Consider the following 49,412-nt stretch of genomic DNA (forward strand, 5'->3'; position numbering starts at 1 on the left):
TATTCGGGCGATTGACCCTTCACACCTCCATCATACGGGGCACTCCTGTTTTTTTCAAAGCCGCTAGCTTAGCGTATACAGGAATGTTTAGCCTGACCACGCCCCGCCCGACTCCCCCCGACTCTACCTAATACCGCACGCGCGTACCGTCCAGGATCAGCCCCGTATGGTCCACGATGATCTCGGACTGCTCGAACAGGCCGTTGCGGATCGCCGTTGCGTACGCGTTCGAGCCGGCCGTCTCGATGCGCGTCTCGACCGCGTAATAGGCATTGCCGAGCGGGCCTTGCTCGGTTGAGATGGTGTATACATAGGCGCCCTCGCTGTCATAATGGACGGCATCCTTGTTCACGAGCAGCCGGGCTTCCTCGGCCGAGCCCTCGATGCGCACCGTGACGCGTTCGCCGCCGCGCCAGCCCGCCTCGCCGTCCTCTAGCTCGATCGTCAGCAGTCGTGCGCCGGTCAAGCCCGCGCTGCCGACATTGCCGCCGACATCGCCGCCAGCATCGGCGCCGCCCGCTCCAGCGCTCGTGCCGCCGGCCCCTTCCGGGCTCGCGCCCGTCGCGTCCTCGATGGCGGCGATCTGACCGGCGAACGTCCGCGAGGCATCGTCGGTCAGCGCGATGGCATCGAGCGGATCCCCCAGGCTGAGCGTATCCGCCAGCTCGGCCGGCACGGCCAGCCGGATCCGATAGCCCTTGGACGTATCGGCCAGACGAATATCCGGCCCGCCGGACCCGGCCCTCTCGAGCGCGGCCCCGGTCTCCAGGACGCGGCCATCGACCGGAGCGAGCAGCTCGCGCCCGCGCTCCAGCTCCTCCTGGAGCTGCTGAATGTGCCGCTGCTGGTCTTCCAGATCGAGCTTCGCCGTCTCCAGCGCCGCCGCGGCGCTCAGCTTGGCGGGCTCGTCGTCTTCCTTGTGCGCCATCTTCAGATTGTACACGAGCAGGTCCATCGCCATCTGCTGCTTTTTCCGCGCAGACTGCAGATCGGCCAGCTGATACTGTACGTCGCTGTCGTCGTACCGGACCAACGGCTCGCCCTTGCGCACCGCATCCCCGACGCTGACGAGCACCTCCAGCACCGGCCAGCCCGCTGGATTCGTCAGATTCAACGCCGCTGCCGGATGCACCGTGGCGCTCCCCTCGTAGTGGACACCCAGCGTACCGGCGGTCGGTACAGCCGTCACCACCTTCGGCATCGCCAGCGACCGGATCGTGTTGCCCCCCAGCGTCAGCGCGACCAGCAAGGCGACGAACAGGCCGGCCAATACCCGTATCCTTCGTTGCTTCGAACCGACTTTTCCCATGCGTTCTCACATCCGATCCCTCTGAACTCTCCCGGACTCTTCCGGCCTTTCCGGCTTTTCCGGCCTTTTCCGTTCTAGCCTTTGATCCCCGACAATTGTATGCCTTCGACAAAATACGACTCGCCGTATAAAAACACCAGCACCGCCGGAGCCATATAGAGCGCCGACGCGGCGAAGCCGATTCCCCGCGCCTCCTTGTTGATCTGCGCCAGATACAGAGACAGCGGCTGCTTGGCGTCATCGTGCAGGAAGATCAGCGGCTGCTCGATCATGTTCCAGTAGTCGACGAACAGGAGCACTGTCAGCGCGGCCAGCCCGGGGCGGACCAGCGGCACTACGACGCGCAGGAGAATCGTCGCCGGCCCCGCGCCGTCCACCTTGGCCGCTTCGCTGTATACGCGGGGAATGTAGGCCATGAATTGACGCAGCATGAAGACGCCGAACGCGCCGAAGATCCCCGGCAGGATCAGCGCCGCCTCGTGATTCTGCAGGCCGAGCTCGGTCATCACCAGATAATTCGGCACGAGCGTGACCTGGAACGGCATCAGCATTGTCAACAGGTAGACGAAGAACAAGACATCCCGGCCGACGAATCGGAGCCTCGCGAAGGCATACGCCGCCAGCGTAGCGCAGACGACCTGTCCGGCCACGATCGGCGCCACCAGCCAGACCGAGTTCCAGAACATATGCAGATACTTCGGAGACTGCAGCAAGACTTGCGCATACTGCCCGAAGGACAGCCAGTCGGGAAGCAGCTTCAGATTGACGAAGGCGTCCGCTCCACCCTGCGAGACGGGGACCATCACGCCGAGCAGGTCATAATTCCGACCAATCTCCTGCGTGGTCATGAGCGAGCCCGTAATCGTCAGTACAATCGGCACACTGATCACCAGCGCGACCGCGCAGGCGATCAGCGTAGCGACGATTTTGGACAGGATGCCGCGCGGCATTGCACCCGCACCTCCGTTCATTCCATGTTCTCCCGGAACCGGCGCTCGAGGCCGAGCAGGACCAGGACCAGCACACCGATGCAGACGAGCATCAGGGTCGCGGCCGCGGTCAGCTTCTGAACGTCGAGCGAAGCGAACATGTTGTTCATATAGTGTTGCAGCATATACAGGCGATCATAGGGGTAATCACCCGCCAGCAGGTAGGCCTCCCGGAACACCTTGAACGAATTGATCGTAGAGATCAGGATGACAAAGAACAGCGTAGGCGTCAGATAGACGAGTGTAATCCGGAAAAAGCGGTGCACCGGCCCGGCGCCCTCGATGCTGGCCGTCTCGTAGTAGGTCCTGGGGATGGATTGCAGCCCGGCCAGGAACAAGATCATGTTGTAGCCGATGTTCTTCCAGATATACATGACGGCGACAGCGCCGAGCGACCAGTCCGACTGCAGCCAATCGATCCGCTCGAGGCCGAGTCCGTGCAGCCAGGCGTTCAGCGTGCCGTTCCAGTCGAAGAAGATCTGCCAGATCGTGACCGTCGAGGCGACGGGCACGACCAGCGGCAGGACGATCGACGTGCGCAGGCCCTCGCGCAGGAAGAGCGGCCGATTCAGCAGCAGGGCCAGGCCCAGCGACAGCGCGATGAGCAATGGGACACCCACGCTGGTGAAGAGCAGCGTATTCGCTGCCGCCTGGCGGAATGCGCTGCTGTGCAGCAGCGCATCGTAATTGCGCAGGCCGACGTATTGGCTCCTGCCCGCTCCCGCCCCGTCGGTGAATGATTCCCAGATGCCGAGCGCGAAGGGGACGAGATAGAAGAGCGAGAAGCCGATCGCGCTCGGCGCCAGCAGCCAGGCCGCCTGGAATCCGTCCCGGCGACCGAGACGCCGCAGGCTATTCATTGAGCAGCAGGTTGATCCGGTTGCCGATGATGGCTGCCGCTTCTTCCGCCGATTTCTGATCGGAGAAGAAGGCCTCCAGCTGACTGTCGACGATCTCCTCGAGCTTGGAGGGCCCTCTCACGATGTGCGAGGCGCCGGACAGCTGCGCGTCCACTTGCTCCAGCAGGGCGCGATCGATCTCGAGCGCATCCGCGCCTCTTTGCTTGACCACGCCGTCTTGCATCAGCTGCTGTTTTTGTTGCTCGTATACGTGCTTGTTCAGCGGGAATCCGGGACTGGATTCCAGATGGTCGTTGATGTAGGATTGTACGCTCTCGTCGTCCAGCAGGAACTTGACGAACTCCCAGGCGGCTCGGGGGTGCGGTGAATGGGCATTGATGCCGAGCGTGCCGACCGCGCTGTAGTAGCCGCCGCTGTCTTCGCCTGCCGCGTGCGGCTTGGCGTACAGCTTCGTGTTCGGATACCCGGCGAATCGGATGGCGTCCTGGAGCGAATATAGGTAGGTATCGGAGAAATACGCGTTCACGCCCCGGCCGCGGCCTGCTTGGGCAGACAACGCGGACGCGCGGTCATTCGAGACTACGTTGTACAGCAGGCCCTCGTCGAACATCGTCCGGACCTGTCGCATCATCTCCGCGAACGCTTCTGCGTCGAAGTGCGCATTCCCGTCGGATTCGGTGACGAGCTGGGTGTAATGCTCCGTGATCAGCTGGCGCAACAGGTACGACGGTTCGCTGGCAAGGACGGACGGGTAATCGCCCGTCTCTTGTAATTGCTTGGCAATCTCGATGAATTGCGGCAGCGTCCAGTTCGCGTCGTCGATCGCAACGCCGGCTCGAGCGATGGCGTCGGCGTCGCCGAACAGGCCGACCAGCGAGAAGTACATGGGCATGCCGTACAGCCCGCCGTCGCCGCTCTGCGCATGCTCGATAATATTGGTGAAGTAATCCGCCTTGTCAAATGCCGAATCGTGCTCGATCAGTCCGTTCATGTCGACCAGGAGGCCGCGCTTGACGTATTGCTCGAAAGGAAGCTCGTCCAATTCGATCACGTCGGGGCCCCCGCCCGCGAGCAGAGCCGCGTTATTGGTCTGGATAAATTGATCCCGCTTGTTCATCACGTCGTTCAGATCCTTGCCCGAGGTGGAGGCGGCGTGCAGCTCGATCTCGACATTCGGATGCAGCGCCTCGTAGGCCTCGACCACCGCTTGCACCTGCTCGCTCACATAATAGGTGGCGACCACCAGCTTGACCGGCTCGTCGGCATCCACGTCATCGAACAAGCTGTCGTCTGCTCCGTTCGCGGTACCCGGCGCTGATGACGGCGCGGACGCTGGTCCCCCCGTACCCGCTTCGTGCTTCGTATCCGTCTTCGCAGTCGGCGCCCCGGGATTCCCCGGCCCGGAGCAAGCCGAGAGCAACAGCAACACAGCGAGTCCGATCCATACCGTAATTTTCATTTTCCGATCTCCTTTTGTTTCCAGGCTGCCGACAATCCCGGCTCACATCCAAGTGTAAAACCCGCATGTCGCCAAAACGTCGCCAACTTGTAAACAAAATGTCACCGCACAGCGTGATCGGCTACTGAAATTCGACAATAATCTGCTGCCTGTCCTCGGGCCCCTCCGCCACGATCGGCGTGTCCGATGCCGTAGAAGGATGCATCATCCGATCGGACAGGGGGTATCGCTTGCCGCCTTGCAGCAGCAGGCGCTTCCCGCCCGGGCTCCAGTCCATCGCAGTCGGCAAGATCCCTTGATACACCGTCGACTCGTACAAGAGGTTGTTGCCCTGCAGCCTGGCCGCATAGACTGCATGCCGTCCGCTCGCGAAGTAGGCGATCGCCTTGCGGTCGCGCGACAATCGGAATCGCCCGATCTTCTCCAGCAGCACGACCGTCTCCCCGGTGCGGTGGTCATAAGCGGACAGCGTGCCATTCTCGTCGAGATAGATGAATTGATTGTCGTTCACCCATTCGGCCATCGCGCGCTCGATGCCTTCGCCCTCCACCGGAGGCGCGAAGGCGACGAGGTAGCGGCTCCCGTCGCGGACGGCCATCCGGACGGCGCTCTCGGTCACGAACAGCACGGCGCCGGCATCGTTCGTCGGGATGACGGTCATGTCGCTCGTCACGTTGTCCAGACCGGCCACCGGATAGTGCGCGGCGGTCCCGTCTTCTACATCGCAGAGCAGAATGCTGACGGAGCGCTCCCCTTGCACATTGCGCAGCAAAAAATAAGCGAGATAGCGGCTGTTGGCCGACCACGCGCCGGCTTCGCCGAGCATCCGGACCTGACTGCCGGCCAGCTCCGCCACCGTGCGCGTCTCGCCGTCCGGCAGCGTCACCACTCGGACCGCCATGCCGTCCCCGCGATCGCGATCGGTTGCGGCCAGATAGCGGCCATCCGGAGACAGCCGCTCCGGACGCAATCCGTCGTCCAGGCGCAGGGGCTCGGACGCAGCCGCATAGGGAGGGACGAGGGTATGCACACCATAGATGAGCTGTTCTCGCGTCTGGAGACTGGCGGACAACGCGACGACCGTATCCGGGTCCGACCAGCCGATCGGCTGCGTGAGCTCGGACTCCGTCGTCGGGAGGCTATAGATCCGCTCGACCTGGTAGGGGAAGCTCCCTGCGTCGGAAGCCGGCGCTTCGCTGGCATCCGGCATCACGATCAGCTCCGTGTGCGGCCCGCCGCCGCACCCCGACAACACCGCCAGCACCACGACGAGCGCGGCACAGGCCAGGCCGGCTGACCCGATCCTGCGCTTGGGCACAATTGGTCTGTTGCTCATAGCGCTCCCTCCGTTCTGTACGCGGGCATCGTAACCTCGACGCGCGTCATTCGATCCGCGCTGACCATGCGGACCGTCCCGCCGTGATCGTCGACGATCGCCTTGACGATGCTTAGTCCGAGGCCGACACTGCCGGCTTCCGGGGTGCCGTGGTCCGACATATAGAACGGCTGGAACCATCGATCCAGCTGCTCCGGCGCGATCGTCTCGCCCGGATTGCGGACGACGAGGCGCACATCCCCGTCTGCCGCTTCGGCCATGGCCGCGATCTCGGCCTGCGGCGCGCTGTACTTGATCGCATTGTCGATCAGATTGATCAGCACCTGCCGCAGCCGCCTCGGCTGTCCCTCGATCCACAAGCCGTCGCCCGACTCGCAGACGAGGGTCTTGCGGTAGCGCTGTGCCCGGAAGGCCATCGACTCGCAGACGTCGCGCAGCATGCTCCCCGCATCCGTGACCTCGAACGGCTCGCTTCCCGCCCCTCCGCTCGACATCTCCAGCAGATTCAGCACCATGCCTTGCAGGCGCCGGCTCTCTTCGACAATGTGAGTCATCCCCTTATCGAAGAGCGACCGGTCGGTCTCCCCCTTCTCCCGGATCATCTCGCCGTACCCGAGAATCGAGGTGAGCGGCGTCTTCAGCTCGTGCGTGACGTTGTCAAAAAATTGCTTGCGCTCCTCGCTCATGCGCTTCAGCCGATCGCGGTCACTCGCAATCGTCGAGATCTGGCTGCCGATCTGCTCGATCATGCCGTTAAAATCGGCGGCCAGCCGGCCGATCTCGTCCTTGCGCCGGATCTCGGCGCGGACCTCCAGATTGCCGCCGCGCACCGCCTTGGACGCCCGGGCCAGCTTGGCTAGCGGCAGCGTCATGTGGCGGGAGAGCAGATAGGACAACAGGAAGACCGCCGCGAAGATCGCCAGCGCCATGTAGAAGATCGTATCCAATATGCGCCCGCTCTGTCCGTAGAGGAGCGAGAAGTCTTTGGAGAAGCGAAGGATGCCGACCTCGAGGCCGTCCATGACGACCGGGTAGGAGAAGAGGACAGTCCCCGAGTCGTCGTCATATGTGATCAGATAGGCGGTCTTGCCTTGCATGGCCTGCTGCAGATCGGCGTCGTCTTGGCCGGCGAACGCCGCAGGCTGGGAGGACGACAGCAGCGTGCCGTCAGTCGCATAGGCGCTGACCTCGCTGGAGGTGGCATAACGCAGCTCGCTGACCATCTCCTCGGCCATCTGGCCAAAATACAATTCGCCGTTGGCGTACTGGCGGATCAGGAACGCTTGCCGCACGTAGACGCTGCTGTTCTGCTTGAGCCCGTTCAGATCGTCGGTGATGATCTTCTGATTGCTGGTCCGGATCACTTCCTTGACGGACTGGTTCAGGATGAGGAACGCGAGGGTGAATATGAGCAGGAAGCCGACGGCGAACCGGGCGCTGATTGTCCGGAACATGGCGTCACTCCGTCCGCTTCTCGAGCTTGTACCCGATGCCGAATACCGTGGTAATCAGATCGGACGCGTCGAGCTTCTTGCGTAGCCGCTGAATGTGGGTGTCGACCGTTCGCGTATCGCCGGGAAAATCGTAGCCCCAGACGAGATCGAGCAGCTCCGCGCGCGTAAAAATCCTGCCGCGCTGACGCAGCAGTGTCGCCAACAGGTCGAATTCCTTCGGCGTCAGGTCGATCGGGGCGCCGTCTTTGGTGACCAGCCGTTCCTCCGTGGACACCGAGATGTCGCGCAGCCGCACATCGGCCTCGCCCGCGGCTCCAATCGGATTGGACTGGGCGAGCCTGCGCAGCACGGTACGGACGCGGGCGATGACCTCCCGCAAGTCGAACGGCTTCGTGATATAATCGTCGGCGCCGAACTCGAGGCCGAGTACTTTATCGGTGATGTCGGACTTGGCGGTCAGCATGACGAGCGGCAGATTATGCTTCGCGGTCACTTGCTTGCACAGATCCAGCCCGCTCATATCCGGCAGCATCCAGTCGAGCAGCAGCAAGTCCGGCCGGAACGTCTCGAGCAGCCGCATGCCTGCCGCTCCGCTATTCGCCGTCCGCGTCTCGAAGCCTTCGCCGCCAAGCCCGTACGCGAGCAGGTCGGCAATCGCTTCCTCGTCCTCCACAATGAGAATTCTTGTCTTGTCCATCAGACTCTCCCATCCTACTTGGTAGGATGATCTTATCACAATCCGCGGCTTGGCAAAACAACGCGTGCCCCCTTCACGTCTGCTTCTTGCGATAATCGCCCGGCGTCATGCCGACGAGGTTCTTGAAGGCGCGGATGAACGAGAAGGCGTGCACGTAGCCGACGCGGGCGGAGATGTCCTGCACCGACTCGCGGGTCTCGGCCAGCAGCGTCATCGCGTGCTCCATCCGCAGCCGGGCGATGTAGTCGACGAGCTTCTCGCCGATCTCCTCCTTGAACAGCCGGCTCAGGTAGGTCGGCGTCAGGTCGAAGCGGTCGCCGAGCTGGACGAGCGACAGATTCGAGTCGTAGAAGTGCGCCGCGACATAGCCCTTGACCTGCTGAACCGTCGCGTACACATCCTTCTCCTCGCGCAGCGCCGTCATGCGGGCGTAGAAGTCCTCGAGCAGCGCGCCCAGGCGCGCATCCAGCTCCTCGAACGTCTCGAAGCCCGCCAGCAGCTCGCCGATCGCCGGCGCCGTCTCGTCGTTCCACAGCCCGCCGTAATCCACGGACAGCTCCCGCATCTCCAGCGAGCACTGATACTGCAGATAGCTCACGAGATTGATAATCTCCGCGCGCTCGTACAGGCTCTGACGAATGCCTGCAGACAGCTCGGTATATTTAGCCCGCCATCCTTCGTTGCCCTGACGATACAGACGGGCCAACTCGCGGATGTGCTGCAGCTGCTCGTAGATCGGCTGCTCCTCCTTGGGCGAGCCGTCCGGCGGGACGATCACCCGGTTCGTACCGAGCGTCGACTTGTAGCGCAGCCCCTGATCGGCCTGCTCCCGCGAGCCGACCGCCTCGTTGATGCCGACGACCGCCTCGCCCACCGACACCGTGATCGTCAGATGCAGATTGTCGTCGACCCATTCGCGCAGCCGCTCCATCAGCTCCAGCTCCGGCTCGCCACCGGACTCCGCCTCGATCAGCACGCCCAGCTGCGACGGCGACAGCCAGTCATTCCACTGCCGCGCGCCGTACCTGCCCGTCAGCTCCTCCAGCACGTTCACCATCGCGAACTTGAGCAGATACTGATCCTTGTCCGGGTACCGCGTCTGGAGAGCCTTGTACTTGTCAATCTCGGCGATCGCTACCCGATAGCTGCCGTCCGCACGCCGCCAGCCGAGCCGCTCCGTCTCCATCAGCCACTCCTCTTCTCCGATGACGCGGCGGCCCTCCATGATATCGGTGAACAGCACCTTGCGGCGGTACACCTGCCCCGAGGTCGCCTCCTGTTCCAGCTCGTTGGCATTCTCGATCAGGCGCGCGATCGCATGCTCGATGAAGCCGAAGTCGTCGTCCTTGCCAGGCCATTCGAGCAGCTTGCGCTGAGAGATGCGGCCGATCCGGTGCAGGATCGCCTCCACCGGCCGGTACTGCCTGCGGCTGGCCAGGACCATCCAGACGACGCTAACGGCGATGCCCGCGATCCCCAGCAGCAGCCAGGTATACGAGATCGCGTTGAAGACGCCGAACAGCCCGCTCTCCTTCATCCCCGCCCGAATCTCTAGCCCGCTCAGCTCCGAGCGGACCGTGACCGGCGCGGACGCCGACCATTCCGGTCCCATAGCGCCCGTCATATCCGAGCGCACGAGCTGGCCGCTGCCGTCGGTCAGCCACAGCTCGCTCAGCTCCGATTGCGCCATCTCGCTGAAGGCGAGCGCCAGCCGCGCCGTCGAGACATTGACGACGAAGCGCCCCTCGCTGCCGCCGAGCAGCGGGAACTCCCGCACGAGCGAGATCACCGTGCGCGGATTGTCCTTCGGCAGGCCCTGGAACAGCCGTGGCTCGGACCATTGCGCACTCGGCGCCGTCGCTGCGACCGCTCCGAGCCCGCTCGACGCGCTTGCCGACTTCGCGCCGTCGCCGCCGGTCCGTTCCGAGCTCGTCGCCATGTCGAAGCTGCCCGTTCCCGCGGCACCGGCTGCCGATTCGTCTGGCGCTGCGCGCGCTCCCTCTCCGGATCCGCCCGGCTCGCCTGACCCTTGCGGGAGCATGGCGTCGCCCCCGCGCCCGGCATGGTGCGCGATAAACGCAGCATCGCCAAAAGAAAGGGTTTTCATAAAAAGGTTGTTAGATACGACCCTGTCATCATACGATCTGTAAATATAGGCCGAATCGAGGACCGGAAGCATACTCACGAATTCGTTCAGCTGCACCTGTACCTCGTGAGCCAGGTAGTAATCGTCGTGATGCGCGGGATCGAAGAAGCGGGCGAGCGTATCATTGGTCAGCAGCTCGCGGATCACCAACTGATCGACCGTCTGCAGATCGTAATCCAGCGTCTGCATCACGTGCTCGGCATAGATGCGGGTGGCCTGCTCCGTGTCCCGGCGCGTCATCTCGTAGACGGCGACGAAAAAAACCGCGAACAGCACCGTGACGACAAAAAAGAAAATTGGCGCAAAGGTGCGAATCAGCCGCTTGTACCCCGTTCCCTTCATCCCGTCTTCCCCTCTCCTCGATAGTCGGCCAAAGCCTCCTCCCATCAGGGAGAAGGCTTTGGCGCTCGCAGCACCGCTTCCCGATTACGGAGCGGGAGGCGCGAATTTGTACAAATCCTTGACGAGAAATGCGGTATCCTTGTTCTCATTGTACCAAGTCTCGTACCAGGCATCAATTTTTGCCCCGCCGGCCCGTTCCCAGGCCGCCATCGATTCCTCCATCGCCTGATCGGGCGTGTAGGAAGAGCCCGAGACGACCGACTTCTGGAAGTTGTCGAGAATCGTCTTGAACGCATTGGTCACGACGAGCTGCATATCCGACGGCAGCGCCGGCATCAGCTCCGGCATCATCAGATACGGCACCGGCCGCTCCTCGCTGACGTAATACTGCTGCGCCAGATCCTGAAGCTCCCGATTCTTGACCTGCTCTGGCGTCGGTTCGATCAGCGGGCACTTCTTCGCCTCCGGATCCCTGTTGGCCAGCATGCGGAAGTCGCCGGTATAGCTGACCTCCTGCTGCCAGCGCTCCTGATCGATGATCTGCGGACAGCCATCCACCAGCTGATACGTCTCGCCCTCGACCCCGTATTGAAGCGTCTGTATCGTGTCCGGATCCGCCATGAAGTCGATGAAGCGCATCGCCGCTTCGGGGTCCTTGGCCGCCGAATTGATGACCGCCGTCATCTGCACCGGATTGCCGATCGCCGGGCTGAAGGCGCCGTTTGGTCCTTCCGGCAGCGGGATGACCGTGAAGTCGCTGTCCGGATTATTCTGGTAGAAGGCCTCAATGTCGCTGGTACTCATGCCCGAGCCGCCGTAGATGCCGAGCTTGCCGTTGAGCCAGTCCTGCTTCGCCTTCTCGCCCTGGCTGTCTGCCAGGAAGCCCTTGTCGACGGCGCCACCGTCGTACAGCTCCTTCATGTAGGAGAATGCCTGATGGGTGCGCTCCCAGGCGTGCACCAGACGGCCGTCCTCGACATGCCACGGGATCTTCTCGTAGATTGTGAAGACGTCGCCGAACATATAGTCGACGACCATACCGCCGATGAAGCTCAGATTGATGCCGTACGTATCGTCCGCACCGTTGCCGTCGGGGTCCTGATTGGCAAAGGCGAGCGCCGTCTCCAGCAGCTCGTCGCTCGTCTTCGGCGTCTCGAGGCCGAGCTGCTCCAGCCAGTCGACGCGGATGTACAACCGATGGTTCGGACCGGTCGGCGTCACATGGGCGAATTCGTACATCTTGCCGTCCTCGCGCGTCGTGATTTTGCGAATCTCGGGGTATTTATCCAGCAGACTCTTGTAGGTGGTACTGTACTGCTCGATCAACTCATCGATCGGCTGGATCTGCTTTTGCGTGACCAGTTGGTCGCGATATGCCTTATCGTACTCGAAGATCACGTCCGGCGCCGATTTGGAGGCGAACATGACGTTGAACTTGGTCTTCGAGTCCCAGCGCGGAATCGCCTCGAACTTGACATCGGTCGGCCCGTTCTCGTTGATCCACTTGGTCCAGCGGTTATCCGTGATCGTGCCCTCCTCCTTGGGCACTAGCCCCCGGTCGTAGATGGAGGAGGTAATGCTGCCCCGGCGGGGCGGCTCCTCTTCGGCATTCGCCGTGTTCGTCTCGTTCCCCGCCGTCCCGTCGTCGGTATTCGCCGTATCCGCAGTCGATGCCTCGCGGCCCGCTTCCTGATTGCCGTCCGAGCACCCAGCCAGCACGACCGCCAGCAGCAGCATAGCGATTACGATTGCCGTCCACATCCGTCTATCCGTCTTCGTCCCTCTCCGCATGCGTTGACCCTCCCGATATGATATAAGTATGACAAGCTTCACACTTTTCGACTTGAGAGCGCATTCATGATCCCTTGCCGATTGAACGACTACCCCTCCTCTGGCGCTAGCCCTTGATCGCGCCGATCATCGCCCCCTTCACGAAGTACTTCTGCAGGAACGGGTACACCGCGAGCAGCGGCACGATCAGCACCATCATGCCCGCCGACTTCACCCCTGCAGGGGTGACCAGCAGCAGGTCCTCCGGCTGTAGATTGTTGAGCGACTGCAGCATCGACTGGCTGCGAATCATGTTCTGCACCAGCACCATCAGATTGTACTTCATCGGATCGTTGATGTAGATCAGTACGTTCATGAAGGCGTTCCAGAAGGCCACGCCGTAGAACAACCCGATCGTCGCCAGCATCGGCAGCGACAGCGGCAGCACGACCCGCGTGATGAAGGTCCATTCGCCCGCGCCATCGATGCGCGCCGCCTCCTCGAGCTCGTCGGGCATATTCTCGAAGTGTGTCTTCATGATGAGCATATTGTACACGCTAATTAGTCCTGGCAGCCAGATGGCCCCGTAGGAATCGACCAGACCGAGCCCGTTGACCACCAGATAGGTCGGTATGAGACCGCCGCTGAATAGCATCGTGAAGACGATCGCCAGCGTCGCCGGCCTGCGCGCGTAGAAGCCGCGGCGCGACAGCGGATAAGCCGCCAGCAACGTGAACAACAGGCACAGCGCCACGCCGACCACGGTCAGCACCACGCTGTTCGCGAAGGCGCGGACGATATCGCTGGCCTCCAGCAACGTCGCGTAGGACTTCCAGGTCAGACCGATGGGGTAGACCGAGACCTTGCCCGATAATACCGCTGTGCTGTCGCTCAGCGAGAGCGCGGCAATATTGAGCAGCGGCAGCAGACAGGTCAGCGCCAATACCGTCAGCACAGCGTAATTGCAAGCGTAGAACAACTTTTCTCCGGGAGAATCCCGCACTGGAGTCCCCTCCTTTTTTATACGAGAATTACCACAGCCCCTGCTTGAAGCGCCGGGCCACCGCATTCATCGCCAGCACCAGCACCAGCCCCACCAACGACTCGAACAGGCCCATCGCCGTCGTCAGGCTGAACTGGGCACCCTGCAGGCCGACGCGGAAAATATAGGTCGAGATCACCTCGGATACGTTCGAGACGACCGCATTCTGCAGATTATAGATCTGGTCGAAGCCGACCTCCAGCACATTGCCGACGCTGAGGATCATCATCAGCACGATCGTCGGCCGAATGCCCGGCAGCGTGATGTGCCAGATCTTGCGCCACTTGCTCGCCCCGTCCATCGCCGCCGCCTCGTACAGGCTGGGATCGATCGTCGTCAGCGCCGCCAGGTAGATGATGGCGCCGAAGCCGGCGCTCTTCCAGATGCCCGACCCGACGAAGATCGCGATCCACGAACCCTCCTTGTACAGGAACGGATACGTATCGCCAGTGAAGCGCTCCAGCAGATGATTGAGCACGCCGCCATCCTCGGAGAACAGCGTGACGACCAGTCCGCCGACTACGACCCAGGAGAGGAAGTGCGGCAGATAGAGCAGTGTCTGCACCGTCCGCTTGAACAGCATCTGCCGCACCTCGTTGAACAGGATGGCCAGCATGATCGGGAACGGGAATGTGATCGTGATGCCCAGCACACTGAGCAGCAGCGTATTGCGAATCGTGCGATAAGCCGCCGGGTCGAGGAACAGCAATCGGAAATTGTCAAGACCGACCCACTCGCTGCCCCATACGCCATCAAAAAACGTATACTGCTTAAATGCGATGACCAATCCGACCATCGGCGCGTACTTGAAAATCAGGAAGAAGGCGACAACCGGCAAGAACATGATCAGCCACGGCACGTTCTGTCTGAAGCGACGCTTGCGGCGCAGCCGGATCGCGTCGCTCCCGCCGGCCGCGTTCTCCGACGCCTCGCGCCTCCTCTTCATGTGGCCGTTCGACGCCTCGTTTTCCATCGTTGTCATATCGATCACCTCCCGTTTCCCCCGCTTTCTGGCGGCGGCCCGCCTCGGGATAGGCTTACTGTACCCCACTCTCCGGCGGCCTCACAATACACATGAATTTCCCATCCACAATTAGCGGAAATCAACGCGTCTGCACAATTTTTTACGATCCACAATACCGATGCCCACACGCGTCGTACGGGTCGATGCGCAGCAGCAAGGCCTCCTCCCCCGACTCCCGCACGGCAATCTCGCGTAGCATGAAAGGATCGCTGCGCGGCAGCTCTCCATCCGTCGTCCGCCGGTCGCTCACCTCGATCCGCTCCAGCCGCGCCGCCAGCTCGGCCGGGTCGGGCCGGTCGTCCAGCATCACGACTACCCAGGCATGATCGACGCGGTGCTGGCGATGCAAGCGCGCCTCTCCCCGATACCAATGCCGAGTCAGCCGCAGCGCCCCGTCCTCCTGCCGGGTCGTCTCGATCGCGGTCAGCTGCGCCCGCTCCTCCCCGCACGCGATATAGCTGAGCCCCAGCACGGCCACGCAGCAGCGGGGGAAGTCCAGCACCGTCCACGCGCCACCCTCCGTCTCGATCGACCGCGGCACGGCATGGGTCGGAATCGCCGTCTCCGTCCATGCTGTCTTCAGCCGGGCCGGGACTTGGCGGACTGCGCCGGCATAACGCGGTATCAGCCACTCGTCAGCGAGCTCGGAGACGCTGTGGGCCAGATGCGCGATGCTGCGATGCACGATAGCGACGGGTCCGCGCTGGACACACGCCGTCTCCGGCTCGGGCAGCCCGTCCCCGGCCAGCAGCCCCGGACTCAGATAGGCCCCGTGGTAGCCGTCCGCCGGATGGGTCCGCTCGCGACCGTCCTGCGTCGCGCGCAGCCGCAGGAAGGACAACTGCCCATCCTCAGCCAGCCAGCTAACCGGCATCGACTGCCAGCCCAGCCCCCAGGTCGGCCAGTGATAGCTTCCCGGCATCGCCGGGAAGCGGCTGACCGTGCCGAGCCGGCCATTCGCGCCGATCCAGGTGCAGGCATAGACATCGTCGAAGATACGGACGCGTCGGGTGCGCGGCACCGGGAGCTGCGCGGCGGCGGGCAGCAGCCGCGTCGGATCGGCCGACATGATCGGCTCATCCGGCTCGGCCTGCGGCAGCAGCGCCTCATACAGCAGCAGGCTCAGCACGAAGCCCTCGATATGGCCCGTGACCTCCAGCTCCCAGCAGCGGACGCCGGCATACAGATTCGTCAGCGACGGCTTCATGATCTGCCCCTCGAAATTGTAGCCCCGGATGGAGGGCACGTACTCCCGCCCCCCGTGAAAGCGCGCCAGCTCCAGCAACTCGTCGCGCCGGGCGCGCAGCTGCCCTGCCAGCTCCGGCTCGCGACCGTCCCAGGCGAGCAGCGCGAGCTGGAAGGCATCGAGCATGACCTTGCCGTAGCCGGTGCTGGTATTCTCCCCCCACCCCCAGCCGCGCCGCTCTGTATAGTCCAGCCAGCGGACAAAGTAGCGCGCCGCTCCCGCCAGCCCTTCCTCGTCGCGCACGAGTGTCGAGAGCGCAAGCAGCAGCGCCCCGTCGCTGACGGTCTTATTGGGATAGAACAGCTTGGGGTGCGCGCACTCGTGCGCGAACCAGTCAATTGCCGCGCCGAACATGCGGCGCAGCTCGGCGTCATGCGCGGCGGGAATCGCCTCCGGCGCAGACAGCGCCAGCGCGGCGAGCGGCATCAGAATAAAAAAAGCGGCGTTCGTGTCGTCGATCTCCGTCTCCTCGCGGTACCAGCGGAACCCGCCGCGCTGCGGATGGCCGACCTCGACGACCTGTAGCAGCGCCAGCTCCCGTAGCAGCGCCAGGCCTTCCGCCTCGTCCATCCGGCCGAGATACGACGCCGCCGCATAATAGGCGGCGGTCGCCCGACCCTCGTGCACGCCATCGAAGGCCGCGACCGCCCGCGTGTGCCCCTTCGCCTTGCGCATCATGTGCCTGTGCATGCCCGCCCGCGACCGTTCCAGATAGGCCTCGAACACCCGATCCGCGTCCTGCTGTCCAATGATGCGCCGAACCGCTTCCTTCGTGCCTGCTTTCATCGTCTCGCACCTCCGATATGATATGTCCTGCCGACAGGCTGCGCCCGCCATGGCAAAGGGCCGCGCCAGGCGCGGCCCTCCAATGGAGCGCGTACTAGTACTACTCTGCGCGTACTACTGCCCGCCGCCCCCGTACTGCGCCAGCAGCTCCTCGAGCGTCCGCTGCAGTCGCTCGGCCGCCTCCTTGAAGCTGTCCTTGACGAAGAGCGCCTCGGCCGCGTAGAGCTGCGCAACGTTGCGCAGCGCGGCAAGCCGCTGCGGCAGCGGCAGACCGTCGACATCCGCCGCCGCCTCGACGTACGGCTCGAAGTCCTGATGGACGACCTGGATATAGGCCGCCGCGTCGCTATCGTCCACGACCGTCATGTACAGGGCCAGCGCATCCTGCGCCCGTATCTGCAGCTCCGAGCCGCTGGCGACGACGACGGTACACAGGAAGACCGCAAGGGAACGCTGCAGTTCGTCCGCCGCCTCGTCGAGCGCCGCCTGAGTGGCCGCTGCATCCGTGAGAACGGCCTGCGCCGTCGCCACTGCATCCGCCATGACCGCCGTCGTGCCGATCATGTACTGCCCGGGCTGAGTGCCCTCGACCGCCACATCCAGCAGCGTCGCGGCTGCCGCTATCGCCGCCTGCAGCTCCGCCTCGTCAATCGCGATCTCGCTATCCACGAAGACGTCCAGCGCCGAGCGCAGCTCCTCCTCCGCCGCATCGACATCAACCTGGGATGCCGCCGGGTCGTCATGGACCGCCTGCGCGTCGTCGATGGCCGCTTGCAGCGCAGCCTTGGTACCCGGCGGGTATTGACCCTCGCCGTCGCCCTCTACAGCGTCCGTGTGGATCGCCTCCGCCTCGGCGATCGCCTCCGCCAGCCACGAGCGAGCCGCGCGGATCGTGATCGAGCCGCTGCGTGAATAGAGACCGAGGAATCCCGGCGTGCGTACTTGCCCCTCGCCGATGTCCACGGCGTCGACGACGGACTGGCCGTCAACGCGAAGCACGATCCGGACGCCGTCCTCCACATTCATCGTACCGAGCTCCACCTCGTGGGGCTCGCCATACGTCAGCACATCGTTCGGAATCGGCGGTCCGAAGACCGGCGTATAGCCGTTGAGCGTACCGTACAACACCGTGCGCGTGCCACCGTTGAAGCGGTGCAGCTCGATGCCCTCCGGTGTGAACAGCAGCATATACAGCGCGTTGGCTCCGCTGGAATAGCTCTGGTCGCTCGCGCCTCGCAGCGTCAGCGCGCGCCAGCCGGATGTACCGTCGAGCTGCATATTGAAGCGAATCATCTCATCGCCGTAGGTGCGGCCCTGGAAGATCGCGCTGCCTCCCGGAGTGGCGATCGTGATGCTGCCCGTGCCGGGCACTAGCGTCGCGTTGTCACTCAGATACCAGTATTCGGTATCGTGAATCAAGTCCTCGGCGAGCTCTTCGGCGACGGTGATCGTCACGCTGCCTGAGAGCGACTGACCACCCGAGACGCCGGTCGCGGTGATCGTCGCCTCGCCCAACGCTACAGCCGTCGCTTCGCCCTCGTCCACTGAGACGATCTGCGGAGCGGAGCTCTCATAGATCACACCGCTCAGCGGGTAACGATGGCCGTACTGCGAGATCGCCTCTGTCTTGAGCGCGGCCCGCTCACCCGCGAGCAGCTCCGACTTGGTCGCTGTGACCGTCAGACTGTCCAGACTATCGTCGACGAAGATCGCGCCCTTCACCGTGACGGGCTGGCCGTCGACGGTCGCGGAGATTGTCGCGCGGCCCGGTCCGACCGCGGTCGCCATCCCTGCGCTGTCGATCGTGGCGACGGCGGGATCGTCACTCGTCAGCACGACCTCGGCCGGATCATCAAGCGCATAGCCGCTGTGCGTCAGGATCGCCTTCACGTCCAGTTGCGCCGACTGGCCGCTCGCAAGCGACAGGTCGGCAAGGAAGAGCTGGTCGGCCGGTTCGGCACGCCGCAGATGTGCGTAGCCGGGTTCCAGCCCGGCGGCCGAGATAATTGCCAGCGCATCCGTCGGCCAGTCGGCATCCTCGTGCACATGCGTGTCGGTAATCGGCGTATCCGTGCCGTTATTGACCATGCTCGCAGTCGTCGTATACGTATTGTCTACCTGGATGTCATGGATCGTCGTCGCCCACATGAAGACGTAATTCGGCGCGCCCTCCATGACATTGTCGTAGGCATGATAGTAATTGCTGCCTTCGTCGAAGTAGAGCGAGCCCTGACTGCCACTGTGATTGCGCAGCAGATAGTTGCCCGAGACGATATTCGGCTCCGCCGTCGACGCTCCGGTGGTGCCGAGCGTATAGATCGGACCGCCGTCGACGAGCTGCTCCATCGTGTCGTAGATCAGATTGTGCTGAATCTTCAGGTTGCGCGTATTCGACGACGGATTGCTCGCCCAGCCATAGCCGACGTGCAGACCGCTATACGGGGTATGGCCGATCTCGTTGTGCGAGATGTCCATATCGACCGGATAGCCCGCCGAGATCGCCGCAGACGAGCGATAGTCGATGCCGATATCGTACACATAGTTATTGAGCACGTCGTTGTTGCGATTGAGCTTGGCCGGATCGGTCGTCGTCTTCTGTTCGCTGCTCGGCTCGCCGATTGCGAGCGCGCTGCCGGACAGGTCGACGAACCGATTGCCGACGATCCGCGTGTCCTGGCTGCCGTCCAGCGTCTTCAGCGCGATCGAACCCAGGTGAGTGAACGTATTGCCGCTGAATTCGACGCCGTGCGCATTCGCCATCGTCACCGCCGCCAGACCGAGCCAGTCGCCGCGTCCGGAGCCGGACTCGCGAATGTGACTGTTCTGCGCGTCGGACAGACCGCTGTCCGTGCCCGGGCGCAGCCACGTATTGTACGCGAATGTCAGGCCGGAGAAGCGCAGATGGCTCACCGGCTCGCTCGGGCTCGCGCCCTCAATCGTCATCAACTGCTCCAGCTCCGGCGCGATCACCTCGGCCGTCGACATGTCCTCCCCGGCGCGAGGCATGTAATAGATTGCGCCGGCAGCACGGTCCAGGTACCATTCGCCCGGCTCGTCGAGCAGCTCGTACGCATTCTCGTAGAACCACGGGACCGTGATGCTGGTGCCGCCCTTATTGGAGGCGAAGTGCCAGCACGGCTGCTGCATCGTGACCGTCGCCGTTCCCCCGGAGGCAACGATGTCGCTCACCGGGCAGCGCGGATTGGTCCACTTCTCGCTGTACACCATCTCCAGATCGCCGAGATTGCCCCAGTCCGCGAGGAAGGTGTCGCTCGTCGTGTAGCCGTCTGTCGTCTTGACGGCGTCCGTCAACCCTTGCTCGCTGCGCGCCCGCACGGCACGCACGCCGTCCACGTACAGTTGGCGCGTGTCGAGATCGCCGCCGGTCTCGGCCTTATAGATCTGCTTGGCCGCATCGTGCAGCGTCCATCCGGTGACCGGGCGGCCGCCGCTGATGATCGGCGTCTCGCCCGTCGCCGCCTGATAGATCACATCATAGCCGTTCTGCCCCGAATCCCGCTCATCGAAGGCGAGCACACTCGTCTTGAGCTCGCGGGTCGCATACAGCTGGCCGGACTGGTTGTACAATTGCTCCTCCGTTACCGTGTAATCCGGGCGATACACGCCACCCTTCAAGTGGACGGTGATGTCGGAGTCCATCACGCCGCTTACCGCCCGCACCTTGTCCCGCGCCTTCACAAGAGTACGGAACGGCTGCTCGGCCGTACCGGGATTGCCATCGTCCCCATTCGCCGGATCGATGTAGTAATCCGCCCTCGCCTCCTCCTCGATTGGCTGACTCGGCGCGCTCGCATAGGCCGCCCCTTGCGCGTAGGCGTCCGCAGGCGTCACCTCGAACTTCACGTATCGCCCTTCCAGCTCTGGCGTCAGCGCAAGGGTCAGCCCGGTCGCCCCGGCGATCGGGCTATAGGCGCCGTCCGCCGCGCCCGCCGCCAGCCAGCGGTAAGTCGTACCCGTCTCCGCGTCGCCTTCCGCGTCGGCGTACGCGTAGGAGCCCGTCAACTGCTGACCGACGAGCTGCGCGCCCTCGAGCCGCACGTCTGCGGCAGTCGGCGCCGCATTGGTCGTGACGAGTACCGCCTCGCTATATACCGCAGCGCCCACTGTCGGCTCTGTGGCAGTGGCGGGTACGACGGCGAAGCTCACGTACTGGCCCAGCTGCTCGGGCGCAATCGTGTAGGACAATCCGTCCGCGCCCGGAATCGGCGTGAATGCGCCGCTGTCTGTCGCCCCCGCGTACCAGCCGTAGACACTGCCGGACTCGGCGTCGCCGTTGGCGTCGGTATAATCATAGTCCGCTGTCAGCGTGCGGCCCGGCTTGGCCAGCCCCTCCAGCACGAGATTCGCTGCCATCGGCGGCTGCGGCTCGGTGTCGGGCACGCCCGCCTCCAGCGTCACCGCATAGTCCGCTGTCGCCTCCGGGTTGTCAGCCGCGACTGCCCGTACAGTGATCGTACCGGGCGCAGCCTGGTCCGTCACCTTCAGCAGCCCTGTCACCGGATCGACGCTCACTCCCGTCGCGGCGCCCGCCAGCGACCAGGCGATAGCCGGCTCGTCCAGTCCCGCCGTCGTCCCGATCTGATTGCGCACATCGGCGTCATACGCATACGACATGCGCCCGACGACGGGAATCTCGGCCGTGGCCGGTCCGCTGACCGTCAGCGTCGCCGGACGCGCCGGCTCGGCTATGACATCGTCTACGTAGAAGTCGGTGTAATGACCGTTTTCATCTTTGATAGCGCTATCATTTTGCTGGTGCTGAACGAACACCGTCGCATCATCGTACACGTACCCGGCGGTCGGATCATTACCCGATACGGGGAACGTCTTCAATCCCTCGAGATGCGTCCATTCCGTGCCTACCGTGCCGATCGCCATGATCGGGTAGTTGGCATTGTTCCACTTGACGCCGCTCTGCGTCACGAACATGCCGACTGTCCCCGTGCCCGCCGTACGCTTGACCCATGCGGAGAAGTAATAGGTCTTCCCCGGCTCAAAGGCGATATGGCTCTGCCGGATATTGCCGGCGTACGATGTCGTCCGATCCACTCGGGCCGAAGCCTCGCCGCTATGCGCCTCGGTCGTCTCATGCACGATCGTCGCCCCGCTGCCGCTCCATCCCGTCAAGTCCGTCTCGAAGCCGGTATTCGCCAACAGCCCCGCCGACGCCTCCCCGTTCTCCCCCGCTGCGGCGGCCGTACCTGCACCCAGCCCCGACGGACCGAAGGTGACGCCCGCGAGCAGATTGAGCAGCAGCGCCGCCGCGAGCGCCGCCGCGATTCTTTTGCGTACTCTACGTGTACGTCCTTTGCGTGTACGTGCGCTTTCTTGTCCGATCATCAATCATTCCCTCCTCATTGTGTGTCGAGTCGTCGCGTGTGCCGGTCGAGTTGCGGCCAGTCCCCGCAGTTGTACTGTACACAATGCGCATCGGCGCGGGCAATGCACATAAATTTCTCATCCACAATTGAGCGTTGGCGATCCATGAGAACGCTATTAGCGCGCCCTCTGGCAGGCTCGTCCCTCGGCAGCAGTCTACACAAGCTTTTGTGCATCCTCGATTATTGTGGATTGCCCGCATCCTCTCCGATCCTATAGGCTGGAGCTAGTCCGATTGAAAGGAGGCATCAGTAGCGGAACGGTATGCGTCGGAAGGCGTCCGACAAAATGTAAGCGAAACCAATTCAACGTGAGACAGAAGGAGGAAGATGATCATGAAGAAGATTGGAAAACTGCGGCAAGGCACACTGCTCGCGGCAGCTGCCGCCATCGTCGCCTGCTGCCCGATCGGCGCGCCGCCTGCGGAGGCAGCCATCCAGGCGACCTATTACGCCTCCCCGGCCGGGAGCGGCTCGACCTGCTCCGCGGCATCCCCTTGTTCGCTCGTTGGCGCGCGCGACAAGGTGCGCACCGCCAACGATGCCATGACCGGGGACATCGTCGTCTACCTGCGCGGCGGCACGTATGATCTGTCCGCCACACTGACGCTCGGCAGCGCAGACTCAGGTACGGGCGGCTATGCCGTGAAGTGGACGGCCTACCCCGGCGAGACGCCGGTCCTCTCCGGCGGACGTTCGCTGGGTGGCTCCTGGACGCTGCACGACGCAGCGCAGCAGATCTACAAGCGGTCCGGCGTAAGCGGCGAATTTCGCCAGCTCGTCGTGAACGGCGAGCCCGCCGTACGAGCCCGCACGCCCAATCTGACGGATGCGGACACGATGGGCGACTACTACACTACGATCAGCGCCGACACGACGGCGAAGACGTACAAGATTCACAAGGCCGAGATCTCTACTTGGTCCGATCCGAGTCGCGTCGAAATGGTCGTACAGCCGCACTGGTACCACAATCGGCTGCGTCTGGACGCCTTCACCACTGACGCCGACTATGCGTACGTCAGCTTCCAGAGCGCCGAGAGCGGCAGCGCATTTGCCAAGTCGGCCTCCTTCTACACCGGCAATGCCTATCACTTCGAGAATGCATACGAAATGCTGGACGCCGCGGGTGAATGGTACCTGGATACGTCCGCGGATACGCTCTACTACAAACCGCGCAGCGGCGAGAATCTATCCACCGCCACGGTCGTCGCGCCGACGCTGGACGTGCTGGTACAGATGACCGGGATGGCGACCTCCCCCGTGCACGATATTGCCTGGAGCGGCGTGACCTTCCGCCATGCCGGCTGGAGCGGACCGAGCAGCAGCGGACTCGTCGCCACCCAAGGCGCGTCGCCGATCAACGGGCTGACCGTGCCCGGCGCCGTCCAGGCCGCCTACGCCGAGCGCCTCTCTCTGGAGAGCAACACGTTCGAGCTGCTTGGCGGCACCGGACTCAAGCTCGGCTACGGCCTCAAGTCCAGTCAGATCGTCGGCAACACACTGCGGGAAATCGCGGCTAACGGGATCGAGCTCCGCTCGCCCAAAAACGCCTCGGATGGGAACCGTTCGGAGAACGTGCTGATCGGCAACAACACGATCTCCCGCGTCGGCCGGAACTACTCCAACGGCATCGGTATCCTCGCCCACTTCGTACGCGACACGCTGATCGAGCACAATGACCTGTACGACCTGCCGTATATGGGCATCCAGCTCGGGAACCAGGCAGGCTGCAACTGCAATATCGGCATGTCGGGCAATATGATTCGCTATAATGATCTGCACGACGTCATGCAATTGCACGACGACGGCGGCGCCATCTATACACTCGGCCGTCAGCCGGGGACGTACCTGTACCGCAACTATATCCATAGCCTGGCCAAGAGCGAATACGCGATGAGCTACCCGCTGGCCGGCCTATACATGGACAATTACAGTGAATTCGTCACCGCTCAGGACAATGTGCTGAGTGCGATCGACACCGCGTCAGGCGCGTCGCTCACCTATGAGCAGACCGGCATCGGCGCGCAGAACAACCAATGGATCAACAACGCTGCGCAGACGCAGAGCATCAAGGACAATGCCGGTGTGCAGCCGGGCTATACGCAGCCGGTCATTATCCGGCTGGCCGATGACTTCGACGACGGGGCGACGGAGGATCCGCCTCCCGGCTGGACGATCGGCGGCGGCAGCGGGAGTGCGACGATCGCGGATGTACCCGGCTCAGGTGACAAGAGCGTCTATGTCGCCAAGTCTGACGCCGCTGGCAGCACCCTCGTCTCGCGCACGCACCCCGCCACGAGCGGAATCGTCACGGTAGAGGCACGCGTGCGCGCAGAGCAGACCGGCGGATGGAAGATGGCGCCGTACATTACCGATTCATCCGGCACGACGGCTGTCAGCGTCATCCTCGAGAACGGCTATATCAAGACGTACGACGGACCCACGCTCGTGAACGCCCAAGCCTTCTCTGCCGGTACCTGGTACAAGCTGCGCGTCGTGCTCGACACGAATACCGACCAGTTCGACCTCTATGTAGACGGAGTCCGCCGCATCACGGACGCCGACTTCCGCAGCGCCGTCTCCAACATTGCCGGCCTGCGGCTAGGAATCGGCGCCGGCCATACCGGCGGCTTCCACTTCGATGATATCAAAGTCGTGGCGCCCTGATCGAGATAACGCGCTCGGAGGACCGGATGTACCCCGACATGCAGTCGGATCAAGCATTTGAGACGAAGAGAGCCGATCGCTGCGAGCGATCGGCTCTCTTCGCGCTCGGCAACCCGGGTCAGTCGCCCACGCCCGACCCCTTCGTGGCGGCGGCCCCGCCCGGCTCCACAGTCGCACCCGCTCCGCCCGCCTGCAGCCGCGTTCGCCGCGTGAACGCATCGTCGTACACGAGGTGCGCGCGCGTGAACTGGGTCGGGCTATCCAGCCCGGCCACCGCCGCCAGCTCGAAGAGGCCCTCGCGCAGCGTGATCAGGTAGTTAGCGACGCGGTATTCCTTCTCCTCCACGGTGAGCGCGCGCTCCAGCTTCGGATCGGTGGTGGCCACGCCCACCGGGCACGTGTTGGTGTGGCACACCTGCGACATGATGCAGCCGACGCTGATCATGAAGCCGCGCGCGATGTTGACCAGATCGGCGCCGAGCGCGAGCGCCATCGCGATCTTGTCCGGCGTGATCAGCTTGCCCGAGGCGATCAGCTTGGTGCGCGCCCGCAGGCCGTAGCGCCGCAGCAGATCGTCGACGAGCGGCACCGCGGCGAAGGCCGGCAGGCCGACCGAATAGGCCAGCTCGTAATACGAGGCGCCCGTGCCGCCCTCGCTGCCGTCGACGGTGACGAAGTCCGGCACGATGTCCGTCTCCTGCATCGCCGCCACGAGCCGGTCGGCATCTAGCTCGCTGCCGACGACGATTTTGATGCCGACCGGCTTGCCGCCCTCCTCCCGCAGCTCGTGCACGAAGCGCAACAGCGCCTCGGGCGTGGCGATGTCCGGGAAGCGATTCGGACTGTCGACGTCCTGCCCTTGCGGAATATTGCGAATCGCGGCGATCTCGGCCGTGATCTTCTTGCCGTCGACGTGGCCGCCGCGCGTCTTGGCCCCCTGCCCGAGCTTGAGCTCGAATGCCTTGATCTGCGGCCGCTGCGCCTGCTGGCGGAATTGGTCCATCGCGAACGCCCCGTCCTCGGTCCGTACGCCGAACAGCCCGGAGCTGATCTGCATGATCAGATCGGCGCCGCCCTCCAGGTGATACGGCGACACGCTGCCCTCGCCCGTATTCATCCACGTCCCGCCGGCGCGGGCGAGGCCGCGCGAGAGCGCCGTGATCGCCCGGCTGCCGAGCGAGCCGTAGCTCATCGCCGACTGGCCGATCAGCCCCTTCACCCGGAAGGGCTGGCGCGCCGTCCCCGCGCCGAGCACGACCCATTCCGACTCCTGCAGGTACGCCGGGTCGAGCTGCGCGGGATGCCGATGCTCCTTGCGGCTGAACAGCTCGGACTTGTCGATCGTGTACAGGTACGTGTCGACCGGACGCTGCCGCTCGCGCTCGCGCTTCAGGTCCTCGTCTTGCACCGGGAACATCGCATTGGCGAGGTAATAGCCGCCCTGCTCGTAGTCCCGCTCCGCCCCGAAGCCGAGCATCCGATCCGCGTACTTGCCCGCCTTGTTGACGAATTCGAATTCCCTGCGGTTGAACGGCTTGCCCTCGCGGTCGTTGTTGAACAGATACTGCCGCAGCTCCGGCCCCATCTTCTCGATCAGATAGCGCAGCTTGCCCAGCACCGGGTAGTTGCGCAGCACAGAGTGCTCCGTCTGCGCCTTGTCGTGCAGATACAGCCACAGCAGCAGTGCCGCCGGCACGAGCAGCAGCGCGACGATCACACTCAGCAGGATCAATATCGCTTCCATCTCTCACTTGCTCCCTTCATAATAGAGAAGGCACGTACACAATCGCCACGATGCCGATCCACACCGCGTCGACGAAGTGCCAGTACAGGCCGAAGATGCGCTGCTTCTCCTCCAGTAGGGCGGGCGGCCCATGCCCCGCGCGGCGCTGCAGCATCAGGCTCGCCAGCCAGCCCGCGCCGAACAGCACATGCGCGAAGTGCAGACCGACCAGCACGTAGTAGGCGGCCAGGAAGCCGCTCGTGGCAGGCGTGTAGCCCTGCTGCGCATACGTGTAGAATTCGCGGCCCTCGGCAATGGCGAACCCGAGCGCGAGTGCCAGCGTCGCCCCCAGCCCGAGCCACATGAGGCGCGGCGCGCCCCGCCGCAGGCCGCGCTCGGCCAGCACCAGCGTCGCGCTGCTCGGCAGCAGCAGCAGCGTCGCGAGCAGCACCGAGCCCGGCTCGAACAGCTCGCCCGGCTGCGGTCCCTGCGCGGACGGCGTATACAGCACGTACGTCACGAAGAAAACGGCGAACACGATCGCATCCATCGTCAGATAGCCCCACACCCCGGCCCGCTTGTCCGCATACAGCGTCTGCCGGTCCGCCTCGCGCCGGACATGCCCGGCGTACCAATCGATGCGCTCGTCGCGCCACGAGCGTATGAGCATCGCCGCCAGTACGACGGCCGCGCACAGCGCCGCCGGGACGTACCAGCGATAGATCATCGCCATCGCGCCGGCCGTCAGCGCGCCCGCCAGCACGAGCGGCGTCAGCGGCCGCGCGGGGACCGGCGCGGGCCGCGTCTGCCGCGCCTCCGCCATGAGGCGCCCGCTGCGCTTGGCCTGCCACAGCGGCTCGGCAGACTGCACCTGCGGCATCGGCTCGAACGTCTGCTCCGGCGGCGGCGAGCCGACCGTCCACTCCAGCGTGCGGCCGTCCCACGGGTCCGCCGGGGCGGGACGGCCGTGGCGATGGGTGCGCACGACGTTCCACACCAGGAACAACATGCTCGCCCCCATCAGGAAGGCCCCGGCCGAGCTGATCGCATTGTAGCCGAATACGCCGTCGGCGGCGCTGTACGTATACGTGCGGCGCGGCATCCCCTGCAGCCCGGCGAAGTGCATCGGCAGGAAGGTCATGTGGAAGCCGGCGATGAACAGCCAGAAGTGCCACTTGCCGAGCCGCTCATTCAACTGCTTGCCCGTCAGCTTGGGGTACCAATAATACAGCCCCGCGAAGATGCCGAGGATCGTCGAGCCGACGATCGTATAATGGAAGTGGCCGACCACGAAGTAGCTGTCGTGGAACTGGAAGTCCGCCACCGGCACGGCCAGCATCACCCCGGTCACGCCGCCGACGACGAACGACGGGATGAAGCCGAGCGCGAACAGCATCGGCGTCGTCATCTGCAGCCGCCCGCCCCGCATCGTGAACAGCCAGTTGAACACCTTGATCCCCGTCGGCACGGCGATCGCCATCGTCGAGAGCGCGAAGAACGTATTGGCAATCGGCCCCAGTCCGACCGTGAACATATGATGCACCCACACCATCAGCCCGAGGAAGCCGATCAGGATGATCGACAGCACCATCGCGCCGTAGCCGTACACCGGCTTCTTGGCGAACGTGGCGATGATGTCGGAGAACAGCCCGAAGGCCGGCAGCGCCAGGATGTACACCTCCGGATGACCGAAGATCCAGAACAGATGCTGCCAGTAGATCGGACTGCCCGCCCCCGTGAAGAAGTCCGTCCCGAACTGCCGGTCCATCAGCATCAGCAGCAGACCGGCCGAGAGCGCGCTGAAGGCGAACAGCATGAGCGCGGCCGCCACCAGCGACGCCCACGTGAACAGCGGCAGCCGCGCCCACGTCATGCCCGGCGCGCGGTGCCGGACGATCGTCGTCAGCAGATTGATCGCCGTCAGCAGCGTGCCGATGCCTGAGATCTGCAGGCTGTAGACGTAATAGGATTGGCCCGGATTGGGACCGAGCGCGAGCGGCGCATACGCCGTCCAGCCCGCCGTCGGCGGCGTCGCGAACAGGAAGGACACGTTGAACAGCGCCGCCCCGCCGAGGAACAGCCACAGGCTGAGCGCATTGAGATACGGGAAGGCCATGTCCCTCGCCCCGATCTGCAGCGGCACGACGACATTCATCAGTCCGACGAGCAGCGGCATCGCCACGAAGAAGATCATGATCGTGCCGTGCGTCGTGAACAGGCCGTTGTACTTGTCCTTCTGCAGCACCCAGAACGACCACTCCGGCAGCAGCAGCTGCGCCCGGATCAGCAGCGCGTCGAGCCCGCCGCGAAATAAAAACAAAAGCCCGCCGCCGATGTACATCAGCCCGATCTTGCGGTGATTCGTCGTGCGCGCGTATTCCAGGAGCAGCGGCCACTTGCGCCGCTTCGTGATGTACAGGAGCAGGGCCGCCATCGCCGGCAGCCCGAGCACCCAGGCCAGGATGACATCGGACTGGGCGTACAACGCCTCGCAGCTCAGCTTCAAGCGCGATCGCCTCCTTCGTGGCTTGTGTTGCCGCCGCTTGTTTTACAGCTCTTCCGCAGCGCGGCTTGCAGGGTCGGCGCCTCTTTGCATCGGGTTCGCGCCCGATTACCCAGCCAGCCAGGCCTCGTACGCGGCCGGATCGACGACGTGCGCCGTGAACCGCATCCAGGCGTGCTCCGTCCCGCAGAATTCCGCGCATTTCCCCTGGTATTCGCCGGCCTTCACATCCACGAGCCGCAGCGTCGTCTCGCGGTCCGGGAAGACGTCCACCTTGCCGCCGAGCTTCGGGATCCAGAATGAATGAATGACGTCCCTGGACTGCAGGTGGAACACCGCCGTATAGCCGGCCGGCAGATAGAGGGTATCATGCGACGTCTTGCCGCCGGCGTAGCGGAACGTCCAGGCGAACTGCTCCGCCTGCACCTCCACGTGCACCACCTGCGCCTCGGCATCGTCCGCGGGCAGCTCCGCGCCGGGCGACTGCGCCATCGTCAGGCGCACGGTCGGCACCGCGAGGACCGCGAGCAGCAGGATCGGCACGACGATCCACGACAGCTCCAGCCAGCGATTGCCGCGCGTCTGCTCCGGCAGGCCCGGCTCCCGGCCCGGCCGCTCGCGGTAGCGGTAGACGAACCGGGCCAGCAGCGCCAGCACCGTCGCCGTCACCACCACCATGATGGCGAAGCTGAGGGCGATCAGCTTCGCCTGTTCGTCCGCCGTTTCGCTGGCGGGCTCGAGCACGCGTACGCTGCAGCCCCCCGCCAGCGGCAGCAGCGCGCTCCCGCCCAGCAGGCAGAGCAGCCGTCCAGACCTGCGCATCGCCATCATCTCCTTCGTCATCACATATGTTGTTACTTAACCGCAATTGGACGCGCAGACAACAGTCCGTCGGTAATTTCCTTTATTTATGAACGATTCAGTATTACAGCAAAGGACCTCAGTCCCCGCAGCAGGGATTGAGGTCCTTTATTCATGTGTTTCCCGACAGTTGGGGCTACTGAATCAGGTTGCCGTATGTGTCACTCCAACTGCCGTTTCCTTCTTTATCATCATTATCGGGATGCCTCCATCGGAATATGTGCGAACGATCGCAGCCAAGCATGAACGCTCGTCCGTCTGAATTCGAATCGCCGCTCCTTCCCGATGTTCATGCCCGCATGTCCTGGATGACCGGGCGGTCCGGCTCGGTCTCCAGCGCCCAGATCAGCAAACGCTCCGTCAATTGCCGCAGGATTTCCTGATGCTCTGGACGGTCGGCTACATTATGCAGTTCTCCGGGGTCTTGCTTCAGATCGTACAACTCCTTTACACCCGGCCAACGAAACACCATCTTCCATCTGCGGGTGCGAATCATCTTGGCCCGGTCCATCGTCTGCGGATATTCTACCATCACTTGCTGTTTCCATGAATACTGCGGCAGTTTTTGATAAAATGCATCGGTATACGGCGTAGTCCGGGCCAGCGCTTTTCGCTCTACCCCGCCTTCACTGAACACCGCTTCCTTATGTTCTCGCACTTCGCCCTGCAACACGCGCATGAGCGATTGTCCTTGGACATATGCCGGGATGTCCGCGCCCAACAGTTCCATCACCGTCGGCATAAAGTCAATATTCTCTGTCAACACATCAAACCGCTCCCCCGGCGCTATGATCCCAGGATATCGAAGGATGAAAGGAATATGCGTGAGGCAGTCATAGAACAGGGTGTCCCACTTCTCGACGCAACCATGCTCCCCGGCAAAATCACCGTGGTCGGATGTAAAGAGCACGATCGTCTCCTCCCGCAATCCAAGCCGATCCACAGCTTCGACCAAGGTCCCGACACAATCGTCTGCGTACGCAACCATGCTTGCGTATGCTTCGACAATACAGCGCCATTGCTCCTCCCCCATTCCTTCCAAATCATAGACCGTTCGATAACGAGCCAGCACCTCTGGCGCTTGATCGATGTTTTCCTTATTCGGTAGAGGCAGCCCAAGCTTGCGGATCTGTTCAATATACGGATCAATATTCACATATGCCGGATGCGGCTGATTAAAATTGACCTGGACGAAAAAAGGATGCTCGCGATGCTCTTCCATAAATCCGCACGCCTCCTCTGCGGCAAACGTATCGCTCATCTCTTTTGATTCGTACAATTCCTTGCGGTACATTGCCCGGAATAAGACGGGATCTTCCCCGTCTACAGGCGTTTTTCTCACCGCCTTTCCAGCGGCTTCGCGGGTACGGGCATCGAGCCACCGGTCTTGTTGGTCCTCTTCCAGGGTGTGATTCTTGCCGAACATGGCTGTCCGGTAGCCGCGTTGCTTCATCTCCGCGAATAAATGCGGTTCATTGTGGCGCAATTCAAACCCAGGCAAAGTACGATGACCTTCCACATGAGCATATCTTCCGGTCATCATACTGCAGCGAGCGGGTACGCACTTGGGCATCACAGTAAACGCTTGGGTAAACAAAGCCCCTTCACCGGCCAGCCGGTCCAGGTGCGGAGTAATCGCATGTTCGTTGCCGTAACACGATAACGCACTCGCCTTACATTCATCAATCGTAATCCATAATACATTGGGCTTTTTGCTGGTATCGTGCATGCCATCAGCCCTCCTTCCTTATAATTGTCCACTCACTGCTTCACAGTCCCTGGGATGACTTTTGAAAAGCAGTTCGACTTACATTCTCCCGATCACGTAACGAATGCACGGTCAGATGGACATCCGACCGTGCATTCCCTTTATTGAATCGTTACATTGTCCGGTGCGCTCACCTGTGTCGTTCCATTTTCCCGCTTGATTGACACGCGGCCTTGCGGAATGGGAATCGCGATATTGTAGTTGAACGAGCTCTCCATGGGCGCGATGCGTACCGTACTGCAACCCGGCTCCACAATCTCGAACCCGGCCACTGACCGAATTAAAAATTCGGCCGGGAAGGCAGACCATGCGTGCGATTGGGTGCGCATCACATTGGAGAACACCCCGGTGCGCCAGGAACCGTTCAAGCCCCACTCTTCAAAAGTCGAGGTTGCGCCTTTATCTACCATTCGGCGTCCCCACCGACTCCGTATCAGCTCTAGTGCCTGCGCGCCGCGGCCGATTTTATTCAACGCCCGCAACGTAATCATCGTAAAGAAGGGCTGCGCTTCCGTATGCCTGAGCGGATCAGAACCTAGTATCCGATCCGCTACATGTGAAGGCTCCATATGATCGCACAGCTCCCAATAAATCGCCGCCATATTGGTCTGTTCGCTGGTGATCGGCGACAGCGATCCATCGACCCAGGCATCGGCGTAGCACCCCCGCTCCTCGCTGAAGAACATGCGGGAAAAATTTTTTTTGATGCCGCCGCGTATTTGCTGCAATTGTGCTTGCGTATGGGCATCTCCTTTGAGAACGGCCATCTTCTCGATGCAGGCACTGACACCATAGAAAATTGCGTTATGCGGAGCGCATACTCCCCGACGGTCCACATTGGCCCAGTCAATAAATGTCATATGTGGAATATTTTCCAGAAGCTGATGCTCTCCAATGTATGCCATGTAATATTGCAAGATTTTGAGCGTATGCGGGTAATAACGGTGAATCCATTCTGCTTCGCCTGTATATAGATAATGATTCCACAAGGCGTGGACCCACCACAGCGAATAATCGGGATGCACCATCGGATTGTTAGCCGAATTGGTGACGCTGGGCAACAGCCCGACCGGCAACTGGTTCGCAGCCGACTGCTTTAAAAACTTGGCCGGCAGCTTGATATCGCCAAAACAGCTGTAGATCCCTCCCAACGTAACAGCGGCTACATCTCCTACAAACTGCGCCTGTTCTCGCCACGGGGTGTCCATAATCGAATCATTCGAACACAGCCGAAGGGTATAACGGCATATCTCGAATACCTGGTTCAAGGTGGAATCATTGCTGTGGAACTCGCCCCGGTCTTCATAGGGATACTCCGTCACGCTCGCCTGCACACGATGCACCAGAACCGGTGCGACACAAGAACGAAACATAATCTTGACGTAGCGAAAGCTCTTCCAGGTAGACGGGCGGAATCGTTGCCGTCCCTCCCTCATGACATACCGATCCGCGTACATTCCCTCGATCGTATTATTAAAATGACCGTTAATCAATCGTTCCGCATAACCAATATCGATCATCCCGCCGGCTTCGCCGCTTATCTCCAATTCCAAAAATGCATTAATGCTCTTGCCAAAGTCCAACACGATACTTGGATAATAAACACCGTCGAACGAACGGTCCAAATGGTCCGTACTGCACTGCACCACGGTATGACCTGTCGTCCGCAGCAATTGATCCGGCTTCTCCACAGTGGCGTGGTGCAGCGGCTGACCCGGTACGGAGAGGGATATGGACAAGTCCTCGCTTCTCATCCGATTCAAGAGATCAATCGATTCTTCCACCCGCATGACAGACCGGGCCAGTCTCGGCGTCTCCAGCATAAATGGAATGTCCCTTGGGACGAGATGCCCCCACGGCAAAACGGCCGGCGGCCGATCTTCCCACTGGCCCTTGATTATACGGGAACCTGCCCAGGATTGATCGGAAAATCCGGGCGTCATCCAGCCATCTGGAATTCGCCTGGCATCGAAGTGCTCTTGAAACGGAGCATACATACTCATTCGAAAATAGTGGGTATCTTGTCTCCAGGCTTCGGAACGTGTGACTTTCCACTCGGCATCCGAAGAAACCAACGAGCGTCCCGTTTCACTAGCAATCTCACATAACAACCCGCAGACAGAATCAGGTGCAACGCCTAGATGATACACCTCAACCGCGATGCAATTGACGCCTTGCCGCAGCTTGATCTGGTGTTCATCATAATAGTGATAATGCGACACGCATAACGGTGGACCATACCCGATCACGCATCCATTGATGTATACCCTGTACCGTGTATCGGCTGTAATATACAGCGTGTACGACTCGGCTCGATCGGTCACTGCAAAGTCTTTGCGAAACAAGTAATACGTATTTTTCTCCGGCTTGTCCTCCTCAGGCCTGATCCAATGGGCATTCCACTTTCTAGAGGCCTGCATGCATGCACCCCCTCCCTGTTCGCTTGGTAGCAGCCCGATCATTCGAATGTAACAGGCTCATGAAGACGACGGCTCAAAGTTCGGAAGCTTTACAAGTTCTCCTTGATTCATCGCGGACTGATGCGCACATAGACCGGCGCTTGTCCAGTTCGCCGCAGTCACGGCATTCGGGAAGGCTTCCCGCTCCTCTTGGATGCTCGAGATAAATTCGTGTACCAGATGAGGATGGGAACCGCCGTGTCCGCTGCCTTGGGTAAAGGAAAGATGCTGGTGATCCGCGTCATCATAAACGCCGTTTTTCGTATACTTCCGAATCGGTCCCGGGAGTAAATTCGCATAGTCCGGTACCTCGACCCGTTCACCGTTCTCACCGCGGAAGAGGATGGGCAGTTCCCGTTCCAGCCGCTGCCACTCAAAGCTGCATTTATCGGCGTACACGTCAAAGCTCTCCACGTATTCCCGCGCGGTTTCGAATAAGGATCGTGTCACTTCACAGCCTGTAATTCCGTCTTTCAGCCGGAATAACGCCGACTCCACCGCAAAAGGCGAACCGTACCGATCGGCGAGTCGCTTTTCGATTCGTCCCGATCCGAAGCAAGCCACATAATCTGCTTCGCTGCCGGCTAGTGCCAGCAACGGACTGACTGCGTGTGTCGCGTAGTGCATCGGTGGCAGCCCCTCCCAATAACCGGGCCAACCGGCCATTTCTTGTTGATGGGCACCGCGCAAAAACTGGATTCTGCCCAAGTTCCCTTGATCCTTTAATTCTTTTACATACAGAAACTCACGGGTGTACACCGCGGTTTCCATCATCATATAGGTTTTGCCGGATGCCCGCTGCGCCTCCACGATGCGGCGGCATTCTTCAATGGTCGTCGCCATCGGCACCGTACAGGCCACATGCTTACCCGCTTTCAGCGCCCAGATACTTTGCTCCGCATGCAGATGAATGGGAGAATTAATATGAACGGCATCCACTTCCGGATCCTGCAGGACTGCCTGGAAGTCCGTATAGCGCTTCTCCACACCGAAATGGTCGGCAATTTCATGAAGCGATGCTTCCGTTCGTTGGCACAGCGCATACATCGTCGTCTCGGGATGGTCTTGATAGATCGGGATAAATTCGGCACCGAATCCAAGACCGACAATCGCCACATTTATCGGTTTCTTCTTCATATTCGCTCCACTTCCTTTCCTCAAAATTTACTGTCGTAAATGGGACCCTTTCCGCTTCTACGCGTCGATAGCCGTTGCTGCAGATCTTCCCATTGATCTTGTCGATCAACTGCCTCCAGCCTTTTCTTCATGAGTGCCACTGGGAAATACTCGAAGCTCGGGATTTGATCCAGCATGGGATCGCGCACAGCATCCGGTCCCGTGCACCATCGATTCCACCACTGGGCGTAGAGGCGTTCCATTTCTGCTACGACGGTTGGTGCGTGCCGCTTGATATCGCATTGTTGCTGCGGGTCCTTCCGGATATCGAACAGATAACAATCGTCGAGCGGGTAGCAGCCGGAATGGAAGGTTTTGATGTAAGCATGATCCGGTGTCCTGACGGCGCGCTGCAAGGTAAACAAGCCTTCACCGTATACGACATAAGGTCGACCTTCAATATCCGCCCCGCTCTGCAGTGCCGCTGCGAAAGAGCGGGCATCCCACTGCGCAGGTGAAGCAATCCCCAGTAATTCCATCATCGTGGCCATCCAATCATAGTGATACACCAGTGCCGACGAGCGCCGTTGCCGATCGGTAAGTCCCGGCCAGCGAATGATCAGCGGTACGCGGGCAACCCCATCGACCGCTATTCCATGCTCGAAATACATGCCAAGTTCGCTTATGGCTTCCCCATGGTCTCCGGAAATGATAATTGCCGTATCTTCATAAACGCCTTCCTCCTTGAGCAAGGCCACCACTTCGCCCACCGCTTGATCCACGGTTGCAATGCTCGCATCATAGGAATCCAGCATATGAACGAACTGCTCACGGTTCGATATTTCATCCGGCATATGCTGCGAAGGACTGCGGTATCCAGGCTGACGAATCATGAGATCCCGGGCCGTTTTGGGGCCGTAAACATGCTCGTAATGCGCTTCGATCAGCGCCTGATCCGGGTGTGCCCGGGCCGGCTGCCGGGCGATGCGATCACGCAGCTTTGCGTCAGGATGGTAGGGCGTATGGGCATCCCAGTAATGCACATGCATGAACAAGTCGGGATGGTCGTGGATATTCTGCTTGATCCACTGGGTAACTCGGGGATTGACAGTAGCAGCGTGCTCATGAATATTCGGCTGCGTCGGGTTGTGCACCTCACTGAACCCCGCATTGAACCACCAGCTCATATGCCTCTGGGCAAATATGGAGAAAGTTGTGGTGTGGACATTATGCTGTTGCAGCAAGCGCATCGGCATTGTGTATGCATCATAATAATTGGGCATTCCTTCTTGCCCGGGAAAACGAAAGTGGCAACCCGGCGATTCATGACTGACCACCCCATTCGAAATCCCCGGCCGGCACGAGAATAAAGCGGCCCGTGACGGGACGCAAGGTGTATCTGAAGCAAAGCATTGATCAAAAACAAACGACTGCTTCGCGATCTCATCAATATGGGGTGAAGTGCCCCGCTCATATCCGTACGTGCCCAAGTGATCCGGCCGCACACAATCCAGATCGAAATAGATGATCCGCATATTCGCATCCCCCTCTACCTTCAATAGTCTACGATCTCGACGTTCAAATGCTGTCCAAGTACGCCACCGACTTCTGCAACGTCTCCGCAATCTCTTCCAGCGATTCGCCACAGTTGGAAAACTCCAGCGCATACGACAACGGTCTCCCGATTCGTTCCAATGCAGCAAACGCGGCTCTGAAATCCACATGTCCGCTGCCCAGCGGGTACCGATTGGCCCCTTGGATCGAATCGCGAAGGTGCACGTGTCCAATCTGCTCCCGCAACCTCTCGATGGCTTGCTCCATCCCCCAGCCCGCGGCTTCATGATGATCCGTATCGAAAATCAGCGAAGCATTGGGATGGTCGATCGCCTCGATCAGTTCGATTGCTTCATCTGCCGTGCGGATCAACCCACCCTTATGCGGCGCTTCAATATACAGCTCGAGCCCGAGCTGCTGCGCCTCTTGGCTGACTCTGCGCAGATGGGGGGCCACCTGCGCCACACTCTCTGCCAGCGAATGACTCGCGCGGTCTACATGCTTGCCATTATTAACATTCAGCCCGGTCGCGCCTAATGCCGCCGCGGTTGCCAGACTCCGTGCTGCGGCCTCATGGCATCGCTGCGAATCTGTGTACGGATCATTAAAGCTGCCGATGTCAGTCGTGATGGAATGCACCCGTACGGGATACGATCGAATCCATGCAATGCGCTGCTGAATCTCATCGTCGCCCATCGAAAAAAAGTCGAAATGCCCGCAGAAAGGCGCATTCGCGCCAATATCAACAAAGTCAAACCCTAGTGCCGCGATCTGCTCCAACGCGGCCTGCAACGAAAACTCGCGAAAAGCAATCGTGGAACAACCAATCTCCGTAAAGGGTAAATTCGGATTGCGCATCATTCGCCGCCGGTTCCTTTCCTGTTGCCCTTCACCGCATGATTCAACTTCATGCCCAGCATCGTCTCCCACAGCGCGAACAGACTGTTCGGAGCCAGCGTGGCCGTATGCGCGCCTTCCTTCCGCGCCATCTTCCACACCTCGTGCACGGCAGATGTGACCGGCATATAGCTGTGGTGTCGGTTCGCTTCTTCCATTACATAATCAATATCCTTGCCGTGTTGCTGAATCGCGCCCCCCGCCGCATAATCACCGCTCACAATATACGATTTCATCATACTGTGAACGAGCGACTTGGCCCCGCCGTTTTCAATCGCTTGGTAGACTCTTCCTACATCTACATTCATCTGCGCCGCAAATGCATACGCTTCAGAAACCGCCGTGTAGGTGGCCGCCATCAAGCTCTGATTCACCATCTTGCTTACCTGACCATGACCGCTCGGCCCGATATAGACCACATTGGATCCCAACGTCTGCAGGACGTCCAATTGCTCATGAAATGCCGCTTCGTCCCCACCGACCATGATATTCAAGTTTCCTTGCGCAGCCCCCGCCACACCGCCGGTTACAGGCGCATCCAACATCGATCCCCCTCGTGCAGCGACCTGTTCAGCTAGCTCAACCGCTACCTTCGCAGTAACTGTTGTCGTATCCAGGATCGTCTTCCCCCGAACATCCGCTTCCAGAATGCCTTCCGTTCCAACAACCACCTGCTGCAACACCGCACTGTTCGGCAGACTGAGCACCAGCACATCGGCCTGTTCCGCCACAGCTCGCGGGTGATCCGCTCGCTTCGCTCCCGCTGATTCCAATTCCCGAACCGCCGCTTCACTGACGTCATAGACCCATACCTCATAGCCGCTGCGCAATAGATTCAGCACCATCGGCGTTCCCATTTGCCCGGTACCGATAACTCCCGTTTTCTTCATCATATATCACCTCAAATGTACCTGCTTAGATCATCGTTTCCCGGTATTCCTGCGGCGTCATCCCGTACCTCTTCTTAAACACACGGATGAAATAATGCGTTGTCTGGTAGCCCACTTGTTCGCCTACTTCATAGATCTTCACTTCTTTATGCTTTAGCAACTCAGCGGCTCTGCCCAGTCTAAAATTCAGAATATAGTCGCTGAGACTGATTCCCGTTTCGACCTTGTAAATCTTGGACAAATACACGGGATGCAAATTAACGTATTCGGCAATCGCCTGCAGCGATACATCATTGGATAGTTGTTGCTCGATGAATTGATGCACCCGTTCAATCACACTAGGCTTTGAACCGCTGCCTCCCGCCTGATGCTTCACTCGCTGAAAGGCCTGCTCACACCATAGACGAAGTTCTTTCATGGAACGAAACGTGCGATTCTGGGCTTTATCCAGCATCTCCTCGCCGAGGATGTCCTTTAGTTGCTTACCGTGACGGTGCGCAATATACGTCAGCGAGCTGCTTAACACTTGCAGGACGTCATGCATGTGCTCCGTCGACGTCAGCCATTTGTCCTGCAGCTCGTCCAATATTGCTTGCATTCTCTCCTCCGCGCGTTCCCATTGTCCCGACTCCATCAATTGAATCAGCAGAGGAGATTGATAAATGGTCTTCATTGAATCAATATGCATATCGATCGGTTCTTTACCCACCGCGACTACAAATTCTTTTTCATAACGCATGTGCTTGCGCATCGCAGTCGAAGCCGTATCGTAGTATGCTTTGATCGAATCGGGAAAGATGCCCCACTCTTGAATGAACAAGATCGATATCTTTCCCTTCAAATAAGTCGATACCTTTCGCTGCAACAATTTCGCCTTGTCTTGAAGTTGCTGCGCCAGCGTTCCTTCACATTTGGGTTTTAACGCAAAGACCAGAAAGTGATGCTCATCTTTGCAACACCACGTCTCATACGTTTCTCCCAAAATTTCCTCCGCCATGTTCGTTATCGCATATTCAAACAAGGCAATGTGCTTTTCATGATACGCTTCAAATTGCTCTTCCATCCGAATGAGCAGCATCGTGACCGCATGATCAGGCGCGAATGGAATGTCCAGACGTGATACACTTTCAAAAAGCGCCTCTCCCGGTTGCACGCGTCCGTACAGAATATCGCGCAATAATGCGGAGCGCAGCTTGGGGATATTTTCTCGCATCGTGTACATCGCCTTGTGATAAGAGAGATCCCGACTTCGCTCCTCCCGCAATTCTTCGATGGTTTGGCGAAGGGTCCTGTGCAAGTCATCGGGATCAATCGGCTTCATTAGATAGTTGACTGTCTTGTATTGAATCGCCTTGCGGGCATACTCAAAATCTGCGTAGCCGGACATCAGGATAAATTTCGTCTGCATCCCACGCGCCCGCGCCAAGCCGATGAGTTCCAAACCATCCATTTCCGGCATGCGGATATCCGTGACCACAATTTCACACTGCTCCTGTTGCAATAACTTCCAGGCTTCTTTACCCGAATAGGCTTGGACGACTGAAGAAATACCCATATCCCCCCAATCAACCAGCGTCAGGATACTCTCCACTTGATCCGGATGATCATCTACAACGAGCACTCGACACATTACCGATCCCTCCATGGATGACTGGATGCTGAGACCTTATTCTTTCACAGAACCCAGGACGATACCCTTGACGAAGTATTTTTGCAGAAAAGGATACACCATAAGAATCGGGAGCGCACCAATGAAAATCTGAGCCGACTTGATCGTTCGTTCGGATATATTCGCCACATCATCTTGATCCAATCCTGTCTCTGCAAAATTTTCCTGCACCACGATCGATTGCAGAAAAGTCGCCAGGGGATAATCACTCGCCTTATTCAAATAAATGAGCCCGTCGAGCCATGAATTCCAATGGAACACCATCGCAAACAAAGAAAGGGTCGCGATCGACGGCATGGAAATGGGCAAATAAATACGAAACAAGGTTACGAAATGATTCGCCCCGTCGATAAATGCGGACTCTTCCAGTTCCTTTGGCAGACTACGAAAGAAATTCAGCATCAAAATCATATTCCACACATTCACCGCATGGGGCAACATCAGAGCCCATAACGTGTCTACAAGGCCGGCTTTTTGAACAACCAGGAAGGTCGGGATCAAGCCGCCATTAAATAAAATTGTAAAGACGAAAAACCAAGCATACAACGTCCGACCTTTGAATTTAACCTCTTCTTTAGATAAGGCATATGCACTCATTACCGTCAAAAACATCGATATCGCCGTGCCGAACGCCGTTCTCTGAATCGAGACAAAAATGGAATTGAAGAAACTCGGATTGCTCATCGTCTCCACATAAGCGTCAAACGTGAAACCAACGGGCCAGAATGTCACCAGATTGGCCGATGCCGCTGCATTGGAGCTTAAGGATACAGCAAAAATATGCACGAGCGGCAACAAACATAGTACGCTGAGCAACAACAGAAACAAGTAGTTAAACCAGGTAAAGGTCCGATAAGCTTTGGATGTGTACAGCATAAGGCGAATTCTCCCCTAAAAAATCCTGTAATTTGCAAATTTGTATGCAGCGCGGTAAGCGACCACGATAAAGATAAACCCGATCATAGACTTGAACAAGCCGACCGCCGTACCAAAGCTGAACGAACCTCCGACCAAGCCCACCCGGTACACAAACGTATCGATAATGTCGCCCACGCTGTACACGAGCGGATTATACAGGTTGAATATTTGATCAAAGCCGGCATTCATAATTTGTCCCAATGAAAGGGTGGCGACCACAATGAAAATCGGAGTGATGGAAGGAACCGTAATATGCAGCGTCTGCTTCCATCGATTGGCCCCGTCAATCTCGGCCGCCTCATACAGCGACGGATTAATGCCCGAGAGCGCCGCCAGAAAAATAATGGCCTGAAATCCGAATTCCTTCCATACATCGGTGACAATGACCGTTGGCCTGAACCAATCGGGGCTGCCAAGAAAAAAAATAGGGTTGACGCCAAATAAGGAGAGAAACTGATTGACCAGCCCCCCGTTTACGGAAAGGATGTCGATCAGGATCCCCCCGAGAATAACCCATGACATAAAGTGGGGCAGATACACCATCGTCTGCACGAGACGCTTAAAAGACATCCTTCGCACCTCATTTAATAGCAGCGCGAACACAAAAGGAACGATCAAATTGGTAATCATCTTGAAAAAGGCAATAATTAATGTGTTCGTAATGACTTGCAAACTGGCCGGATACGTGAACAAATAATTAAAGTGCTCCCAGCCAGCCCACGGCGAGTTCAAGATTCCCAGCCAAGGCTTATAGTTTTGAAACGCAATCACGATTCCTAATATCGGAATATATTGAAAAATGATCAGAAGAATTACAGAAGGCAATAGCAGCATATGAAGCGGCCATGTCCGTTTCCAATATTTTTTCATTGTAAGAAAACCTCCTGCTTAGCTGAGACGCCAAAGGTACTGATTTTGTCCCCCTGGCGTCCCCTCCTTTGCTTACGGACGCGTCGATTCGTACCATGCGTTGACTTCTTGCGTCATTTGCTCCCCGCCACTTTTTTTCCAATTTTCAACAAAGGTATCAAAGTAATCAAGCGGTTGCTCGCCATAAATAATTTTGCTATATGCCTCCGACTCCAATTTATCCATCAATTCTGAGCGGGTCATCATGGTTTCCGTCGGCAATCCGGTGAATGCATTGACGATGGTGTGTTCATTTTGCGAGATGCGCACAGCTCCTGCGTTCCAGTGATATTTACCCCACTTGACTACCGTGCTTTCAATCGGATTGGCAGGCTCGGCTTCCGGGTTTTCACTAAATTTCAGCAAAGGTTCGTCAAACATGTACGGATGCTCCAGGTCTCCTGTCAGAGAAAAATATTTCTGCACATTGATGAAGCCTCCGTCCGATTTCGGCCATTGTTCTTCCGGCACATGCTCGATGATCTCCTCTTTTTTATAATACGTTTTTCCGTCATATTCCACATAATCATAGCCGTTGAAAAAGCCTTTGTAGAACGGGGAAGATTCATCGCCAAAGGAGAATCCTGACATTTCGTTCAACACATCAAAATAAGCGTCCATATGCTTAAATTCCGAGCTGAACAAAATCATGCTTTCCATTTTGTTGGTCCAAGCACGTCCAATCTGTCCGTCCGGCCCCGCCGGCAATGGAAGTGGCACATAATTGGCCCCCGGGTTGTTGGCCGCCAAGTTTTCCAACGGAAAAGCGCCCATCCAATACGGTCCGGCAATCACACCGGCCTTCTCGTTTACAAAAGCGTCACCGGCTTTATTTGCATCCTTAATGCCTGCCTCCGGGTCAATATAACCCTTTTCCATCCAACGGTTCATCGTCCCCAACGCTTCCTTCACCGAAGGCTGGACCCCGCCATACACCAGATTGCCGCCCTCTCCTTCAACCCAGTGTCCGGACAAATTGTCGCCATAGGCGCCAAAGATCCAATCCGCCGTCGCCATCCAGTCGTTATAGGAGTTTTTTAATGCCAGGGCCAATCCGAACGTATCATCCTTCCCGTTCTGGTCCGGATCTTCATGGGTGAAAGCATCAAGCACTCGTTCCATCTCATCCATAGTCTTCGGCGCTTCCAGTCCCACATGATCCAGCCAGTCCTGTCGAATCCAAATCACCGTACCGCCTGTCATGCTGGAATACCCCGGAATTCCATATACTTTCCCGTCCCTGCTTAGCGACGCAAACGGTTCAGGGTGCTCTTCATACAATTGTTTGAGCTCAGGCGAGGCATATTGCTCGATATCATCGCCGATCGCTTTAACTTTTCCAGATTCAATCAGTTCGTGCGCCAGCTCAATCGTATTCGGCCAGATCACGTCCGGTAGCCGGCTGCCGCTGGAGAGGGCCAAGCGAAGCTTGGTCGCATAGTCCTCCGCCTTACTGACGACGAACTCATATTGCAAATCGATATTTTTTTCTTCTTTTAACCAGCGTGTATACACATTGTCTTCCAGGTCCTCGCCGTCCTTGAATTCGACGGTTGAATCCGAGAGCCCACCCACCGTGATAACGATCGGCCCATCTTCCCCTTCCGATCCCGATTGATTTCCTGAACACGCTGTCATTCCAACAAGAACAAGAGCCATCATTGCTGCGAAGCAGATCCTTGATTTGGTCCATACGCGCATTTTGCCGTCCCCTTCATCCATTGAATTTTTATACTTTTATTATAGGATCCATTTCATTCCGTCAACATACAAACCTGTTAAGGTTATACCACATCGTTATCTTGGGATGGCTTGACCATCGTAATGCGCACAAGCAGCCCGCCAAGATCCGAGATATCGAAACTGACACCGGATCCCTCGCCGTACTTGTACAAGCACCTCTGGTGGACATTCCACAAGCCACACCCCACTTCTTCCGACAACGGCGCGACTATTTTCAGTGCCAGCATCCGAATTTGCTCCGGCGACAATCCCGGCCCGCTGTCCTCTACGGTAAATACATATGCCTTCTCGTTCTCCTTGGCTGATAGTTTGATCTGCCCTTCCGACAGCTGGCTCTCAATCCCATGCACAACCGCATTTTCGACAATTGGCTGCAAAAATAACTTAGGAACCTTCATATCCATGAGCGTAGGCGGGATCGCGATCGAATAGCGAAACCGATGCAATTGCATTTGTTGAATCGTTAAATATTGCGTAACAATTGCGATTTCTTCCCCCAGACTGACCCATTGATTCTCGACCCGCGTTGTGTTGCGGTAATATCCACTCAAATTTTGTGTCATAGCGATGATCGGTTCATATTTGCGGAGATGCGCCATATTTTGAATAAAGGCAAAGCTGTTGTACAAAAAGTGAGGATTGATTTGCGATTGCAGCAACTTCAAATGGGATTCCCTCACCCGAATTCTTTCAGCAAGAACCCGTTCAATCAATTCTTGAATTTGTTCAACCATAGCGTTGAAACGTTGAATGAGAAAAGAAAATTCATTGTTAGTCTTCATATTCAGCCGCACCGAATAATCCCCTGCCTTCATCTGCTGCAAACTGCGGGTAAGATGAAAAATCGGGCGTTGCACATTGCGATATAGCAGAAACGCAGCCAAAAAGCTCATCAAGCAAAGCAAGGTTGTGGAAACAAAAAACAACGTTCCAGTTCGGCGAATAGGCAGAAAAATGTGGTCCAACGGTTTATAATCAATCAGATACCATCCGGCTAACTGCTCAGATTCTTGATAACTAAGCAAATATTTCTGATTGGCAACCGTCATCTGAATATTACCGGAAGTGCCGAGCTGCTCCGTGTGCAGTTGCTCGGCCACACGTGCAATACGCCGTATATCAGCATCTTTATCCGCAATCGGCTCACCATCAGGGTGATAAAGAAATGTCGCCCCGATGCCTCCTTGCTGAAACTGCGCCAGCATATTGGTAATGTTGCGGGTTGGAAAATTGACCTCTATCACCAAGTTCGCCTTGGTAATGTCCTGCCGGAGATGCAGCGGTGTCACCGTGTGCCACACAAACCGGTCCTCTTCACGTCCGTTCCAATTCATGTGCCTGTAGCTCCACTGGTTCGACAATAGATGGCTATTAAAGTAATCCCTATCATATGAATGAAGCTGATCCGAATAAATGGCTTCATCCATTTGGGGAAAATATAAGACAATGTCATTGGCCCAGTTACGGACATTGCTTTGAAGATGTATTTTGCTCTGCAAACTTTCCATCGTCTGGACCTGATTGAACAACGACGACGTATTGAGCCGATCTTGAAACTTAATCACATCTGGATCCTCCATGAGCATAAACGCCACTGTCGAGAACTGCTCTACCGTCGTATCCAGTTGACTGACGAAGAAGGAGAGCCTGCTGCGGTTCGACTCCATGATCTCTTGTCTGACTACCTCTTTGCTCACCTGGTTGGAATACGCATGCAAAATCACGATGGGAATGAGTAACAGAATAATCATCACGATGATTTTATTGAAAATGTTCACATGCCTTCGCATATTGATCCCCTTTCCTGTCCCGCCCTATTCAAAATCCGACATGCTATCCAGCCAATCCTACCATTAGGATCGGCTCTTGGCCATTTTCATCATACTACTGATTAAATTTTCTTCGCTTGGAGCAATCGGCAGCAACCGTCGCCAAGGCATTTGCGTGTATGAGCGAGCAGTCATCTCGGCTTTACAGAGGCGGTGACGACGGGTCGGCACGATTGAACGTTAGCGTTGCAATCACTGCTCGATCTGTATCAGCCAAATCGCCACGAACGAACCGAGCCACGCGCGATTCATCGCACGTGGCTCGGTTCATAAATAAATCCTAAAAACCCCTTGATGACCGTGAAACTTGCGATCCAGCTGCTCGTCTGCGGGCGGCGCCTCCACCACCTCCATCGTCGGCTGCCCTTCGCGGCCCTTGAGCGTCAGGTCGCCATAGGCCGTATACGAGAAAGAGAGCTGATCATCGTTTCGGCACAAACGCCCGGTATCGACCATCCGGCAGGCGCGCCAACAGCTCGCCTTCTTCCGTGATGTACAATTGCGTGCCGACCGGCAGCGCATTGGACGCAAGCTGGGTATCTGGCATCGTCTCCGGCGCCACCTGCGTGCGGATCGCCCCCGCGGATTGGGTGCCGCGCGCCTGAGGAGCAGACGGGGACAAGATTTCTTTGCCAATATACAATTGCCCGCCAACCATCAGCAGCGAAGCGTAGCTCCCTGGCGCCTGGCTGCAACCGGTTACCACGAACAGGCCCAGCAACAAGGCAAGAAGCATAGCCGCTACTCTTCCCTGCACTTGAATCCCCCCCCTCCTATGATCGAAATACCTGCCTTGTATGGTTTCCGTATGCCGCCAATCGTGCCGGGCGGGTTGGATTAATTTATTGATTACAAGTCCTTACGTTGACGCGCCTTATATTTGCGGTAGCGCACAATTGCCACGGGTAGATTTAGCACGCCCAATATAAACGTGCCAATCGCGGGCAGCACTTGGATCAGCGTCACTGACGTGCTCCCGTCACCCACCGGTCCCGTCTTTGGCCGCTGCGCATCCCATTCCGCATATAACCAGAGGCCAATTGGAAAGAGAAGACAAAAAATGGACATCGCGATATAAAATGTGTACCGATTCATTCTTCATGACCTCCCGAAGTTGAATCCCAAATTGGAACTTGGATCGAATCCGTCCCTTGCACGCGATAACCGTTGCGCTTGTCGGTGCCCACACTAACCGTGACATAAGCGACACCCGGCACCGGCTGCTCCGACACCAATTCGATCACCACTGTGCCGGTGCCGCCGCCAGTAAGACGATAACTGCGGTCGCGTCCGATTTCGATCCACCCGCTCCACGGTCTGCTCGAATTTTCATTCGTCCAGACTGCAACCTCATCCTCGGGATTCCGTTGCGGCACTTCTTCCGGGTAGCTACTTGTCATGTCGACGACGTACCAGGAAGCAGGCATATAAAACGCCACCCCGCCCCAATCTTTAGGATCGACGGTTAGGGAGGCGACAATTTTGGCGTGCGCCCGACCGTCGCGGTTTTCTCCACTGTATATCGTCCCTTCGGCAGATGTATGCACCTCCACCGAGTCCGAGCTTATTTGGAACGTCTCTATTTGTTTGATCCCTTCATTCACAGTGATGTCGTGCGAAAGGCCTTCCTCCTGCGAGGCCCGATAGATGAACACCAGGGCTACCGCAAGACAAACGCACACTACGACCATGAGCAATATTCCTTGTTTCGATCTGACTCCCAGTAGGATGATAGACTTGGCCTCCCTCGTTGGTTGATGGCCGCGCATCCTCAGGCGCTCTTTTAAAAAACTTGGCAGGCAACGCTTCGTGAATTGCCATGCACCTGCTGATGATGCAGGAATGAGCTACCGAATAACTTGACCCTCATGATCATAGAAGCGATACTCGGCAGAAGTGTATGCGCGAGGAAGTTCAATCCATGTCATAGACGGGTTTTCATTTACCTCAATGACCTTGGGTGGTTCGCCCCCAAGCGTAACCCGAATTTCATGTAAATTTGGATTTGAGCTCAATACGACTTTATAGCTTGCGAATTCGTTATCCGCATCACGCAGGTCGCTATCTTTCACATAAATGTCGAGTCCTCGTTTGATCAGCTTCTTAAACGGAGTCGCGTATACCACGTCAACGGTTGAATGGGGATCCTTCGTTAAAACGGCAAACCCGATTTCTTGGGGACTGGAGATTGGAGCGAATGCAATGCTTGCATAGCCCAGATGATGTTGCGTATCAAACGCTTTTAATTCCCCTTTTGTTTTGTAGGTATCCCACAAATATTGCTCAATGATCTCCATTTTTCCCGGATCATTTTTGTTTGTTTTCACCAAAAATAAAATGCCGCCTACGAGTAGGACGAGCAGGAGGACCAGCAGCCCTGTTCGTCGGTTCTTGTACATTCGCGATCCCATCCTTCCTAAACCTCAGCGCCCCGTGTAGACAATATTGCCCACTTCGTCAACTAAACGGAAAACATAGGCTGTTGTATCGTCAGCATCCGTTACTTCGTAATGCACCACATAACCGTCTTCTACAGCCAATTCTCGAAAAAAGGTTGCGCTCTCCTTGATTTCATCTCTCGTAGTAAGCGACATATCGTCATTGCTTAAAATGACTTTCTTTATAGCAGGATCCAAAATTTCAGCGGCTATTATGGTTTCGTATTGATGATTGGCGTTCGACGAGCTTGACCACGTTCGATTCATTTTTCCTGTCCCACTTGCGTGAAATTCTATCGTCCGATTTACTTTATATAATATGTTCCACTTTCTTTCGACTTCAACGAGGGATTGGTTAAACCCTCCTCTTACGATGAACAGGCTGGTATCTCCAAACGTCTTCGCATATAAAATATCGTCCGACTGCAGACGTGTGAATTAACCAATTATTAGGACACTATTAAGTTTGCCACGATCCAGCAGTAAGGAAATCGCGACTCGCCATCCGGGAGAAAGCTGACCAAGAAGGAACTGGCGCACGAAAGAAACGAGCGCGATCGATTTGCACTTTATGATGCACGACTGTGTGCTGTTGTACAACCATTGGAGAAGGACATAAGCGATTAAGGCCGCGAATAACTGTCCATATACAGCATTTGGATCAACTGCTCCGTCTCGGCTTGCAGGCCTCCTGGTTCAATGATGACGCGCTCGGACGCCATCTGGATCGCTTGTATGCAGCGGATATTCATCAGGTCTACTCTGCTTTCCAACTGCACGTGTACCAACACGAACGCATCCCCATGCGAGTGTTTCACGGCGACACAACGAGTATGTCCGTCTACGGGGCCTACACGAAACCGAGCAAGGCGCTGCAAATTGTCGAAGGATACAGCCGTGACCGGCGGGGCGCGAAGCAAATCCAGTTCGGGCTGATCGGTAACGCCGACGGGATCCCCCTTTATGGCGACGTGCACGACGGGAACACCTCAGACAAAACCTGGAATCCGGATGTGCTGGAGAAGCTCCATGCGCAATGCGCTACCGTAAAGCTGGACGATTTCGTTTATGTCGCCGATTCGGCGGCGATGAGCAAGTCGACCCTCGATGCCGCAAAAAGCGCGAACGCCTACCTCTTGACCCGCGCGCCCAACCAACTGAAGATCGTCAAAGCGGCACTGGCTTCTGCCGATGCACCGGATGCAGCCTGGTCGGAGAAGGTATCGTTCGTCTCGTCCAAGGCAGGCGCTGCGTATCGCTGGTTGGCTGCGGAAGCCGAGCATGAGGGCCATGCGCTCCGCCTGATCGTCGTGGATTCCAGTGCGCTGGACAAGAAAAAGGAAAACACGTTAACCCGCGAGCGGGAGACCGAATGCGACCGGCTAAAGCAAGTCGTCAAGGAAGCCGCCCAAACGCCGTTTCATTGCCAAGCCGATGCGGAGCAAGCCGCCGAAGCCTTCCGGGCCGAGCAATTGCCCCGGTTTCATCAGGTGGACGTGACCGTTCGGCCGCAGGAGTGAGTATTTCGGTGCCAGAGAGCCATTGAGTTAATGAGTGAGAGCCACCGTGTTAACGAATTAGAGCCACGATGTTAATCGTGAGAGCCACC

At 58.8% G+C, this 49,412-nt stretch carries 33 protein-coding genes and 1 pseudogene; 2 read left to right on the forward strand and 32 right to left on the reverse strand.

Annotated elements, in window-relative coordinates; all coding sequences use genetic code 11:
* Positions 1 to 127: 127 nt before the first annotated feature.
* From IDH44_RS23005 to IDH44_RS23065, 13 genes are all read right to left on the reverse strand, one after another.
* Positions 128 to 1,309: an efflux RND transporter periplasmic adaptor subunit gene (locus tag IDH44_RS23005; RefSeq protein WP_190921178.1), complete on the reverse strand. Its 1,182-nt coding sequence runs from the start codon at positions 1,307 to 1,309 to the stop codon at positions 128 to 130.
* A gap of 74 nt (positions 1,310 to 1,383) precedes the next feature.
* Positions 1,384 to 2,280 (reverse strand): carbohydrate ABC transporter permease, encoded by an 897-nt coding sequence (locus IDH44_RS23010; protein ID WP_223869967.1) that lies wholly within the window; start codon positions 2,278 to 2,280, stop codon positions 1,384 to 1,386.
* Positions 2,277 to 3,158, reverse strand: a complete 882-nt coding sequence (locus IDH44_RS23015) for a carbohydrate ABC transporter permease (protein ID WP_190921179.1) — start codon at positions 3,156 to 3,158, stop codon at positions 2,277 to 2,279. Before IDH44_RS23015 ends, IDH44_RS23010 begins: the two co-directional genes overlap by 4 nt.
* Positions 3,151 to 4,617 (reverse strand): ABC transporter substrate-binding protein, encoded by a 1,467-nt coding sequence (locus tag IDH44_RS23020; protein WP_190921180.1) that lies wholly within the window; start codon positions 4,615 to 4,617, stop codon positions 3,151 to 3,153. The genes IDH44_RS23015 and IDH44_RS23020 overlap by 8 nt, the downstream gene beginning before the upstream one ends.
* Before the next feature lie 121 nt (positions 4,618 to 4,738).
* Positions 4,739 to 5,953 carry a hypothetical protein gene (locus IDH44_RS23025; protein ID WP_190921181.1) on the reverse strand — a complete coding sequence of 405 codons (1,215 nt, stop codon included), beginning with the start codon at positions 5,951 to 5,953 and terminating at the stop codon, positions 4,739 to 4,741.
* Positions 5,950 to 7,407, reverse strand: coding sequence for a sensor histidine kinase (locus IDH44_RS23030; RefSeq protein ID WP_190921182.1), 1,458 nt, complete (start codon positions 7,405 to 7,407; stop codon positions 5,950 to 5,952). The genes IDH44_RS23025 and IDH44_RS23030 overlap by 4 nt, the downstream gene beginning before the upstream one ends.
* A 4-nt stretch (positions 7,408 to 7,411) precedes the next feature.
* Positions 7,412 to 8,104 (reverse strand): response regulator transcription factor, encoded by a 693-nt coding sequence (locus tag IDH44_RS23035; RefSeq protein ID WP_190921183.1) that lies wholly within the window; start codon positions 8,102 to 8,104, stop codon positions 7,412 to 7,414.
* Between the two features lie 73 nt (positions 8,105 to 8,177).
* Positions 8,178 to 10,592 (reverse strand): helix-turn-helix transcriptional regulator, encoded by a 2,415-nt coding sequence (locus tag IDH44_RS23040; protein ID WP_190921184.1) that lies wholly within the window; start codon positions 10,590 to 10,592, stop codon positions 8,178 to 8,180.
* 84 nt (positions 10,593 to 10,676) lie between these two features.
* Complete coding sequence (locus IDH44_RS23045; RefSeq protein ID WP_190921185.1) at positions 10,677 to 12,383, reverse strand: extracellular solute-binding protein; 1,707 nt, start codon at positions 12,381 to 12,383, stop codon at positions 10,677 to 10,679.
* A gap of 106 nt (positions 12,384 to 12,489) precedes the next feature.
* Positions 12,490 to 13,365 (reverse strand): carbohydrate ABC transporter permease, encoded by an 876-nt coding sequence (locus tag IDH44_RS23050; RefSeq protein WP_190921186.1) that lies wholly within the window; start codon positions 13,363 to 13,365, stop codon positions 12,490 to 12,492.
* A 28-nt stretch (positions 13,366 to 13,393) separates the two neighbouring features.
* Complete coding sequence (locus IDH44_RS23055; protein WP_190921211.1) at positions 13,394 to 14,350, reverse strand: ABC transporter permease; 957 nt, start codon at positions 14,348 to 14,350, stop codon at positions 13,394 to 13,396.
* A gap of 178 nt (positions 14,351 to 14,528) precedes the next feature.
* Complete coding sequence (locus IDH44_RS23060) at positions 14,529 to 16,460, reverse strand: hypothetical protein (protein WP_190921187.1); 1,932 nt, start codon at positions 16,458 to 16,460, stop codon at positions 14,529 to 14,531.
* Positions 16,461 to 16,574: 114 nt separating this feature from the next.
* A complete protein-coding gene (locus IDH44_RS23065) occupies positions 16,575 to 21,821 on the reverse strand; it encodes a carbohydrate binding domain-containing protein (RefSeq protein WP_190921188.1) in 5,247 nt (1,748 codons plus the stop codon).
* 374 nt (positions 21,822 to 22,195) lie between these two features.
* On the opposite strand from IDH44_RS23065, the gene IDH44_RS23070 reads away from it, so the two are divergent.
* Positions 22,196 to 24,526: a right-handed parallel beta-helix repeat-containing protein gene (locus tag IDH44_RS23070; protein WP_190921189.1), complete on the forward strand. Its 2,331-nt coding sequence runs from the start codon at positions 22,196 to 22,198 to the stop codon at positions 24,524 to 24,526.
* A 118-nt stretch (positions 24,527 to 24,644) separates the two neighbouring features.
* Here IDH44_RS23070 and IDH44_RS23075 read toward each other — a convergent pair whose 3' ends face one another.
* The 19 genes from IDH44_RS23075 to IDH44_RS23165 all read right to left on the reverse strand — a co-directional run bounded on the left by IDH44_RS23075 (position 24,645) and on the right by IDH44_RS23165 (position 48,070).
* Positions 24,645 to 26,270, reverse strand: a complete 1,626-nt coding sequence (locus IDH44_RS23075; RefSeq protein ID WP_190921190.1) for an FMN-binding glutamate synthase family protein — start codon at positions 26,268 to 26,270, stop codon at positions 24,645 to 24,647.
* A 16-nt stretch (positions 26,271 to 26,286) separates the two neighbouring features.
* Positions 26,287 to 28,755, reverse strand: coding sequence for a cbb3-type cytochrome c oxidase subunit I (locus tag IDH44_RS23080; protein WP_190921191.1), 2,469 nt, complete (start codon positions 28,753 to 28,755; stop codon positions 26,287 to 26,289).
* Positions 28,756 to 28,860: 105 nt separating this feature from the next.
* On the reverse strand, positions 28,861 to 29,574 hold the full coding sequence (gene coxB / locus IDH44_RS23085) for a cytochrome c oxidase subunit II (RefSeq protein ID WP_190921192.1): 714 nt from the start codon (positions 29,572 to 29,574) through the stop codon (positions 28,861 to 28,863).
* A gap of 328 nt (positions 29,575 to 29,902) precedes the next feature.
* Positions 29,903 to 31,342 carry a sulfatase-like hydrolase/transferase gene (locus IDH44_RS23090; protein ID WP_190921193.1) on the reverse strand — a complete coding sequence of 480 codons (1,440 nt, stop codon included), beginning with the start codon at positions 31,340 to 31,342 and terminating at the stop codon, positions 29,903 to 29,905.
* Between the two features lie 140 nt (positions 31,343 to 31,482).
* Positions 31,483 to 33,801: a family 78 glycoside hydrolase catalytic domain gene (locus tag IDH44_RS23095; protein ID WP_190921194.1), complete on the reverse strand. Its 2,319-nt coding sequence runs from the start codon at positions 33,799 to 33,801 to the stop codon at positions 31,483 to 31,485.
* A gap of 57 nt (positions 33,802 to 33,858) precedes the next feature.
* The gene (locus tag IDH44_RS23100) at positions 33,859 to 34,977 is read right to left on the reverse strand and encodes a Gfo/Idh/MocA family protein (protein ID WP_190921195.1); all 1,119 of its coding nucleotides are present in this window, start codon (positions 34,975 to 34,977) and stop codon (positions 33,859 to 33,861) included.
* Positions 34,978 to 34,997: 20 nt separating this feature from the next.
* The gene (locus tag IDH44_RS23105) at positions 34,998 to 36,491 is read right to left on the reverse strand and encodes a sulfatase (protein WP_190921196.1); all 1,494 of its coding nucleotides are present in this window, start codon (positions 36,489 to 36,491) and stop codon (positions 34,998 to 35,000) included.
* A 43-nt stretch (positions 36,492 to 36,534) separates the two neighbouring features.
* Complete coding sequence (locus IDH44_RS23110) at positions 36,535 to 37,371, reverse strand: sugar phosphate isomerase/epimerase family protein (protein WP_190921197.1); 837 nt, start codon at positions 37,369 to 37,371, stop codon at positions 36,535 to 36,537.
* Entirely contained in the window at positions 37,368 to 38,300 is a 933-nt protein-coding gene (locus IDH44_RS23115; RefSeq protein ID WP_190921198.1) for an NAD(P)-dependent oxidoreductase, read from the reverse strand. Before IDH44_RS23115 ends, IDH44_RS23110 begins: the two co-directional genes overlap by 4 nt.
* Positions 38,301 to 38,322: 22 nt before the next feature.
* The gene (locus IDH44_RS23120; protein ID WP_190921199.1) at positions 38,323 to 39,927 is read right to left on the reverse strand and encodes a response regulator transcription factor; all 1,605 of its coding nucleotides are present in this window, start codon (positions 39,925 to 39,927) and stop codon (positions 38,323 to 38,325) included.
* A 36-nt stretch (positions 39,928 to 39,963) separates the two neighbouring features.
* Complete coding sequence (locus tag IDH44_RS23125) at positions 39,964 to 40,842, reverse strand: carbohydrate ABC transporter permease (protein WP_190921200.1); 879 nt, start codon at positions 40,840 to 40,842, stop codon at positions 39,964 to 39,966.
* A gap of 15 nt (positions 40,843 to 40,857) precedes the next feature.
* On the reverse strand, positions 40,858 to 41,754 hold the full coding sequence (locus tag IDH44_RS23130; protein WP_190921201.1) for an ABC transporter permease: 897 nt from the start codon (positions 41,752 to 41,754) through the stop codon (positions 40,858 to 40,860).
* 72 nt (positions 41,755 to 41,826) lie between these two features.
* On the reverse strand, positions 41,827 to 43,494 hold the full coding sequence (locus IDH44_RS23135) for an extracellular solute-binding protein (protein WP_190921202.1): 1,668 nt from the start codon (positions 43,492 to 43,494) through the stop codon (positions 41,827 to 41,829).
* Between the two features lie 83 nt (positions 43,495 to 43,577).
* Positions 43,578 to 45,326 carry a sensor histidine kinase gene (locus tag IDH44_RS23140; protein WP_190921203.1) on the reverse strand — a complete coding sequence of 583 codons (1,749 nt, stop codon included), beginning with the start codon at positions 45,324 to 45,326 and terminating at the stop codon, positions 43,578 to 43,580.
* Positions 45,327 to 45,786: 460 nt separating this feature from the next.
* The gene (locus tag IDH44_RS23145) at positions 45,787 to 46,122 is read right to left on the reverse strand and encodes a hypothetical protein (protein WP_190921204.1); all 336 of its coding nucleotides are present in this window, start codon (positions 46,120 to 46,122) and stop codon (positions 45,787 to 45,789) included.
* A 92-nt stretch (positions 46,123 to 46,214) separates the two neighbouring features.
* Positions 46,215 to 46,460 carry a hypothetical protein gene (locus tag IDH44_RS23150; protein WP_190921205.1) on the reverse strand — a complete coding sequence of 82 codons (246 nt, stop codon included), beginning with the start codon at positions 46,458 to 46,460 and terminating at the stop codon, positions 46,215 to 46,217.
* Positions 46,457 to 47,056, reverse strand: coding sequence for a hypothetical protein (locus tag IDH44_RS23155; RefSeq protein WP_190921206.1), 600 nt, complete (start codon positions 47,054 to 47,056; stop codon positions 46,457 to 46,459). Before IDH44_RS23155 ends, IDH44_RS23150 begins: the two co-directional genes overlap by 4 nt.
* A 156-nt stretch (positions 47,057 to 47,212) precedes the next feature.
* Entirely contained in the window at positions 47,213 to 47,764 is a 552-nt protein-coding gene (locus IDH44_RS23160) for a hypothetical protein (protein WP_190921207.1), read from the reverse strand.
* A gap of 24 nt (positions 47,765 to 47,788) precedes the next feature.
* Entirely contained in the window at positions 47,789 to 48,070 is a 282-nt protein-coding gene (locus tag IDH44_RS23165; RefSeq protein WP_190921208.1) for a hypothetical protein, read from the reverse strand.
* Positions 48,071 to 48,459: 389 nt separating this feature from the next.
* On the opposite strand from IDH44_RS23165, the pseudogene IDH44_RS23170 reads away from it, so the two are divergent.
* Positions 48,460 to 49,320, forward strand: a pseudogene (locus tag IDH44_RS23170) (IS1634 family transposase); the annotation flags it as partial.
* Positions 49,321 to 49,412 lie beyond the last annotated feature (92 nt).

It is taken from the genome of Paenibacillus sabuli (genome assembly GCF_014705605.1).
GTDB classification, from domain to species: domain Bacteria; phylum Bacillota; class Bacilli; order Paenibacillales; family Paenibacillaceae; genus Paenibacillus_D; species Paenibacillus_D sabuli.

Bases quoted from the DNA above. Each gene is read 5' to 3' on its own strand.
- IDH44_RS23005 (WP_190921178.1), bottom strand. From the start codon at position 1,309: ATGGGAAAAGTCGGTTCGAAGCAACGAAGGATACGGGTATTGGCCGGC.
- IDH44_RS23010 (WP_223869967.1), bottom strand. From the start codon at position 2,280: ATGAACGGAGGTGCGGGTGCAATGCCGCGCGGCATCCTGTCCAAAATC.
- IDH44_RS23015 (WP_190921179.1), bottom strand. From the start codon at position 3,158: ATGAATAGCCTGCGGCGTCTCGGTCGCCGGGACGGATTCCAGGCGGCC.
- IDH44_RS23020 (WP_190921180.1), bottom strand. From the start codon at position 4,617: ATGAAAATTACGGTATGGATCGGACTCGCTGTGTTGCTGTTGCTCTCG.
- IDH44_RS23025 (WP_190921181.1), bottom strand. From the start codon at position 5,953: ATGAGCAACAGACCAATTGTGCCCAAGCGCAGGATCGGGTCAGCCGGC.
- IDH44_RS23030 (WP_190921182.1), bottom strand. From the start codon at position 7,407: ATGTTCCGGACAATCAGCGCCCGGTTCGCCGTCGGCTTCCTGCTCATA.
- IDH44_RS23035 (WP_190921183.1), bottom strand. From the start codon at position 8,104: ATGGACAAGACAAGAATTCTCATTGTGGAGGACGAGGAAGCGATTGCC.
- IDH44_RS23040 (WP_190921184.1), bottom strand. From the start codon at position 10,592: ATGAAGGGAACGGGGTACAAGCGGCTGATTCGCACCTTTGCGCCAATT.
- IDH44_RS23045 (WP_190921185.1), bottom strand. From the start codon at position 12,383: ATGCGGAGAGGGACGAAGACGGATAGACGGATGTGGACGGCAATCGTA.
- IDH44_RS23055 (WP_190921211.1), bottom strand. From the start codon at position 14,350: ATGAAGAGGAGGCGCGAGGCGTCGGAGAACGCGGCCGGCGGGAGCGAC.
- IDH44_RS23060 (WP_190921187.1), bottom strand. From the start codon at position 16,460: ATGAAAGCAGGCACGAAGGAAGCGGTTCGGCGCATCATTGGACAGCAG.
- IDH44_RS23065 (WP_190921188.1), bottom strand. From the start codon at position 21,821: ATGATCGGACAAGAAAGCGCACGTACACGCAAAGGACGTACACGTAGA.
- IDH44_RS23070 (WP_190921189.1), top strand. From the start codon at position 22,196: ATGAAGAAGATTGGAAAACTGCGGCAAGGCACACTGCTCGCGGCAGCT.
- IDH44_RS23075 (WP_190921190.1), bottom strand. From the start codon at position 26,270: ATGGAAGCGATATTGATCCTGCTGAGTGTGATCGTCGCGCTGCTGCTC.
- coxB (WP_190921192.1), bottom strand. From the start codon at position 29,574: ATGCGCAGGTCTGGACGGCTGCTCTGCCTGCTGGGCGGGAGCGCGCTG.
- IDH44_RS23090 (WP_190921193.1), bottom strand. From the start codon at position 31,342: ATGCACGATACCAGCAAAAAGCCCAATGTATTATGGATTACGATTGAT.
- IDH44_RS23095 (WP_190921194.1), bottom strand. From the start codon at position 33,801: ATGCAGGCCTCTAGAAAGTGGAATGCCCATTGGATCAGGCCTGAGGAG.
- IDH44_RS23100 (WP_190921195.1), bottom strand. From the start codon at position 34,977: ATGAAGAAGAAACCGATAAATGTGGCGATTGTCGGTCTTGGATTCGGT.
- IDH44_RS23105 (WP_190921196.1), bottom strand. From the start codon at position 36,491: ATGCGGATCATCTATTTCGATCTGGATTGTGTGCGGCCGGATCACTTG.
- IDH44_RS23110 (WP_190921197.1), bottom strand. From the start codon at position 37,371: ATGATGCGCAATCCGAATTTACCCTTTACGGAGATTGGTTGTTCCACG.
- IDH44_RS23115 (WP_190921198.1), bottom strand. From the start codon at position 38,300: ATGATGAAGAAAACGGGAGTTATCGGTACCGGGCAAATGGGAACGCCG.
- IDH44_RS23120 (WP_190921199.1), bottom strand. From the start codon at position 39,927: ATGTGTCGAGTGCTCGTTGTAGATGATCATCCGGATCAAGTGGAGAGT.
- IDH44_RS23125 (WP_190921200.1), bottom strand. From the start codon at position 40,842: ATGCTGTACACATCCAAAGCTTATCGGACCTTTACCTGGTTTAACTAC.
- IDH44_RS23130 (WP_190921201.1), bottom strand. From the start codon at position 41,754: ATGAAAAAATATTGGAAACGGACATGGCCGCTTCATATGCTGCTATTG.
- IDH44_RS23135 (WP_190921202.1), bottom strand. From the start codon at position 43,494: ATGCGCGTATGGACCAAATCAAGGATCTGCTTCGCAGCAATGATGGCT.
- IDH44_RS23140 (WP_190921203.1), bottom strand. From the start codon at position 45,326: ATGCGAAGGCATGTGAACATTTTCAATAAAATCATCGTGATGATTATT.
- IDH44_RS23150 (WP_190921205.1), bottom strand. From the start codon at position 46,460: ATGAATCGGTACACATTTTATATCGCGATGTCCATTTTTTGTCTTCTC.
- IDH44_RS23155 (WP_190921206.1), bottom strand. From the start codon at position 47,056: ATGGTCGTAGTGTGCGTTTGTCTTGCGGTAGCCCTGGTGTTCATCTAT.
- IDH44_RS23160 (WP_190921207.1), bottom strand. From the start codon at position 47,764: ATGTACAAGAACCGACGAACAGGGCTGCTGGTCCTCCTGCTCGTCCTA.
- IDH44_RS23165 (WP_190921208.1), bottom strand. From the start codon at position 48,070: ATGAATCGAACGTGGTCAAGCTCGTCGAACGCCAATCATCAATACGAA.